General features: G+C 72.7%; 56 protein-coding genes (2 of these 56 running past the window's edge). 35 read left to right on the top strand and 21 right to left on the bottom strand.

From position 1 onward, the window contains the following. The 7 genes from P2424_RS16825 to P2424_RS16855 all read left to right on the top strand — a co-directional run. On the top strand, positions 1-1,193 hold the 3' portion of the coding sequence (locus tag P2424_RS16825) for a hypothetical protein (RefSeq protein ID WP_276476551.1). The gene continues 187 nt to the left of window position 1, outside the view; 1,193 of the gene's 1,380 nt are visible here — the last part of the coding sequence; its start codon lies off the left edge, out of view; its stop codon occupies positions 1,191-1,193. Positions 1,194-1,279: 86 nt separating this feature from the next. Then, positions 1,280-1,819 (top strand): hydrogenase maturation protease, encoded by a 540-nt coding sequence (locus tag P2424_RS16830; protein WP_276476552.1) that lies wholly within the window; start codon positions 1,280-1,282, stop codon positions 1,817-1,819. A gap of 172 nt (positions 1,820-1,991) precedes the next feature. Next, positions 1,992-3,170 (top strand): 4Fe-4S dicluster domain-containing protein, encoded by a 1,179-nt coding sequence (locus P2424_RS16835; protein WP_276476553.1) that lies wholly within the window; start codon positions 1,992-1,994, stop codon positions 3,168-3,170. Then, positions 3,167-3,622: a cyclic nucleotide-binding domain-containing protein gene (locus P2424_RS16840; RefSeq protein WP_276476554.1), complete on the top strand. Its 456-nt coding sequence runs from the start codon at positions 3,167-3,169 to the stop codon at positions 3,620-3,622. The genes P2424_RS16835 and P2424_RS16840 overlap by 4 nt, the downstream gene beginning before the upstream one ends. Next, on the top strand, positions 3,619-4,419 hold the full coding sequence (locus tag P2424_RS16845; RefSeq protein ID WP_276476555.1) for an FAD/NAD(P)-binding protein: 801 nt from the start codon (positions 3,619-3,621) through the stop codon (positions 4,417-4,419). Before P2424_RS16840 ends, P2424_RS16845 begins: the two co-directional genes overlap by 4 nt. 1 nt (position 4,420) lies before the next feature. Further along, entirely contained in the window at positions 4,421-5,206 is a 786-nt protein-coding gene (locus P2424_RS16850; protein WP_276476556.1) for an oxidoreductase, read from the top strand. Positions 5,207-5,280: 74 nt separating this feature from the next. Then, positions 5,281-6,723: a nickel-dependent hydrogenase large subunit gene (locus P2424_RS16855; protein ID WP_276476557.1), complete on the top strand. Its 1,443-nt coding sequence runs from the start codon at positions 5,281-5,283 to the stop codon at positions 6,721-6,723. Here P2424_RS16855 and P2424_RS16860 read toward each other — a convergent pair. After that, the gene (locus tag P2424_RS16860) at positions 6,643-7,062 is read right to left on the bottom strand and encodes a hypothetical protein (protein WP_276476558.1); all 420 of its coding nucleotides are present in this window, start codon (positions 7,060-7,062) and stop codon (positions 6,643-6,645) included. The two genes, P2424_RS16855 and P2424_RS16860, sit on opposite strands and share 81 nt — an antisense overlap. Positions 7,063-7,104: 42 nt before the next feature. After that, positions 7,105-7,737, bottom strand: a complete 633-nt coding sequence (locus P2424_RS16865) for a GAP family protein (protein ID WP_276476559.1) — start codon at positions 7,735-7,737, stop codon at positions 7,105-7,107. Between the two features lie 302 nt (positions 7,738-8,039). Here P2424_RS16865 and P2424_RS16870 point away from each other — a divergent pair, with 302 nt between their 5' ends. Both P2424_RS16870 and P2424_RS16875 read left to right on the top strand, forming a co-directional pair. Next, entirely contained in the window at positions 8,040-8,321 is a 282-nt protein-coding gene (locus P2424_RS16870) for a metal-sensitive transcriptional regulator (RefSeq protein WP_276476560.1), read from the top strand. Positions 8,322-8,446: 125 nt separating this feature from the next. Next, complete coding sequence (locus P2424_RS16875; protein ID WP_276476561.1) at positions 8,447-8,842, top strand: DUF302 domain-containing protein; 396 nt, start codon at positions 8,447-8,449, stop codon at positions 8,840-8,842. 133 nt (positions 8,843-8,975) lie between these two features. On the opposite strand, the gene P2424_RS16880 is transcribed toward P2424_RS16875, so the two are convergent. Both P2424_RS16880 and P2424_RS16885 read right to left on the bottom strand, forming a co-directional pair. After that, positions 8,976-9,638, bottom strand: a complete 663-nt coding sequence (locus P2424_RS16880) for a fasciclin domain-containing protein (protein WP_276476562.1) — start codon at positions 9,636-9,638, stop codon at positions 8,976-8,978. Positions 9,639-9,744: 106 nt separating this feature from the next. Beyond that, positions 9,745-11,328, bottom strand: a complete 1,584-nt coding sequence (locus tag P2424_RS16885) for a molybdopterin-dependent oxidoreductase (RefSeq protein ID WP_276479005.1) — start codon at positions 11,326-11,328, stop codon at positions 9,745-9,747. A 253-nt stretch (positions 11,329-11,581) separates the two neighbouring features. Here P2424_RS16885 and P2424_RS16890 point away from each other — a divergent pair, with 253 nt between their 5' ends. From P2424_RS16890 to P2424_RS16910, 5 genes are read left to right on the top strand one after another with little or no spacing between them, the layout of a single operon-like run. Further along, complete coding sequence (locus tag P2424_RS16890) at positions 11,582-12,880, top strand: FAD-dependent oxidoreductase (protein ID WP_276476563.1); 1,299 nt, start codon at positions 11,582-11,584, stop codon at positions 12,878-12,880. 20 nt (positions 12,881-12,900) lie between these two features. After that, on the top strand, positions 12,901-13,662 hold the full coding sequence (locus tag P2424_RS16895) for a DUF1365 domain-containing protein (RefSeq protein WP_276479006.1): 762 nt from the start codon (positions 12,901-12,903) through the stop codon (positions 13,660-13,662). Then, a complete protein-coding gene (locus tag P2424_RS16900) occupies positions 13,659-14,927 on the top strand; it encodes a cyclopropane-fatty-acyl-phospholipid synthase family protein (RefSeq protein ID WP_276476564.1) in 1,269 nt (422 codons plus the stop codon). The genes P2424_RS16895 and P2424_RS16900 overlap by 4 nt, the downstream gene beginning before the upstream one ends. After that, a complete protein-coding gene (locus P2424_RS16905; protein WP_276476565.1) occupies positions 14,924-16,234 on the top strand; it encodes a cyclopropane-fatty-acyl-phospholipid synthase family protein in 1,311 nt (436 codons plus the stop codon). Before P2424_RS16900 ends, P2424_RS16905 begins: the two co-directional genes overlap by 4 nt. Continuing rightward, positions 16,231-17,061 (top strand): DUF1295 domain-containing protein, encoded by an 831-nt coding sequence (locus tag P2424_RS16910; RefSeq protein ID WP_276476566.1) that lies wholly within the window; start codon positions 16,231-16,233, stop codon positions 17,059-17,061. The genes P2424_RS16905 and P2424_RS16910 overlap by 4 nt, the downstream gene beginning before the upstream one ends. Positions 17,062-17,176: 115 nt before the next feature. Here P2424_RS16910 and P2424_RS16915 read toward each other — a convergent pair whose 3' ends face one another. Next, positions 17,177-17,941 (bottom strand): anti-sigma factor, encoded by a 765-nt coding sequence (locus tag P2424_RS16915; protein ID WP_276476567.1) that lies wholly within the window; start codon positions 17,939-17,941, stop codon positions 17,177-17,179. After that, positions 17,938-18,522: a sigma-70 family RNA polymerase sigma factor gene (locus P2424_RS16920; protein WP_276476568.1), complete on the bottom strand. Its 585-nt coding sequence runs from the start codon at positions 18,520-18,522 to the stop codon at positions 17,938-17,940. Before P2424_RS16920 ends, P2424_RS16915 begins: the two co-directional genes overlap by 4 nt. Before the next feature lie 277 nt (positions 18,523-18,799). Here P2424_RS16920 and P2424_RS16925 point away from each other — a divergent pair, with 277 nt between their 5' ends. After that, positions 18,800-20,362, top strand: a complete 1,563-nt coding sequence (locus P2424_RS16925) for an SDR family oxidoreductase (RefSeq protein WP_276476569.1) — start codon at positions 18,800-18,802, stop codon at positions 20,360-20,362. Positions 20,363-20,546: 184 nt separating this feature from the next. Continuing rightward, on the top strand, positions 20,547-21,230 hold the full coding sequence (locus tag P2424_RS16930; protein WP_276476570.1) for a pyridoxamine 5'-phosphate oxidase family protein: 684 nt from the start codon (positions 20,547-20,549) through the stop codon (positions 21,228-21,230). Between the two features lie 72 nt (positions 21,231-21,302). Here P2424_RS16930 and P2424_RS16935 read toward each other — a convergent pair whose 3' ends face one another. Beyond that, positions 21,303-22,205, bottom strand: a complete 903-nt coding sequence (locus tag P2424_RS16935; RefSeq protein WP_276476571.1) for a universal stress protein — start codon at positions 22,203-22,205, stop codon at positions 21,303-21,305. 316 nt (positions 22,206-22,521) lie between these two features. Here P2424_RS16935 and P2424_RS16940 point away from each other — a divergent pair, with 316 nt between their 5' ends. Next, positions 22,522-23,409, top strand: coding sequence for a universal stress protein (locus P2424_RS16940; RefSeq protein WP_276476572.1), 888 nt, complete (start codon positions 22,522-22,524; stop codon positions 23,407-23,409). A gap of 133 nt (positions 23,410-23,542) precedes the next feature. Here P2424_RS16940 and P2424_RS16945 read toward each other — a convergent pair whose 3' ends face one another. Further along, a complete protein-coding gene (locus P2424_RS16945; RefSeq protein WP_276476573.1) occupies positions 23,543-24,748 on the bottom strand; it encodes a low temperature requirement protein A in 1,206 nt (401 codons plus the stop codon). Positions 24,749-25,431: 683 nt separating this feature from the next. Between P2424_RS16945 and P2424_RS16950 the strand changes: the two genes are divergently transcribed. From P2424_RS16950 to P2424_RS31020, 3 genes are all read left to right on the top strand, one after another. Continuing rightward, complete coding sequence (locus tag P2424_RS16950; protein WP_276476574.1) at positions 25,432-26,976, top strand: alanine/glycine:cation symporter family protein; 1,545 nt, start codon at positions 25,432-25,434, stop codon at positions 26,974-26,976. A gap of 340 nt (positions 26,977-27,316) precedes the next feature. Continuing rightward, on the top strand, positions 27,317-28,111 hold the full coding sequence (locus P2424_RS31015) for an MFS transporter (RefSeq protein WP_346660097.1): 795 nt from the start codon (positions 27,317-27,319) through the stop codon (positions 28,109-28,111). After that, complete coding sequence (locus P2424_RS31020) at positions 28,065-28,565, top strand: MFS transporter (protein ID WP_346660098.1); 501 nt, start codon at positions 28,065-28,067, stop codon at positions 28,563-28,565. The genes P2424_RS31015 and P2424_RS31020 overlap by 47 nt, the downstream gene beginning before the upstream one ends. A gap of 226 nt (positions 28,566-28,791) precedes the next feature. On the opposite strand, the gene P2424_RS16960 is transcribed toward P2424_RS31020, so the two are convergent. After that, positions 28,792-29,277 carry a hypothetical protein gene (locus tag P2424_RS16960; protein ID WP_276476575.1) on the bottom strand — a complete coding sequence of 162 codons (486 nt, stop codon included), beginning with the start codon at positions 29,275-29,277 and terminating at the stop codon, positions 28,792-28,794. A 322-nt stretch (positions 29,278-29,599) separates the two neighbouring features. Here P2424_RS16960 and P2424_RS16965 point away from each other — a divergent pair, with 322 nt between their 5' ends. After that, entirely contained in the window at positions 29,600-30,523 is a 924-nt protein-coding gene (locus tag P2424_RS16965) for a phosphatase PAP2 family protein (RefSeq protein WP_276479007.1), read from the top strand. A gap of 147 nt (positions 30,524-30,670) precedes the next feature. Here the strand turns inward: P2424_RS16965 and P2424_RS16970 are convergent, their stop codons facing one another. The 3 genes from P2424_RS16970 to P2424_RS16980 all read right to left on the bottom strand — a co-directional run bounded on the left by P2424_RS16970 (position 30,671) and on the right by P2424_RS16980 (position 34,663). Further along, the gene (locus P2424_RS16970) at positions 30,671-31,360 is read right to left on the bottom strand and encodes a TrkA family potassium uptake protein (RefSeq protein WP_276476576.1); all 690 of its coding nucleotides are present in this window, start codon (positions 31,358-31,360) and stop codon (positions 30,671-30,673) included. Next, a complete protein-coding gene (locus P2424_RS16975) occupies positions 31,353-32,696 on the bottom strand; it encodes a potassium transporter TrkG (RefSeq protein WP_276476577.1) in 1,344 nt (447 codons plus the stop codon). Before P2424_RS16975 ends, P2424_RS16970 begins: the two co-directional genes overlap by 8 nt. Before the next feature lie 236 nt (positions 32,697-32,932). Then, complete coding sequence (locus P2424_RS16980; RefSeq protein ID WP_276476578.1) at positions 32,933-34,663, bottom strand: BCCT family transporter; 1,731 nt, start codon at positions 34,661-34,663, stop codon at positions 32,933-32,935. A gap of 505 nt (positions 34,664-35,168) precedes the next feature. Here P2424_RS16980 and P2424_RS16985 point away from each other — a divergent pair. From P2424_RS16985 to P2424_RS16995, 3 genes are all read left to right on the top strand, one after another. Continuing rightward, complete coding sequence (locus tag P2424_RS16985) at positions 35,169-37,751, top strand: ATP-dependent Clp protease ATP-binding subunit (RefSeq protein WP_276476579.1); 2,583 nt, start codon at positions 35,169-35,171, stop codon at positions 37,749-37,751. 221 nt (positions 37,752-37,972) lie between these two features. Continuing rightward, on the top strand, positions 37,973-38,209 hold the full coding sequence (locus P2424_RS16990) for a hypothetical protein (protein WP_276476580.1): 237 nt from the start codon (positions 37,973-37,975) through the stop codon (positions 38,207-38,209). Further along, the gene (locus tag P2424_RS16995; RefSeq protein ID WP_276476581.1) at positions 38,206-38,538 is read left to right on the top strand and encodes a MazG-like family protein; all 333 of its coding nucleotides are present in this window, start codon (positions 38,206-38,208) and stop codon (positions 38,536-38,538) included. Before P2424_RS16990 ends, P2424_RS16995 begins: the two co-directional genes overlap by 4 nt. Before the next feature lie 68 nt (positions 38,539-38,606). On the opposite strand, the gene P2424_RS17000 is transcribed toward P2424_RS16995, so the two are convergent. After that, positions 38,607-39,092 (bottom strand): MarR family transcriptional regulator, encoded by a 486-nt coding sequence (locus P2424_RS17000; RefSeq protein WP_276476582.1) that lies wholly within the window; start codon positions 39,090-39,092, stop codon positions 38,607-38,609. 88 nt (positions 39,093-39,180) lie between these two features. Here P2424_RS17000 and P2424_RS17005 point away from each other — a divergent pair, with 88 nt between their 5' ends. After that, the gene (locus P2424_RS17005; protein ID WP_276476583.1) at positions 39,181-39,630 is read left to right on the top strand and encodes a MarR family transcriptional regulator; all 450 of its coding nucleotides are present in this window, start codon (positions 39,181-39,183) and stop codon (positions 39,628-39,630) included. A 30-nt stretch (positions 39,631-39,660) separates the two neighbouring features. On the opposite strand, the gene P2424_RS17010 is transcribed toward P2424_RS17005, so the two are convergent. From P2424_RS17010 to P2424_RS17020, 3 genes are all read right to left on the bottom strand, one after another. After that, positions 39,661-40,680: an alpha/beta hydrolase gene (locus P2424_RS17010; protein WP_276476584.1), complete on the bottom strand. Its 1,020-nt coding sequence runs from the start codon at positions 40,678-40,680 to the stop codon at positions 39,661-39,663. Positions 40,681-40,865: 185 nt separating this feature from the next. Beyond that, positions 40,866-41,708, bottom strand: a complete 843-nt coding sequence (locus tag P2424_RS17015; protein ID WP_276476585.1) for a helix-turn-helix transcriptional regulator — start codon at positions 41,706-41,708, stop codon at positions 40,866-40,868. Positions 41,709-41,769: 61 nt separating this feature from the next. Then, entirely contained in the window at positions 41,770-42,525 is a 756-nt protein-coding gene (locus P2424_RS17020; protein ID WP_276476586.1) for an SDR family oxidoreductase, read from the bottom strand. A 242-nt stretch (positions 42,526-42,767) separates the two neighbouring features. Here P2424_RS17020 and P2424_RS17025 point away from each other — a divergent pair, with 242 nt between their 5' ends. Continuing rightward, entirely contained in the window at positions 42,768-43,613 is an 846-nt protein-coding gene (locus tag P2424_RS17025) for a DUF4232 domain-containing protein (protein WP_276476587.1), read from the top strand. Between the two features lie 46 nt (positions 43,614-43,659). Beyond that, entirely contained in the window at positions 43,660-43,944 is a 285-nt protein-coding gene (locus tag P2424_RS17030) for a hypothetical protein (RefSeq protein ID WP_276476588.1), read from the top strand. Between the two features lie 24 nt (positions 43,945-43,968). Here the strand turns inward: P2424_RS17030 and P2424_RS17035 are convergent, their stop codons facing one another. The 3 genes from P2424_RS17035 to P2424_RS17045 form a co-directional block, all read right to left on the bottom strand. After that, a complete protein-coding gene (locus P2424_RS17035; protein ID WP_276476589.1) occupies positions 43,969-45,213 on the bottom strand; it encodes a cytochrome P450 in 1,245 nt (414 codons plus the stop codon). A 396-nt stretch (positions 45,214-45,609) separates the two neighbouring features. Beyond that, entirely contained in the window at positions 45,610-45,807 is a 198-nt protein-coding gene (locus P2424_RS17040) for a hypothetical protein (RefSeq protein ID WP_276476590.1), read from the bottom strand. Between the two features lie 134 nt (positions 45,808-45,941). Next, entirely contained in the window at positions 45,942-47,345 is a 1,404-nt protein-coding gene (locus P2424_RS17045) for a hypothetical protein (RefSeq protein WP_276476591.1), read from the bottom strand. Between the two features lie 713 nt (positions 47,346-48,058). Between P2424_RS17045 and P2424_RS17050 the strand changes: the two genes are divergently transcribed. The 4 genes from P2424_RS17050 to P2424_RS17065 all read left to right on the top strand — a co-directional run bounded on the left by P2424_RS17050 (position 48,059) and on the right by P2424_RS17065 (position 51,000). Then, positions 48,059-48,439 (top strand): hypothetical protein, encoded by a 381-nt coding sequence (locus P2424_RS17050; RefSeq protein ID WP_276476592.1) that lies wholly within the window; start codon positions 48,059-48,061, stop codon positions 48,437-48,439. 86 nt (positions 48,440-48,525) lie between these two features. Then, the gene (locus P2424_RS17055; RefSeq protein ID WP_276476593.1) at positions 48,526-49,128 is read left to right on the top strand and encodes a DUF5134 domain-containing protein; all 603 of its coding nucleotides are present in this window, start codon (positions 48,526-48,528) and stop codon (positions 49,126-49,128) included. A gap of 132 nt (positions 49,129-49,260) precedes the next feature. Continuing rightward, positions 49,261-50,202, top strand: coding sequence for a M56 family metallopeptidase (locus tag P2424_RS17060; protein WP_276476594.1), 942 nt, complete (start codon positions 49,261-49,263; stop codon positions 50,200-50,202). Positions 50,203-50,307: 105 nt separating this feature from the next. Then, the gene (locus P2424_RS17065) at positions 50,308-51,000 is read left to right on the top strand and encodes a phosphatase PAP2 family protein (RefSeq protein ID WP_276476595.1); all 693 of its coding nucleotides are present in this window, start codon (positions 50,308-50,310) and stop codon (positions 50,998-51,000) included. A gap of 49 nt (positions 51,001-51,049) precedes the next feature. Here P2424_RS17065 and P2424_RS17070 read toward each other — a convergent pair whose 3' ends face one another. Beyond that, positions 51,050-51,850, bottom strand: coding sequence for an SAM-dependent methyltransferase (locus P2424_RS17070; protein ID WP_276476596.1), 801 nt, complete (start codon positions 51,848-51,850; stop codon positions 51,050-51,052). A gap of 366 nt (positions 51,851-52,216) precedes the next feature. On the opposite strand from P2424_RS17070, the gene P2424_RS17075 reads away from it, so the two are divergent. Then, entirely contained in the window at positions 52,217-52,921 is a 705-nt protein-coding gene (locus tag P2424_RS17075; protein WP_276476597.1) for a TetR/AcrR family transcriptional regulator, read from the top strand. 160 nt (positions 52,922-53,081) lie between these two features. Here the strand turns inward: P2424_RS17075 and P2424_RS17080 are convergent, their stop codons facing one another. Further along, complete coding sequence (locus P2424_RS17080; RefSeq protein WP_346660099.1) at positions 53,082-54,191, bottom strand: DUF6214 family protein; 1,110 nt, start codon at positions 54,189-54,191, stop codon at positions 53,082-53,084. On the opposite strand from P2424_RS17080, the gene P2424_RS17085 reads away from it, so the two are divergent. The 3 genes in view from P2424_RS17085 to P2424_RS17095 are tightly spaced (at most 55 nt apart) and all read left to right on the top strand, a layout consistent with a single transcriptional unit that may run on beyond the window. Further along, positions 54,097-55,203 carry a sialidase family protein gene (locus tag P2424_RS17085; protein WP_276476600.1) on the top strand — a complete coding sequence of 369 codons (1,107 nt, stop codon included), beginning with the start codon at positions 54,097-54,099 and terminating at the stop codon, positions 55,201-55,203. The genes P2424_RS17080 and P2424_RS17085 overlap by 95 nt on opposite strands. A gap of 55 nt (positions 55,204-55,258) precedes the next feature. Then, complete coding sequence (locus P2424_RS17090) at positions 55,259-55,936, top strand: uracil-DNA glycosylase (RefSeq protein ID WP_276476602.1); 678 nt, start codon at positions 55,259-55,261, stop codon at positions 55,934-55,936. Beyond that, positions 55,933-55,988, top strand: partial view of a BadF/BadG/BcrA/BcrD ATPase family protein gene (locus P2424_RS17095; RefSeq protein ID WP_276476603.1) — the 5' portion only. 1,090 nt of this gene lie beyond the right edge of the window; 56 of the gene's 1,146 nt are visible here — the first part of the coding sequence; its start codon is at positions 55,933-55,935; its stop codon lies beyond the right edge, outside the window. Before P2424_RS17090 ends, P2424_RS17095 begins: the two co-directional genes overlap by 4 nt.

Here is a 55,988-nt window from a genome sequence, read left to right on the forward strand (position 1 = left end):
TGGCGCAGGTGTTCGGCAGCCGCCTCGGACGCGCCGTACACATCGGCGAGACGGGACTGGGCACGGCGGCAGCCGCGGTCGCGCCCGGCACGGGGCTGCAGGCGGACGACCCGGTGGAGCGTCTGCAGGCGCTGTGCGAGGCGGACGCGGATCCGGCCCGCAGGCTCGCGCTCGACCGGGAGCTGTTCACCGCCGCCGATGTGCGGCTGCCCGTCTGGCCACCGCCGCCGAGCGGCACCCGAACCGGGACGTCCGCCGCGCGGGACCGCGCACCGCGTCCCGACACGCGCCTGGCCGACCTGGTCGCCGTCTTCACCGAGCTGACGGAGAAGTACGGCGGCGCGCATGCGCGTTCCGCACTGGGCGCCTACATCGCCAAAGAGGTGGTCCCCCGTCTGGTGACCACACCCGGCGGCGGCGCGGCTGCTCCGGCGGTGCTGGCCGGCAGTGCGTGCCTGATGCATCTGCTGGGCACGATGGCCGCCGACGCGGGGCTGCCCAACCTCGGACACCACTGCCACCTCGCCGCACTCGGCCTCGCCCACCGGGCCGGCGACCGGAACGTCTACGCCATCACCCTGCGCACCATGGCGGTGCTGGCCCTGCGGCTGGACGACATGGCGCACGCACACCAGTGGTCGCGGATCGCCCTGGAGGTGGCGTCCTTCGCCGCGACCCCCCATGTACGGACCTATCTGTACGCCGGGCGGGCGCTGGTACGGGCCGCCCACGGTGAGCGGGAGGAGGCGCTGGCCGACCTGCTGGCCGCGGAGCGCTCCTACGCCGCCGAACCGGGCGGCGACGACGACGCGCCGGGCCCCTGGACGCGGTACGCGCCGGAAGCCTTCCACTACCAGCGGGGCGAGGTGCTGCTGTCGCTGGGCGACCGCGCGGCGGCCGTCCGGGCGTTCGAGGATTCCCTGGCCGCGCGCCCGCCGGACCACCACATCGCACGCGTCCTCACCCACGCCCAGTTGGCCGAGACCCTGCTGCCGCTGGGCGAGCTGGAGAGGGCGCTGAACCGGTGCCGGGAACTCTTCGCGCACTACCCGTACACCTCCTCACGGCGCGCCACCGCCTCGCTGACCTCGCTGCACCGGTCGCTGGCCCCCTACCGGCGACACCCGCAGGTCCGCGAGGTCCGCGACCGCATCTCACGCCTGACCCGGCCGACCGCGGAGGGCACCGGGTGAGGTCCGCGCCGTGCGGTGGCCGACAGCGATGTGGGGCCCGGCCCGGTCACGGGACTCCGCCGGCCGTCCGCGCGAGGATGGCGGCCATGGACAGCGGCGGCCCGGACAGCGGGCGGCAGGCGACGGCGGAGACGGTGCGCGTCATCGTCATCGGGGTCGGCAACACCTTCCGCGGGGACGACGGCGCCGGGCCGGCGGCCGTCGCCCGGCTGCGGGCCCGAATGCCCCCCGACGGGACGGCGGCAGGCGTGCGCACGGTGTGCTGCGACGGCGATCCGGTACGCCTGGTCGACCTGTGGACGGATGCCGCACTCGCGGTCGTGGTGGACGCGGCACGCGCCGAACCGGCGTGCCCGGGGCGCATCCACCGACTGGAGCCGGGCGCGACGTGGCCGGTGCGCACCACCAGCAGTCACGGACTCGGTCTGGGATACGCCGTGGCGCTGGCCCATGCGCTCGGAAGGCTGCCCGGGCGGCTGGTGGTCTACGCGGTCGAAGCAGCGGACGGCTCGCCGGGCGAGGGGCTGACCCCCGCGGTGGCCGCGGCCCTCGACCCGCTCGTGCGGCGGATCCGCGCGGAGATCTCCCACGCGGGCGCGGCGCTGCCGGTCGAGCAACGCCACTGATCCCGCGCACCTCGCGGGAGGTGATGGAGACCGCCGGGCACGGCAGGGGAGCCACCGGCGGTGGAAGCGGCACGCGGGCGCACCCTGCGCCGCGCCCGGCGCGTCCGCGTGCGGGAGGGGCGAGCCGTGGTCAGGCTGGGGGCAGCACATCCACCGAACGGCAGGAGCAGCGATGGCCGCCGCGCCGGCACCCACGGAGACCGAGGACACGCGCTGCGTGCTGGACCGAGAGGGCATCGACGCCCTGGTGCGGAAGCTGCGGGCCGACGGGCGCACCGTCGTCGGACCCACCGTGCGGGACAGCGCCATCGTGCTGGACGAACTCGCCGGTGCCCAGGAGTTGCCCTGGGGATGGGGAGTGGAGCTGGAGGCGGGCCACTACCGGATCGTGCGCCGGAGCGACGGTGCGGCGTTCGCCCACAGCGCGGGGCCGCAGTCCTGGAAGAACTTCCTCCACCCCGAGCGGGTGCGGCAGTGGACGGCCGACCGGGGAGAGGACGGCGCGATGACGGTCCGGGAGGAACCTCTCTCGCCCGTCTCCTACGCGTTCCTGGGGGTGCGACCCTGCGATCTGAGCGCCGTGCGGATCCAGGACCGGGTGATGACCGGCGGCCGGCACCGGGACGAGACCTACCGGGAACGCCGCACGGGCGCGTTCCTGATCGTCGTGGAGTGCACCGAACCGGGCGCCACCTGCTTCTGCGTCTCCATGGGCACCGGGCCCGCCGCCCACCCCGGCTACGATCTGGCGCTGACCGAGGTGGTGGACGCGGCGGGCCACCGCTTCCTGGCCCGCGCCGGGACGCCGGAGGGCGCGGAACTGCTGCGGCGGCTGCCGCACCGCCCGGCCGACGACGCGACGAGCAGTGCGGCGCGGCGCGGCGTCGAGGACGCCGCGGGGCGGATGGGCCGCACGATGCCCCCGGCGAGTCTGCGGGAGCTGATGGCGGGCAGTCTGGACGCCGCGCGCTGGGACGATGTCGCCGCGCGCTGCCTCACCTGCGGCAACTGCACGATGGCCTGCCCCACCTGCTTCTGCACCACCAGCGAGGACGTGACCGACCTGACGGGAGATCACGCCGAGCGCTGGCGGCGCTGGGAGTCCTGCTACGACCTGGACTTCTCCCATCTTCCGGGCGGCTCGGTCCGCGCCTCGTCGCGCAGCCGCTACCGGCAGTGGCTCACGCACAAGCTCGGGACGTGGTGGGACCAGTTCGGCAGCTCGGGGTGTGTGGGATGCGGCCGCTGCATCGTCTGGTGCCCGGTCGGCATCGACATCACCGAGGAGGCGCACGCTCTGCACCAGGAGCGGCTGCAGCGGCAGGACGGACGAGAGGAGGGTGCGCGGTGAGGCACGCCGGGGTACTGGCCGCGCTGCGCGAGGGCCCCCGCGCGCGCCTGCTGGCCCTGGGTCGCGAAGTGTCCTTCGGCGCCGGGACACGGATCTTCGAGGAGGGCGAGCGGGCCGACCGGTTCTGGATCATCCGCAACGGCACCGTGAGCCTCGACATCCACGTCCCCGGCGGCCCCGCGGCCGTGGTCGACACGCTGGGCCCGGAGCGGCTGCTGGGCTGGTCGTGGCTGTGCCCGCCGCACCAGTGGCACCTGGGCGCCGAGGCCGTCGGGCGGGTGCGTGCCTGGGAGTTCGACGCGGCGGAGGTGCTCTCGCTGTGCGAGGGCGACCACGAGCTCGACCACGAACTGCTCCGCTATGTGGTGGAGGTGATCGGCCGGCGGCTGCGCGCCGCGCGTACCCGGCTGCTCGACCTCTACGGCCCTTACGGAAGTGGACCGCAGCCGTGACCGCGGTCCCCCTCCCCTACCGCGTGGTGGACAACCGGGCCGAGAGCGCCGACACCCGGACCCTCGTGCTGGAACCGGTCGGGGAGACGCTGACGGGCTTCAGGCCGGGCCGGTTCGCGATGCTCTACGCCTTCGGGGTCGGCGAGATCCCGGTGTCGGTCGCGGGGCTGCGGGACGGTGTGCTCAGCCACACCGTCCGGGGCGTCGGTGCGGTCTCCCGGGCCCTGTGCGCGGTGCGGCCCGGCGAGCAGGTAGGGGTGCGCGGCCCGTTCGGTACGGAGTGGGACCTGCCGTCGGCGGGCGGGGACCTGCTGGTGGTGGCGGGCGGCATCGGTCTGGCACCGCTGCGGCCGTTGGTGCGGGCCGCGCTGGCCGCGCCTCAGGCGCACGGCAGGCTGAACGTCCTGATCGGCGCCCGCACTCCGCACGACCTGCTGTACCGGGACGAGCTGGCCGGCTGGGGGCAGCCGTACTGCGGCGTGACGGTGGACCGTCCGGCCCCGGGCTGGGAGGGCGAGGTGGGAGTGGTGACCGCACTGCTCGACCAGGCGTCCTTCACCCCGGGGGACACGACCGCCTTCCTCTGCGGCCCGGAGGTCATGATCCGGGCCACCGCCCGTGAACTGCGGCACCGCGGCGTGCCCGCGCACCGGATCCGGGTCTCCCTCGAACGGAACATGCACTGCGCCACAGGTCACTGCGGCCACTGCCAGCTCGGGCCGCTGCTGCTGTGCCGGGACGGCCCGGTGGTCGGGTACGACCGGGCGGAGCCCCTCCTCGCCGTACGGGAGCTGTGAGATGACCGGGTCCGACCGTCCACGCCTGGGTGTCTTCAAGTTCGCCTCCTGCGACGGCTGCCAACTGACTCTGCTGGACTGCGAGGAGGAATTGCTCCCCCTGGCGGCCGAGCTGGAGGTCGCGCACTTCGCCGAGGCGTCGAGCGACATCCGGCCGGGCCCCTATCAGCTCTCGCTGGTCGAGGGCTCGGTCTCCACTCCCGAGCATCTCGAGCGCGTCCGCCGCATCCGCGCCGAGTCCCGCCACCTGGTGACCATCGGCGCGTGCGCGACGGCGGGAGGCATCCAGGCCCTGCGCAACTCCGCGGACGGCGACGCCTTCCGTGCGACGGTCTACGCGGAGCCCGAATACATCGAGAGCCTCGCCACGTCCACGCCCATCTCGGCGCATGTGCCGGTCGACTTCGAACTGCGCGGGTGCCCGATCGACCGGGGGCAGCTCCTGGAGGTCATCACCTCCTTTCTGGCCGGCCGCCGACCGGACATCCCCGATCACAGCGTGTGCTTCGCCTGCAAGCGCCGCGGCACCACCTGCCTGCCCGTCGCGCGCGGCATCCCCTGCCTGGGGCCGGTGACCCACGCCGGGTGCGGTGCCCTGTGCCCGGCCTACGGACGCGGCTGCTACGGGTGCTTCGGGCCGTCCGCCTCCACGAACATGCCCGCCATGATCCCGTTGCTGCGCAGCGACGGGATGAGCGACGAGGACATCGTGCGCTTCCTGCACACCTACAACGTCGAGGACTTCGCCGCGCTCGAACCGCCCGGCGTGCTGGACGAGGACGACTGAGCGGTCGTCCCGCCACCTGACAGTCGGCCTTCCGGCCACGTGCCTGGGCGGCCGGGAAGAAGGACGGAGCAGCCATGGCAGACAGCGGCACACGGGTGCTGAGTGTGGGCGCGCTGGCCCGCGTCGAGGGCGAGGGCGCCCTCCGGGTACGCGTCAGCGGGGACAGGGTCACCGAGGCGCGGCTGAGCATCTACGAGCCGCCGCGGTTCTTCGAGGCCTTTCTGCGCGACCGCCGGCACACCGAGCCTCCGGACCTCACCTCGCGGGTGTGCGGTATCTGCCCGGTCGCCTACCAGACCAGTGCCTGCCACGCGATCGAGGACGCGTGCGGGGTCGCCGTGGGCGGACAGCTCGCCGCCCTGCGGCGCCTGCTCTACTGCGGCGAGTGGATCGAGAGCCACAGTCTGCACATCCATCTGCTGCACGCGCCCGACTTCCTCGGTGCCGACAGTGCTCTGGAGGTGTCCCACCGGCATCGGGCGGCCATCGAGCGCGGGCTGCGGCTCAAGCAGGCGGGGAACAGCATCCTGGAGGTCCTCGGCGGGCGGGCGGTCCATCCGATCAACGTCCGTGTCGGCGGCTTCCACCGGGTTCCCTCGCGGGCCGAACTCCGCCCGCTGGCGGAGCGGCTGATGCGGGCCCGGGAGGACGCGCTGGCCGCCGTGGACTGGGTGGCCGGTTTCGACTTCCCCGAAGCGGAGTGCCGTGCCGACCTGTTCGCCCTGGCGGAACCGGGCACCTACGCCATCGAGCGGGGCGTTCCCACCGTGCTGCCCTACGGGGGCGGGGAGGCGCGCAGGTCGTTTCCGCTCGCCGAGTTCGGCGCGCATGTCGTCGAGGAGCAGGTGCCGTACTCCACCGCGCTGCAGGCCCGGCTGGACGGCCGTCGGCATCTCACCGGGGCGCTGGCCCGGTACGCCGTCAGCGGGCATCTGCTGCCGTCCGCGGTGCGGGAGGCGGCCCGGGCGGCCGGCCTGCCGGACCCGGCGTCGGGTGAGGTCTGCCGCAATCCGTTCCGCAGCATCGTCATCCGGGCCGTCGAGGTCCTCTACGCCGTGGAGGAGGCGCTGCGCCTGATCGAGCGCTACGAGCCGCCCGCGCGCGCCTCCCAGGAGGTGGCGCCGCGTGCCGGAACCGGTCACGGGGCCACCGAGGCGCCGCGCGGCCTGCTGTACCACCGCTACAGCCTGGACCTGGACGGGCTGGTCACCGATGCGAGCCTCATCCCGCCCACCTCGCAGAACCAGGGTGCCGTCGAGGATGAGTTGCGTCTGCTCGTCCAGAGGCGGCTGGCACGCGGGGAGGCCACGGACGCCGAGCTGGCGGGGCTGTGCGAACGCGCCATCCGCAACCACGACCCCTGCATCTCCTGCTCCGCGCACTTCCTCGACCTCACGGTGGTGCGGGAGCGGGAAGCGGACCGGCCGACCGCCTCGTCAGGGCGCGTCGGCGGACTCGGGCCGGGCGACGCACAGCGCCCAGATGACGAATCCGTAGAGCGCGATCAGCACGACTGACCAGACCGGGTAGTAGGGAAGCGAGAGGAAGCTGCTCACCAGGAGCAGACCGGCGATGGTGACTCCGGCGACCCGGGCCCAGAGCGTGAGCTTGAAGAGGCTGAGCCCGGTCATCAGAGCCACGATGCCGAGAGCGAGATGGATCCAGCCCCAGCCCTCCACGTTGAACTCGAAGACGTAGTCGGGCGTGTTCACGAAGACGTTGTCGTTGGCGATGGCCATGATGCCGCGGAGGATGCCGAGCACTCCCCCGATGACGAGCATCACCGCGGCGAACGTCGCTATACCGGCCGCCATCGGCTCCCGGTGCGATGCGGGGTGTTTCACAGCCTGTGTCATGAGTACTCCTCGGTTGCTCGGCCTGTGCGGCCGACTCGGATGTCACGCCAGGATCAGTACGACGAAGATCAGGCACACGATGATGTTGACCAGCCAGCTGTTGTTGTTCATCCAGTCACGCAGGCCGGGCATCGCGGACGCGGCCCGATGGCCCAGGAGCACGCGCAGCAGCAGCGGTGTCGCGGCGACCAGGGTGGTGAGGGCGATGAACGGCAGCGCGTCGACGAACGAGCCGTGGCCCTGGTCCAGGTGGACGCCGACGGTGAGCATCACCATCAGGTCGGAGGGCATCAGCAGCACGACCAGCAGGCCCGTCTCGAACGCCTTCCGGGTGTCGGCCGACATCAGCGCGTGCAGCCACTTCGGCGGTTCGACGGTCTCCCGTTTCCGCCAGTTCCGCAGCGCGGCCAGGATCAGCAGGGCCACCAGCACGTACTGGATCACCCGGCCGACGGAGCTCTTGTCCTCCGAGCTTCCGAGGTCGACGGCACCGCCCAGCGCGGTGGCGATGCCGAGCATGACGGCCACGCCCAGCGACGTGCCGATCAGCACTCCGGTCACGAAGCCCAGGGAGACCCGCACAGCCCGTTGCGCCGTGGCCAGAATGACGGCCGACATGATCTGGGGTCCTGCCATCATGGTGATGGCGAGCGGCAGAATCTTCAGGCTGTCCATAGGAAACGCCATCCGTGCAGGTGCTGACGACAGCAGTCGCGTGCCTGCTGCGCAGGCCCTGACGCGGCTCCCCTCCGCTCTTGCGGTTACCTCAATTGGACCAGCGCCACCGTCAGCCGCATCCGAACGTAGTCCGAACGGGTGAACCAGACGGTCGACCGGACCGTGCCGGGCCCCCGGTGCGGGCCTCCGCGGGGGCAGCCGGGACGAGTGCGGCGACCTGGTCACTCTTCGTGCATGCCGCTCTCCCGGGTAAAATACCTAGAGGGGTATATCGAACGGAGTAGGCGAACGGAGTTGCCATGGAACTGTCGATGGCGGCCGAGGAACTCAGAACCGTGGTCAATCGGCTGCGCCGGGCGCAGGGGCAGATCGCCGGAGTGATCAAAATGATCGAGGAAGGGCGGGACTGCGAGGACGTGGTCACACAGCTCGCCGCCGCCTCCCGGGCGCTGGACCGGGCGGGTTTCGCCATCATCGCCACCGGACTGCAGCACTGCCTGACCGGTACGGACCTGGCCGAAGGTGAGGACCGCGAGCAGTTGCGGGCCCGCCTGGAGAAACTCTTCCTCTCCCTGGCCTGAAGCCCCCGCCACGCTCCCCCGGCCCGCCCGGCGCCCGCGGCCGGTTCCCGGCGTGTCCCCGCACTCCCCCAGGGCTGCGGTGGGATACAGGGAGACCACCGCCCCCACCCCGCCGAGGAGTTCCCGTGCCCTACGACCGCACCGTCACTCTCGACACCGACTTCGCCACCGCGGTGGCCGCCGTCCGCGCGGCACTCGCGGAGGAGGGATTCGGCATCCTCAGCGAGATCGACGTCCGCGCGACACTGAAGGCCAAACTCGACCACGACACGGGGGACTACCTGATCCTCGGCGCCTGCAACGCGCCCCTGGCCCGGCAGGCGCTGGAGGCGGACCGCAGCATCGGCCTGCTCCTGCCGTGCAACGTGGTCGTACGGCGCGACGGCGACCGTACGGTCGTGCAGGCCCTGGATCCGGACACCATGGTCACCCTCACCGGGCTGCCCGCTCTGCAGCCCGTGGCCTCGGAAGCCATCAGGCGCCTGGACGCCGCCCTCGCCGCGCTGCCCGGCATCGGCTGAGCACCGCCGGGGGGCGTACCTGCCCCGCACGCAGACGGGCCCGCACGGCACGGAATCGACGGGTTCCCCCACGGTGACGGCCGTGGGGGAAACCCGCCGCGCTGTCCGGAAAGCCCGCTCCGCGGGGTGACGCTTACTTGGGAGGCATCAGCACGGTGTCGATGATGTGGACGGTGGCGTTGGCGGTCTTCACGTTGCCGCAGCCGATCTTGGCGTCATCGTTGACCGTGTAGGAGTCCCCGGACCCCTTGGTGGTGAGCTTCTGCTTCTCCAGGGTCGCGTACTCCCCGTCCTTCAGCTCGGGCTTGCCCAGCGGCTTGCCGACCACGTGGTAGGTCAGCACCTTGGTGAGCATCTTCTTGTCGTTGAGCACCTTCTCCAGGTCGGCCTTCGGAATCTTGTCGAAGGCGTCGTTGGTCGGCGCGAACACGGTGATGTTCTCGCTGCTGTTGAGCGTGTCGACCAGTCCGGCCTTCTTGACGGCGGAGACCAGCGTGGAGAGCTCGGGGTTGTTGGAGGCGGCAGTCGCGACCGGGTCCTGGGCCATCCCCTTGAAGCTGCCCTTGCCCGTCTTGGGCACCGAGGCACAGGCCGGACCGAAGGTGTCCATGGCCATGTCGTCGCTGCTGTCCTGCTTGTCGCTCTTTTCGCTCTTGTCGCTCTGCTTCTGCTCGCTCTTGCTCCCCTCGGACTTGTCGCCACCGCTGTCGCCGCTGCCACAGGCGGCCAGCCCGAACGGCAGTACGAGGGCAGCGGTGGCGGCCAGCAGAGCGTGACGGGTGCGATTGCGGTTCATTCTTCACTCCTACGTGGATATCTGGTGCGGTTGCAGATGCGGATCACGGGTGTGATCCGCGGGATTCGCCCGGCGCCGGAGGGATCCGGCGGGCGCGACGAGCGGTTCAGGTCACGTTGACCACCACCGAGTGGCGCCCGGTGGCACCGTCGGGGACCGTGCCGACCCGGTCCGCGGTCTGGGTACGGCCCTTCTTGTCGGTGGCACGGACCTGGAGGGTGTGGGAGCCGGGTTCGGCGTCCCATTCCCACAGCCACTGGCGCCAGGTGTCCTGGCTGTCCTCCTCGGCCAACCGCGCGGTACGCCAGGGCGCGTCGTCCACCCGGACCTCCACGCGGGCTATGCCGCGGTGCTGCGCCCAGGCCACTCCGGCCACCGTGACCTTGCCGGAGCGGACGTCGGCGAGCGGCCGGGGGGTGTCGATACGGGACTGGATCTTGATGGGCGCCTCGCGGGCCCAGTCCCGCTTGACCCAGTAGACGTCCACGTCCTCGAAGCGGGTGAGCTCCAGCTCGCGCAGCCACTTGCAGGCCGACACATAGCCGTACAGGCCCGGCACCAGCATGCGGACCGGGAAGCCGTGCTCGAAGGGCAGCGGCTCGCCGTTCATGCCCACCGCGAGCATCGCGTCACGGCCGTCCATGACCGTCTCCACCGGGCTGCCGAGGGTAATGCCGTCCTCGGAACGCGCCACCAGCTGATCGGCCGGTCCGCCCTTGGACGGGGGACGGACCCCGGCCTCGCGCAGCAGCGGGGCCAGCGGGACACCCAGCCAGCGCGCGTTGCCGACGTAGGAGCCGCCCACCTGGTTGGAGACACAGGTCATGGTGATGTCCCGCTCGATCAGGCCGCGTTCGAGCAGCGCCGCGAAGTCGAGGGTCACCGGCCGGGACACCCCCTTACCGTGGATGCGCAGACTCCAGTCCTCGGTGGTCAGCCGCGGGACGCGCAGCAGGGTGTCCACCCGGTAGAAGCGGGAGTTGGGGGTGATGAAGTCGCCCAGCCCGTCCACCCGGAGTTCGGCACCCCGGGGTACGGGCGCCGCTCGCGAGGACGGCGCGGGCAGCGTCACTGCCTCGCGGGACGCCTCGGCCGCGGCGCCGCGTGCGGCCCCCAGGAACCGGCCCAGCCAGCCGGCACCGGTCGCGGTGACCGCCACCGCCCCCGCGGCGAGGACAAAGCCGCGGCGGCCGGTCGGAGCCACTCGTGCCACCGGACCCGGGAGCGCCGGTTCGGTGTCGTCCCGGTCCGCGCGCAGGAAGCCGACCAGGAGATGGAGCACGGCCGCTCCGGCCACCGCCCCCGCCAAGGAGGGCACCACGTCGGTGTACTGGCCCTCCGGGCGGCTGAGCGCGGTCGCCGCGCCGACGATGCCGAACAGCAGCACCCCGCCCGCACCGGCCCTCCGGTACCGCAGTGAGACGACACCCAGCGCCGCTGCGCACAGCGCCAGCACCACCGCCATGCCGAGCTGGAGGACGAACTTGTCGTCGCTGCCGAAGGTGCGGATCGCCCAGTCCTTGACCGGAGTCGGCGTCGCGTCGATCGCCGCGCCGCCCACGACCACCAGCGGACCGCTGCGTGGCCGCACGGCCGCGGCCACCAGCTCGGCGACCGCCAGCGCGGCGTAGCCGGCCAGCAGGCCGCACAGCCCCGCCAGCCCCGCACGGGCGGCCCGTGCGGCAGGCATACGCGGCGACTCGGGCTGCTGCCCGCCGGCCGAGGTCTCTTCCGTCTCACTCACGCCCCTGCTTCGGGTCCCGGAGCACGGCGGATTGGTCGACCCGCGAAAAGAATGAATCTTTCTCCGGGAGTTGACACCGGGGAGCGGACTTCCCCATCCGGCCCAATCCGTCATGCGTGCGGCTCCGAATCACCTTCGGCTACCCGTCCCGGGTGGTGTCCGGACGCGTGCTCACACGCGCGGCGAGAAGAGGAGCGGCATGGCGGCACAGCGGCGGAGGACGGCCGTGATCGGCAGTGGGATCGCGGGGCTGACGGCGGCCTGGCTGCTGCGCACCACCGACGAGGTGACCCTCTTCGAGGCCGACGACCGGCTCGGTGGGCACACCCACACTCATGAGGTCGTCACGGCGGACGGCCGCCCGCTGCCCGTGGACTCCGGGTTCATCGTCCACAACACGCGCACCTACCCCCTGCTGACCCGGCTGTTCGGCGAACTCGGCGTGGCCACACAGGAGTCGGAGATGAGCATGTCGGTGCAGTGCGGGGGCTGCGGACTGGAGTACGCGGGAGCCAAGGGGCCCAGCGGGTTGTTCCCCCGCCCCGGACACCTGCTGCGCGGCCGCTACCTGCGGATGCTCGCCGAGGTCCCCGTCTTCCACCGGCGGGCCCTGCGGACCCTGGCCGCGGAGGAGGACCTGCCGGCGGACGGCTCCGGCTCCCCGCAGACCCTGGGCGCCTTCGTGCGGGGCGGCGGCTTCTCCGGCTACTTCACCTCCCACTATCTGGCGCCGCTCGTCTCGGCCGTGTGGTCCTGCGCGCCGGACACCGCCCTGCAGTACCCGGCGCGCTATCTCTTCCGCTTCCTGTCCCAGCACGGAATGCTCGGCATCGGCGGCTCACCGGTGTGGCGCACCGTCACCGGCGGCTCGCACACCTATGTGCAGCGGATCGCCAAGGAACTGCCCGACGTCCGCACCTCGGCGCCGGTGCGCGCGGTCCGCCGGCACTCCACCGGGGGCGCCGGGGCCGAGATCGTCACCGCCGACGGCCACGAGCACCACTACGACAAGGTCGTCCTGGCCGTCCACGCGGACCAGGCGCTGCGGGTGCTGGAGCGGCCGACCGAGGACGAGAAGCGGGTGCTCGGCGCCTTCCGCTGGTCCCGCAACCCGGCGCTGCTGCACACCGACAGCACCGTGCTGCCGCGCTCACCGGGCGCCGGGGCGAGCTGGAACTACCGGATGCCGGACTGCACCGCTCCACCCGGCCGGGTCCGGGTCAGCTACGACATGACCCGGCTGCAGCACCTCGCGGCCCCGGGCCGCTACGTGGTCTCCCTCGGCGAGGGTGAGCACGTCGACCCGAGCCGGGTGCTGGCGCGGATGGTCTACGAGCACCCCGTCTACACACCGGAGTCGGTCGCCGCCCAGAGCAGGGTGCCACAGCTCGAGAGCGGACCCGTGGTGTACGCGGGCGCCTGGCACGGCTGGGGGTTCCACGAGGACGGCTGCCGCTCCGGCGTCGCCGCGGCGCGCGCCCTGGGGGTGCGCTGGTGACCGGGCGCACCTCGGCCCGCCTGCCCGACGAGCGCGCACCGGCGCGCCGGGAGGCACGCACACCGGCCCTCTACCGGTGCGTGATCTCCCACACCCGGCTCCGCCCGCTGCGCCACTCCTTCCGTCAGAGCACTTATCTCTGGTTCGTGGACCCGGAGCGATTGCCCCGGCTGCCGCGCCCGCTGCGGGGCCTGGCCCGGTTCGAGGCGCGGGACCACTTCGGCGGGACCGCGCCGAGCATCCGCGCCGGACTCGAGCGGTTCCTGACCGCGCACGGCATAGCGCTCGGCGGCGGCCGGGTGCGGATGCTGACCTCCGCCCGGGTGCTGGGCCATGTGTTCAACCCGCTCACCCTCTACTGGTGCCGGCCCGCGGACGGGTCGCCCGAGTGCGTCGTCGCCGAGGTGCACAACACCTACGGCGACCGGCACTGCTATCTGCTGCGCCCCGACCCGGAGGGCCGCGCCGAAGTCCCCAAGGACTTCTACGTCTCGCCGTTCTTCGGCGTCGACGGCGTCTACCGGATGCGGCTGCCCGAGCCGGGCGACCGGTTGCGGCTCGGGGTGCAGCTGCGGCACGGGGACGACACCTCCTTCGTGGCCACCGTCACCGGCCGGCACCGGCCCGCGACGGCCGGGCAGTTGCTGCGGACCGCTGTCCGCCACCCCTGGCCGACCGCGGCCACCACAGCCGGTATCCGGCTGCACGGCATCCGCCTGTGGCTGCGCGGACTGCCGGTGCGCCCCCATCCGCGGACCCCCCGACAGAAAGGACTGTCTTGACCCTGCACGCCTCACCCGCCGTCCCCTCCGCGCACAGCGTGGACCCCGCCCGCTGGCCCGACGTTGCCGCCGTACCGCGCTCCTCGTGGATGCGCACAGCAGTCACCGAGCGCCTGCTGCGCCGGGCCCTGGGCGAGCTGCCGCTACGCGTGCGACTGCCCAGCGGCGAGCAGTGGGGGCGGGGCGGACCGCTGATGGAACTGCACGACCCCAGCGCCTTCCACCGCCGCGTCGGCCGGTTCGGACTGATCGGGTTCGGTGAGTCGTACATGGCCGGCGAGTGGGACACGCCCGATCCGGTCGGTCTGCTGTCCGTCTTCGCCGAGCACGCGGACCGCCTGCTGCCCCGGTCCCTGCAGCGGCTGCGTCACCTGTGGGCGCCGCGCCGGCCCGCCGCCGAGCGCAACACCGTCGCCGGGTCACGTGCCCACATCAGCCACCACTACGACCTGTCCAACGAGCTGTTCGCCCTCTTCCTGGACGAGACCCTCAGCTACTCCGCCGGCCTCTTCCGCAGCCTGCCCGCCGACCAGGAGTCCCTGGCGCCCGCTCAGCGCCGCAAGGTCGACCACATGCTCGACCTGGCCGACGTGGGATCCGGCACCCGGCTGCTGGAGATCGGTACCGGGTGGGGCGAACTCGCGCTGCGGGCCGCCCGGAGAGGCGCCGAGGTGGTCAGCGTCACCCTCTCCCGGGAGCAGCTCGACGCGGCCCGGCGCCGGGTCGAGGAGGCCGGGCTGAGCGATCGCGTCTCCGTCCGGCTGTGCGACTACCGGCAGGTGCGGGGCTCCTTCGACGCCGTCGTCAGCGTCGAGATGATCGAGGCCGTCGGCGCGGAGCACTGGCCGGTCTACCTCGGTGCGCTCGACCGGCTGCTGGTGCCCGGCGGCCGGGCCGCGCTCCAGGCCATCACCATGCCGCACCAGCGGATGCTTGCCACCCGCAACACCTGGACGTGGATACACAAGTACATCTTCCCCGGCGGGCTGATTCCCTCCCGCGAGGCGCTCACCCGCATCGCCCACGAGGAGACCGCGCTGTGCCTGGCCCGGTACGACCGGCGCGGTCCGCACTACGCCGAGACCCTGCGCCTGTGGCGGGAGCGGTTCGCCGCGCACACGGCGGAGGTCTCCGCGCTCGGCTTCGACGCCGTCTTCCGCCGCATGTGGGATCTCTACCTCGCCTACTCGGAGGCCGGGTTCCGCACCGGGTACCTGGACGTCCAGCAACTGCTCTTCATCAAGGACGGAGCCACCGCACCGTGATCCAGCTCGTCTCCCGTACCGGCGCCGCACAGCGCCTCGCCGCCGTCGCCGCGGAGTTCCTCGGCGGCGCACTGCCGTTCCGGCTGCGTGCCTGGGACGGCAGCGAGGCCGGACCCCCCGGCGCGCCGCTGGTCGTCCTGCGCTCGCGGACGGCGCTGCGGCGGCTGCTGTGGCAGCCCGGCGAACTCGGTCTGGCCGACGCCTACATCAGCGGCGACCTGGAGGTCGAGGGCGACCCGGCGGAAGCGCTCGCCGCCCTCTGGCAGGCCGCGCGGGAGCGCGGCCTGAGCCGGCCGCGGCTGACGGCCCGGCAATGGGCGGAGGCGGCGGCGCTGCTGATCCGGCTCGGCGCGGTCGGTCCTCCCCCGCGCCCGCCGGGCCGGCGCGCCCGGCAGGGCGGCACACTGCACAGCGTGGCCCGGGACCGCAGCGCCATCAGCCACCACTACGACCTGTCCAACGACTTCTACGAGCTCCTGCTCGACGAGACGATGGCCTACTCCTGCGGCTACTGGAAGCAGCCGCCGGGCACCGAGGGCTACGGGGCCGCCCAGTCCCAGCGCGACAAACTCGACCTGATCTGCCGCAAGCTGGCCCTGCGCCCAGGAGCCCGGCTGCTCGACCTCGGATGCGGCTGGGGATCGCTCACGGTGCACGCGGCCGAGCACTTCCAGGCGCAGGTCACCGCCGTGACCCTCTCCGCCGAGCAGGCGCGCCACACCCGCGAGCGCGTCCGGGCCCGCGGCCTGGAAGACCGGGTGCGGGTGCGGCACTGCCACTACCGCGACCTGCCGGACACCGGATTCGACGCGGCCGCCACCGTCGAGATGGGCGAGCATGTGGGCGCCGACGCCTACCCGCACTTCGCCGCGCGGCTGCGGCACGCGCTCGCACCGCGTGGCAGGCTCCTGGTGCAGCAGATGTCCCGGGGCGCCGACGCACCGGGCGGCGGGCCGTTCATCGAGACCTACATCGCTCCCGACATGCACATGCGGCCCCTCGGCGAGACGGTCGCGCTGCTGGAGGACGCGGGCCTGGAGGTCCGTGCCGCCACCTCGCTGCGGGAGCACTACGTGCACACCATCGACGCCTGGCGCGACACCCTGGAAGCACACTGGGACGCTGCCACAGCGCTGGTCGGACGCCCCACGGCGCGGCTGTGGCGGCTGTATCTGGCCGGCGGACGGCTGGCCTTCGCCGAACGGCGGATGGGCGTCGACCAGATCCTCGCCGTACGACCGGACGAGGACGGCCGCAGTGGGCTGGGCGCGAATCCGCTGGGCGGGCACGAGGGGACGTGGTCATGACCGGCGGCACCGACTGGTCCGCGCTGGGCGGGGACGTGTGGGCGACGATCGCCGCCGTCGCCGCCGTCATGCTGCTCACCTTCGCCGTCGCCCTCCGGAAGGGCGTCCACCGCATCGTGGACATCGCCTGGGGGGTGGCGTTCGCTGCGGTGGCGCTCGCCACGTACGGGGCCTCCGCGGGCGAGGGCGATCCGGCGCGCCGGGCGCTGGTCACCGCGCTCACCGTGGTGTGGGGACTGCGGCTGGCGGGGCACATCGCCGGGCGGGGGCGGGGCAAGGGCGAGGACCCGCGCTACGCGCGCATGCTCGACAAGGCGCCGGGCAACCGGAACGTCTACGCGCTGCGCAAGGTCTACCTGCTGCAGGGCGCCCTCGTGCTGGTCGTCTCCCTCCCGGTGCAGGCGGGCCAGTACGCACAGGCCCCGCCCGGTCCCGCCGCCTGGGCGGGGTGTGCCGTGTGGCTGGTCGGGATGTTCTTCGAAACCGTCGGGGACGCCCAGCTGGCCCGCTTCACCGCACGGCCGGAGAACCGGGGCACCGTCATGGACCGGGGGCTGTGGTCGTGGACGCGGCACCCGAACTACTTCGGGGACTTCTGCGTGTGGTGGGGGCTGTATCTCGTGGCGGTGACCGCCGGGACGACGGCACTCGCGGTCCTCGTCTCCCCGCTCTTGATGAGTGCCCTGCTGACCGTGGGCAGCGGAAAGCGCCTGCTCGAACAGCACATGGCCGACCGGCCCGGCTACGCCGCCTACGCGGCGCGCACCGGCGGCTTCTTCCCACTGCCGCCACGGCGGGCGGCCGACAGGAGGAGCGGGCGGAGCTGAGCCGCCCACGCCGGCCCGCGGGGTGCACGGACGCCCTTCCGGCCACGGAGGACGAGGCGGCGTGGGCCGCCGTGCCGCGAGCAGAGTGCGCACGGCGGCCCGGGCCCGCGGCGGATCACGCCGGGAAGTCCACCAGCATCACCGGCTCGGAGGTGGGCTGCGGGGAGCCCCCGTCCGGCTCGACGGTGACCCCCATGCCCGAGGCGCCGTCGAGTCCCCCTTCGAGCAGGGCCGCTTCGGAGCCGGAGCCCGGATGCATCAGACCCGCCGGACGCATCCGGCCGTCGTCGCTCAGCCACAGCTGGTACACCTTGCCCTTCGGCGGCGGCGGCATCCCGGAGACCACCAGGGCCGCCCGGTTCTGCGACTGCGAGAGGACCACGGTGCTGGAGCCGCCGCCCGGCAGTTCGCCGCCGGAGACGGCTCTCGCGTCGGAGGCGGACAGCACCCGTGCGAGCGCTTCGGCCCGGTCCTGGGCCCGCTCGCTGCGCTGTCGCGCGTCCTGAGCCTCCTGGTGCTGCCACACCGCGACCCCGCCCAGCGCCCCCGCGGCCGCGACGCACGCCGCGAGCGCCCAGATGGGCCAGGACCGGCGCCGTCCGTGCGGCGCCCGCGCGGTGGCGGCCTCTTCCACGGCCCGGCCTCCCGGCGCCTCCTGACGCACCTCGCCGATCCGGCGCAGTACCCGGTCGCGCAGTTCCGCGGGGGGCTGCTCGGAGACGGCCTGGCCCAGCCGGGCGGCTGTGGCACGCAACTCGGCGACCTCCTGGGCGCAGAAGGAGCAGGCACGCAGATGCTTCTCGAACTCGTCCCGCTCCTCCGCGGAGACGGCGTCCAGAGCGTAGGCGCCGGTGAGGGTGTGCAGTTCCGCGGTCCTCATCCCTGCACCCCCAGGCAGTCCCGCAGCCGGATCAGGCCGTCCCGCAACCGTGTCTTGACCGTGCCGAGCGGCTGGGAGAGCAGTTCGGCGACCTCACGGTAGGTCAGGCCCTTGTAGTAGGCCAGTGTCACGGACTGGCGCTGGATCTGGGTGAGCGTGCGCAGGCAGCGGCGCACCTGCTCCCGCTCCAGCCGCGCCTCGACCTGTTCGACGACATGGTCGTAGTCGCGGGAGCCGGAGAGCTGCGCCGCCCGCAGCTCCCGGTCGCTCGCGGACTGCTCGGACCGCACCCGGTCCACGGCGCGGCGGTGGGCGAGCGTCATCACCCAGGTCATCGCCGTGCCCTTGGCCGGGTCGAACCGCGCGGCCACTCGCCACACCTCCACCAGCACCTCCTGGGTGACCTCCTCCGACTGCGAGGGATCGCGCAGGACGGACCGCACGAGCCCGAACACCGGACCGACCACTCTCTCGTACATGGCGGCGAAGGCGTCCTGATCGCCTCGCGCCACCCGGACCAAAAGGTCGCCCAGTTCGACGGGCCCCACCGCGGGGGGCCCGAGGGCAGCGGCTTCATCCATCCGCCCTCACCCCCGGCCCGGCCGGACGGTCACCGCGTACGCGGCCTCGTACAGGAGACACGTTCTTCCCTTCTCGACATGACAGCTCCACCGCTGCTTCGGAGCCGCACGCCCGGCGGATTGGCCCGCGTCCGCACCGGGCGGGAGACCGGCCCGCCGGTGCCCCGCAGACGTGTCGCGTGCTGGGGAGGGTATCCGTCACGGGGACGATGCGGGAAGCGGGCCGCAGCGGGTACCGCGAGCGGGGATCGTGGGAAGGCCGAGGTGGAGGCGGAGAATGGCGGAGCGGCGGGCGGACGGGCGGCGGTGCCTGGTGACGGGCGCGACGGGCTACATCGGGGGGCGGCTGGTGCCCGAGCTGCTGGAGGGCGGATACGCGGTGCGCTGCCTGGCGCGGTCGCCGGAGAAGCTGCGCGACCATCCCTGGGCCGACCGCGTCGAGGTGGTGGGCGGCGACCTCACCGACCGCGACTCGACCGCTGCCGCGCTGCGCGGCGTCGACATCGCGTACTACCTGGTGCACTCGCTCGGCGCCGGAAGCGGCTTCGAGGAGACCGACCGGAAGGCCGCCCGCCTCTTCTCCGAGGAGGCCCGGAGGGCCGGGGTGCGGCGGATCGTCTACCTCGGCGGACTGACACCCGCCGGGGTGGACGAGCGGGAGCTCTCGCCCCATCTGCGCTCCCGCACCGAGGTCGGCCGCATCCTGCTGGAGTCGGGTGTGCCGACCGCGGTCCTGCGCGCCGCGGTCATCATCGGCTCCGGTTCGGCCTCCTTCGAGATGCTGCGGTATCTCACCGAACGGCTGCCGCTGATGGTCACCCCGAGCTGGGTGCGCACCCGGATCCAGCCCGTCGCCGTACGGGACGTGCTGCGGTATCTGGTCGCGGCCGCGGCACTGCCGGCCGGCCTCAACCGCACCTTCGACATCGGCGGCCCGGACGTGCTGACCTACCGGGACATGATGCTGCGCTACGCGTCCGTGGCGCAGCTCCCCAGGAGGCTGATCCTTCCCGTCCCGGTCCTGACCCCGGGCCTGTCCAGCCACTGGATCGGCCTGGTCACTCCCGTTCCGCCCGCCGTGGCACGGCCGCTGGCCGAGTCGCTGCGCCACGAGGTCGTCTGCCGCGAGAACGACATCGTGCGGTACCTCCCCGGAACGCCGCAGCAGCCGCTGCCGTTCACCCGTGCGGTGGAGCTGTCGCTGCGGCGGGTCCGCGACCAGGAGGTGGCGACCCGCTGGTCCTCGGCGTCCGTACCGGGCGCCCCCAGCGATCCGCTGCCCACGGACCCCGACTGGGCGGGCGGCACCCTGTACACCGACCGGCGGGCGCGCCGGGTACCGGCTTCTCCGGAGGCGCTGTGGCGGGTCGTCGAGGGCATCGGCGGGGAGAACGGCTGGTACTCCTTCGGCCCGCTCTGGGCCGCGCGCGGCTGGCTGGACCGGCTGCAGGGCGGGGTGGGGCTGCGCCGCGGCCGGCGCGACCCGGGACGGCTGCGGGTCGGGGACTCGCTGGATTTCTGGCGGGTGGAGGAGGTCCGGCCGGGGGAACTGCTGCGGCTGCGCGCCGAGATGCGGCTGCCCGGACGGGCCTGGCTGGAGATGTACGTCGACCGGACCACGGACGGCCGTACGCGCTACCGGCAGCGCGCGCTCTTCCGCCCGCACGGCCTGGCGGGCCACCTGTACTGGTGGAGTGTCGCCCCGTTCCACACCGTGCTCTTGGCGGGCATGGCCCGCAACATCGCCCGGGCCGCCGAGCACGGCGCCGCGGACCCGACCCCGCCCGCCGGCCGGAGGACCGGACGCCGCCGCCGCAAGCGTTCCCGGCGTCGCCCGTAGAGCCGTGCGGTCTGATCGGACCGGGCCGGGAGAGTGCCGGGCCGGACGCGGTGGCGAGGACCCCGATCGGCCGCGCCCCGCTGGCGCGACTCGCGCTGCCCTGCTGACCTGGAGCAGACGGCTCGCGGGCCGTGCGGACGCAGACGGCACGCCGCGCCGGGCGGCGGGGTGGAGGTCGGGGACGATGCACAGCGAGGAGCCGGACGGCAGCGGCACGGACGCCGCGGGCCCGCACCAGGACTCGTTCACGAACCGCTGTGCCGTGCGGCGCGAGCAACTGGGCCTGTCCCGGGACGAGGTGGCCCGCCGGGCCGGCATGTCCGTCGCCTATCTCGACCGGCTGGAGTCCTTGAGCGACGACTTCGATCCGGCCGCTCTGATGCGCCTGGCCGCAGTCCTCGACCTCCCCTACGACGAGCTGAAGGAGGGCCCGCGGGAACCCGGACCGGGCCGGCGGCCGGCCGCCGCCCACCCGCAGCTGAGCCGGATGTCGGAGGACGAGTGCTGGCGGCGGCTGGGCACACACGGAGTCGGCCGGATCGGTCTGACCGACGGGGCGGCGCCGGTGATCCTGCCGGTCAACTTCCTGGCGGACGGCCGCACCGTGGTCTACCGGACCGAGGCGGACGGGCCGGCGGCCGCGGCGGACGGGGAGACGGTGGCCTTCGAGGTCGACCGGACGGACGAGCGCCTCAGCAGCGGCTGGAGCGTCCTCCTCACCGGGACCGCCCGGCACGTCACCGATCCCGGCACGGTCGAGGACCTTGCCTCTCGGCCGGGCGCGGACCCGTGGGCGGGTGGGCGGCGGCAGCTGTGGATCCGGGTGCTGCCCGGCGAGGTGACCGGGCGCCGGATCCGCACCCGGTGATCCGGACACGGCCCCGGACGAAATGGGCCCCGAACGCCGCCGGGCGACCCGGACGGCGGGCGGCGCGGCGGATCACATGTGCGGGACGACGGCGACGGGGGTGCGGGAGTGGTGCATCACCGCGTGCACCACGGATCCGACATGGGGGCCGAAGCGGGAGGTGCGCTGCCGTCGTCCGACCACGAGCAGCGCCCCGTTCTCGGCGGCCTTCACCAGCAGCGCCGCCGGCTGTTCGAGAAACGCCCGGACATCGACCTCCACGTCGGGGTGCTTCTCGCACCAGGGCCGCACCTTGGCGGTGACGGCGGCGGCGCGTTCCGCCAGCAGTTCGTCCAGGGCCATGGTCGCCCGGGGCAGGGTGCGCGCACCGTAGTAGGCGGGGGGCTCCCAGCCGTGCCGGATCTCCAGCCGCGCCGCGCGGCGTCCGGCGGTCTCGAAGGCGAAGTCCAGCAGTTCGTCGCAGGGGTGGCTCAGGTCCACGCCGGCCACCACAGGGCGCGGCGCCCCGTGCGCCGCACCCCCCGCGGGCGCCTCGTCCGCCTGCGGGCTTCCCGCACGGGCCCGGACGAGGACGACGGGGCACTGCGCGTGGGCGACGGCGGGCAGAGCGACGGAGCCGACCAGGTAGCCGCCCAGAGTGCTGAGTCCGCGCGATCCGATGACCAGCAGATCCGAGGTCTCGGACAGTTCGGTGAGCAGCCGGGCCGGTTCCCCGGTCGCCGACTTCGTACTGACGGCCAGGTCGGGGAAGTCGTCCGACAGTCCGGCGGTGGCCTCGTGGAGGACCTCCTCGGTGTGGCGGCGGGGCTCGTCGCTCTCGTCCGGGGCGACGAGCTGGTCCAGGGCGCTGTCGGCGACCTGCACGTGCACGAGCTGGAGCGGTGCGCCGCGGGCGGTCGCCTCGCGGGCTGCCCAGCGGACCGCCGCGGTGCTCTCCGGGGTTCCGTCGGTACCCGCCGTGACGAGATGCGCCATGTTCCGCTCCCTGGCCGGAGAACTCCATACCTCGCATACCGGACTTCTCCAGGTTCCCGCGGTCCCGCTGGGCTGTCCACCGGCGCCGCGGCGGGCGGTCCCCGACGCAGGCCGTGGCCTCGGGCTCGGACGCGACGGGCGTTGGCTCGGGACGGAATCGGAGAACGGCCCCGGCACCCCGGCCCCCGGCCGGAGACACGCTGCGCCACCGGCATGCCACCCGGCGGGCACACCGTGCGGGCGGCGGCGGCAGCGGGTTCACTCCTTATGGGGGGAGGACAATCGCCGATCCGGCAGGGCGGAGGCTGAGTCATCCATGACGGACACCATCGCAGTGGGCTTCGACGGGTCCGCGGAGAGCCAGGCAGCGATCGACTGGGCCGCACTGGAGGCCGAGCGGCAGGGCGTGGGGCTCCGCCTGGTCCACGTGTGGCGCTGGCAGCCGCACGCGTCGGCCGCCGACCCGGACAAGGAGCACGAGTGGATCGCGCGGGTGCCGCGGGAGGCGGCGCAGCGGCTCGCCGAGCACCACCCCGGGCTGCGGGTGGAGCAGTTGAGCGTGCCGGGGGTGGCAGCTGACGTGCTGGTCGAGCTGACGGAGGACTCGCGGCTGCTCGTGCTCGGCTCCCGGGCCCTGGGCAGGGCGAGCGGCTTCCTGCTGGGCTCGGTCGGGCAGGAGGTCACCGCCCGGGCCGAGTGTCCAGTCGTGATGGTGCGCGCGTCCTTCCAGGACGAGGAGGTACGGGAGAGCCGGACACCGCGGGAGGGCCCGCCCGGGGGGCCGGTCGTGGTCGGGCTGGATCTGGTCAAGCCCAGCCGGGCGATCCTGCAGTTCGCCTTCGAGGCCGCGGCCCTGCGGGGTACGGGCTTGCGCGCGGTCCACGTGTGGAAGCTGCCCGCGGTCTTCACCTACGGTCCCCGGATGATCGACCAGCATCAGCGCTCGGAGCTGGGCCGGCGGGAGCATCAGCTGCTCTCGACCGCGATGCTCCCGTGGCGGGAGGAGTATCCGCAGGTCACGGTGGACGAGCAGGCGGCGCCGGGGAACGCGTCGCGGCATCTGATCGAGCGGGCCGACGACGCGTCGCTGCTGGTGGTCGGGCGACGTGTGCAGCGGCCCGCGCTCGGCACCCGGCTGGGCCCGGTCACCCAGGCCGCCCTGCACCATGCCACTCCGCCGGTGGCGGTGGTCCCGCACATCTGAGGGGGCGTACGCGGAGTACCCGGTGCGGCGCCGTCGGCCCCGGCCGGAGCCACGGAGCCTGATGGCCGGGGGCCGCCCCGCGGGACGGCCCCCGGCGGTCCGGGGCGGTACCGCTCGCCGGCCCGGGCCGCGCTCAGCCCCGCTCGCCCGCCCGGCGGCGCAGGACCACCAGGTTGGCGGTGAGCGTCGCGGCGACGGCCAGCCCCATGCCGAACACGGCGCCGCCCATCCCGAACACCGGCGGACTGAGACCCAGCCCCAGCACCACCAGCGCACCTGCCACCACCAAGAGGGGGTGCCCGACCGCTCCGGTCCCGGTCATCCGGTGCAGCACCCCCAGCACGAGCAGCACGATCACCACCGGTACGGCGACCGCGAGCCCCGCGGCCTGCTCGGCCAGGTGCGCGTGGTGCTCGGTCGTGTCCAAGGCGGCCTCCAGGCCGCCGCCCACCGCTGCCAGCGCCGCGAAGACCACATAGTGGCCGTATCCCCACACCAGCGCGGTGCGCAGCGTGGCCAGTTCGGCGTCGCTGCCGGCGAAGTAGATCCACCACAGGGTGAAGACCAGCAGCAGCCCGCCGAGGGCGATGAGCAGCACGGTGGCGGACAGACCCTGGTCGGTGACGGCCGACTGTACGGCGGTGAGACTGGCGAGGATGACCTCGCCGAGCACGATGATGGTGAACAGTCCGTACCGTTCGGCGATGTGCCCGGGGTGCCAGGTGGTTGCCCCGCCCCGGGACTCGGCCCAGGCAGGTACGGCCAGCTCGGCCACCACCAGCAGGACGAAAGTGGTCGGTGCCCATACGCCCGTGGCCCACAGCCGGGCGATCCAGCCGCACTGCACCACGGCGACACCCGCCGCGTACCGCAGCGCGCTCCGGCGCCCGTCGGGGTGCTCGGCGGCGGCCCGGAGCCACTGGGCGATCATCGCGAGGCGCATCAGCACGTAGCCGACCACCACGATCGCGAAATCGCCGTCCCGGAACGCCTCGGGCACCCCGGCGGCCAGCACCAGGGCGCCCGCCATCTGCAGCAGTGTCAGCAGCCGGTAGGGCACGTCGTCGGTGTCGAAGGCGGAGGCGAACCAGGTGAAATTCATCCACGCCCACCAGATCGCGAAGAACACGGCGGCGTATCCGGCGAGCCCGGACCCCAGATGCCCCTCGGCCCAGGCGTGGTGGAGCTGGGCGGCGGCCTGGGCGACCGCCACCACGAAGGTCAGGTCGAACAAGAGCTCCAGAGGTGTGGCGGCACGGTGCTCCTCACCGGGGTCCCGTCCGCGCATCACCCGCCGCCGGGTCCCGGTCCGCTCCTCGAGGTTCCCCTCTGCGCTCATTCCCGCTTCACCGCCCGGTGCTCGTCCGCCGCCCGCGGCCGGCCGCCGCGGGGGACCACGGCAGATCCAACCGGAGGAGTCCGGGCCGGGGCTCCGCGACGCACCGGTTGGCCGGAACCCGCACGGTCGGCCGCCTGGTTTCCCCGAACCCGCCGAGCCCGCGGGAACCGAGCGCCAGTGGTACGGCGTCCTCGGCAGCGACCGTCGGCGGCCCGGCGTCGGGCGCTCCCTCGTGCAGCTCGGCGGCCGCCGACAGCGGGAGGGGCCCATGGGCCGAGGCCCTGCGACCCGGGCGGTGGGAAACGAAGGCGCGGGTCACGAGCATCCCCGCGGGAGAACACTGCGGCACCCGAATCGATGTTCCCCCGATAACAGGATGAACCTGTCCGGATAACGGTCACATCACGCGCCCAGGCACTTTGGTTAGTTACTCGCCGTTATGTGATTTACATCACGTGTGAATCCGCAATGAACATGCTAGAACAACGCAATCCCGTATCCGGCTCCACCCCATGCCGGCTCTGCGGACTACCGGTATCAACTGCAACAACCTGGGCGATCGCGGTTCGTGTCCGCGGACCGATTCCCTCCCCTCGCCGATCGGACGACGGCGTTCTGCTCCATGTCCGCTCACCGCGGCGCAGTCTCCCATGCGTCGGCCCGCCCTACAGGTGGTAACCACTGTGTCACTCGATTCCATAACTGACTCCATTGACAAGGCTGTAAGCGACTTCGTCGAACCCATCGCCACCAAACTGGGTGAGATCGTCTTCTACTCCGTCCCCGTCGGCGGAACGGAACTCCCCCTCATCGTCACCTGGCTCGTCGTGGCCGGCCTCGTCTTCTCCGCCTGGTTCGGGCTCGTCCAGATCCGCAAGTTCCGGCTCGCGGTGGACGTGGTGAGAGGCAAGTACGACGAGAAGGGGTCGGACGGCGAGGTCAACCACTTCCAGGCGCTGACAGCAGCAGTGTCCGGCACCGTCGGCCTCGGCAACATCGCCGGTGTCGCCGTCGCCGTCTCCATCGGCGGTCCCGGCGCCACCTTCTGGATGGTCCTCTGCGGCCTGCTGGGCATGGCCACGAAGTTCGTCGAGGTCACCCTCGGCGTGAAGTACCGCGAGGTGCACGCGGACGGCACCGTCTCCGGCGGTCCGATGCACTACCTGCCCAAGGGGCTCACCGAGCGCTTCGGACGCAACGGCAAGATCCTCGGCCGGGTGCTGGCGGTCCTGGCCTCGGCCATGATCCTCTTCTTCGGCCTCTTCGGCGGCAACCTCTTCCAGGTCAACCAGAGCTACGCACAGCTCGTCTCCGTCGCGGGCGGCGAGGACGGCGCGCTGGGCTCCTCCGCCGGTGCCCTGTTCTTCGGTCTCCTGATCGCCGCGGTCGTCGGCATCGTGCTGCTCGGCGGCATCCGCTCCATCGCCACCGTCACCAGCCGGCTGGTTCCGTCCATGGCGGCGATGTACATCGTCGCGTGCCTGATCGTCATCCTGGCCAACATCACCGCTGTCCCGGACGCGATCGGCTCGATCTTCGAGGGCGCCTTCAACCCGGAGGGTGTCGCCGGCGGTATCCTCGGCGCACTGATCATCGGCTTCAAGCGGGCCGCCTTCTCCAACGAGGCCGGCCTGGGCTCCGCGCCGATCGCGCACTCCGCGGTGAAGACCAAGCACCCCGCCAGCGAGGGCCTGGTCGCCCTGCTGGAGCCCTTCATCGACACCGTGGTCGTGTGCACCATGACGGCCCTCACCATCGTCATCGCCAGCCCCGACAGCTGGGCCAAGGCCCGCACGGACGAGTCCATCGGCGGCGTCACCATCACCTCCGACGCCTTCGAGACCGTGCTGCCCTGGTTCCCGTACATCCTGACCATCGCGGTCATGCTGTTCGCCGTCTCGACCGTGCTGACGTGGGGCTACTACTGCCTCAAGGCGTGGACCTACCTCTTCGGCCGCAGCAAGGTCAGTGAGCTGACCTTCAAGGTCGTCTACACGCTGTTCGCCGTCGCGGGCGCCCTGCTCACCCTGCAGACGCTGATCGACCTGGCGGACGCCGTTCTCTTCTCGCTGGCCGTCATCAACATCATCGGCCTGTACCTGCTCGCCCCGATGGTCAAGCGCGAGCTGAACTCCTTCCTGGAGTACATCCGCAACCGCAAGGCCGGCGCACCGGACAGCTCCGGCGGCGCCGACGAGGACAAGAACCCGGCCACCACGACCGTCTGACGGTCGCACCGGCCCGGTACGGAAGGGGTCCGGGTACGCCGCGGCGCGGCGTACCCGGACCCCTTCCGCATGTCTGCTCGCGGCGTTGCCCGGCCCGGTGTCCGACGGAGTGCCCCACCGGACTGCCAAGGCCCGGGGCAGCCATGCCGACGACCGGCGCATCATGCTCCACGCCCTCTCGGGCCCCGCGGGGCTGCTGCTGACTTCTCCCCTGCGCCCACTGCTACGATGATCCTCATGTTCCTCCTCTTGGCATAGGCACGCCCAGGTCCGCGACCCGCACACCGTGCTCGCGGCACTTCGGCGTCCCTCCCCCCCCGCCTCGACCGAGGAACATTCCATGTCTGCGCCTGCTCAAGGGCGGCCTTCGTACGCTGCCGTGCTGCGCCTTCCGTACGCCCGACGCACCTTCGGCGCCGCCCTGCTGGCCCGGCTCTCCTACGGAATGCTCGCTCTCTCCGTGCTGCTGGCGGTGACCCGGGCCACCAACTCGTATGCCGTCGCGGGCACGATCACGGCGCTGTTCGGCGCCACCGGTGTCTTCCTGTCCCCGGTTCGGGCAGCCCTGGTCGACCGGCACGGCCCACGCCGCGCGCTGCTGCCGATGGCCCTGCTCCACGCGGGTCTCCTGGGCGCCTTCGCGGCGGCCTCCTGGCGGCCTGGCGCCCCCGCCGTTCTGCTGGGCGCCATCGCCGCAGCCGCGGGCGCCGCGACGCCTCCGCTCGGCCCCTCGATGCGGGCCGTCTGGCGTGAACTCACCGACGAACCGGCGCTGTTGCAGCGCGCGTTCAGCCTGGACGGCGTCGCGGAGGAGGTGCTGCTCGTGTCCGGACCGCTGCTGGTCGGCGCGACCGCTGCTGGTCGGCGCGCTGGTGCAGATCGCTCCCCCGGCGGCCGGAATCGTGGGGAGCGCGCTGCTCGTAGGGGGGGCGGGACCTTCGCATTCGTCATGTCGCCGGCCGTGCGGGACGTACGGCCGACTGCCGTTACTGAAGGAGCGGCACGCTCCGGGACACGGCTGCAGGGGGCGCGGGCGCTGCTGACGCCGGTCGTGGTGGCGGCCGGGGCCGGGGCTGTCCCTCGGCGCCGTGGATCTGCTGGTCCTCGCGTTCGTGACGGAGCGGCAGCACGGTGACGACATGGTCGCCTGGGTACTCGCGGCCCTCTCGGCGGGCAGCACGGTCGGCGGGCTCCTGAACGGTGCCGTCAACTGGCAGGCCGGGGCCCGGGTACGACTGCCGCGGCTGGCAGTCGTACCCGGTCTCGCCCTGGCCGCCGCGGGGCTCGCACCGGGCGTGGGGACTTTGACCGTCGCGGTGGCGTGTGCGGGAATCTTCGTGGCTCCGGCGCTCACCACGGCGTATCTGCTGGCCGACGAGGTGGCACCGCGGGAGCGCCGAACGCGGGCAGGCGCCTGGGTCAACACGGCGGTGAACGCGGGCATTTCCGGCGGCACGGCGACGGCCGGTCTGCTGGCAGCACGGCTGCCCCTCGGCACGTGCTTCGCGCTCTCGGGCGGCGTAACGGTGTTCGCGGCCATGGCCTGCGCCGTGCGGAAGCCGAAGACGGCAGGGCCGCCCCTCGGTTGAGCACGTCCCATCAGCCAAGAACGTGCCTTCAGCGATGCATCTCCTGCGCCCTGAGCAGTGTTTCCCCCACCCCCGAGCCGTGCCGGTGGCCGAGCCGCACGCTCGGCGACCTCTCGGCGACCGGGCAGCCGTCCTGCCCGGCGGTGACCGCGCCCCGCCCCCCCCGGGTGGAGCACCACCGGAGGCGGTGGCTTCGGCGGCAGTCGGACCCGTGCAGTCCCGGGACTCAGGTACGCCCTTCGCGCTCCTGCGCCGCCTCCAGTGCCGCCGGCGCAGGCATCCAATCGGCGAGGCGTACCTGGAAGCCCGCCCTCCGGTAGGCGGCGACCACCTGCTCGTCGTCGTCGACCACCAGGGCCACCGTGCGCTCCCGGGCCAGCCGGCACAGCAGTTCGGGCTTGACGACCCGGCCCGGGCGGCGGTCGTCCCGCGCGCGCATCAGGAGCCGCCCGGCCGGGAGCCCGTGCTGCCGCAGCCACCGCACGGAGTCCGTCCGGCAGCGTTCCGGGCGCCCGGTGAGGTAGACCAGTTCGCACCGCCCGGCCGTCTCCAGGGCCAGGGCCACCCCCTTCTCCAGCGGCGGATCGTCCGCGGCGGCGCGGAAGAACGCGTCCCAGTCCCGCGGCCGCCGCTGCAGGAAGGGCAACCGGTGCCGGACATCGGCCAGCGTCCCGTCCAGATCGAACACCGCCAACGGCGCACGCACAACCATCGCCACCTCACTCCCGTCACGCACATTCTGGCGTATCCGGCCGTGGCAGCCGAGCCGCGCCGGTCCGGCCGGCGACCGGCACGGAGGCGGACGCTCCGACCCTCATCCGGATGCCGCCGCGGCTCCCCCACAGGAGCGAGCGGCCGCATCTGATGTGCGCTTTTCGGGTGCCCTGGTCGGCGGATGCGGCAGCAGTGGGGTACCGACCAAGGGGCCGAGAGGTCTCTGTAGCGCGCGGCCGGACACCGGTGCGGCAACCGCAGGGGGCCCGTGCCGGGTCGCCTGAGCGCCGCGGGATGGAAAGGAGTGGAAGCCGTTGACGGTGGGAGGAGCCTCGGCCTGGCTGCTGTCGGCAGGCCTGCCCTTGATCCTCCTGGCGCTGAGCCTGCCGGTGTGGCACTGGCGCTGGCCGCGGGCGCCGGTGCTGCTGCGCGAGGCGGCGCTCGTCTCCACGGTCTTCCTGATCTGGCAGATCCCGGCCCGCATGTCGGCGGGGAACCTGGAGCCGGCTCTCGACCGGGCACGGTGGATCTACCGCTGGGAGCAGCGCCTGCGCCTGCCGGACGAGGTGGACTGGCAGCAGGCCGTGCTGCCCCACCCGTGGCTGGTACAGGCGGCCAACTTCTACTACGCGGTGATGCACTTCGGGGCGATGGCGGCGCTGCTGGTCTGGCTGTTCTGGCGGCACCGGGACTCCTACGGCCGGGTGCGCACCTACGTCGTCCTGGTCACGGTGGTCTCCCTGCTGATCCAGCTCGTCGCGGTGGCGCCGCCACGGCTGCTGACGCGGCTCGGTTTCGCGGACACGGCCGAGCGCTACGGGCAGTCGGTCTACGGCAGCGGGCCGGGAAGTGTGGTGGCCGACGAGCTGTCGGCCGTCCCGTCCGTGCACGTGGCCTGGGCGGTCCTCGTCGCCGCTGTCGTCATCCGGTTGGGCCACCGGCGATGGCGGTGGCTGGTGGTCGCCCACCCGCTGCTGACCCTTGCCGTGATCGTGGTGACCGCCAACCACTTCTGGCTCGACGCCGCGGCCGCCGTCGCCGTACTGGCGGTGTGCGCGCTGCTGCAGTGGTCCGTGCGGGCCTGCGCGCACCGGATCGGCAGGGCAGTCCGGCGCACTCCCGTCTCGGCGGACAGCCCGGCGTGCGGAAACGGGGACCCGTCCGGACCGCCGGAGGGATCGGACGGGTCGAGAAACACCGAGGGAGGGAACCGCGCGTCCCGGGGCCCGCACCCGCGGGGGTGACGGCGGCCCCGCGTGCGGGCGACGATCCGGGCGCCGCCGGTGCGTCCTCTTCGTCCTGGACCGAGGCGGCCCTAGGCTGCGCGGGCCGACAGTTCCGGCGCTGCCCAGCCTGCCGGGACTGTCGGTCTCCGACCGCGGTGGCGGCTCTCAGCGCAGTTCGCTGAAGCGTTCGGTCGCCCGGGTGCGTCCGGCCACGATGAGGGTGTCGTCCGCCTGTACCACCGTGTCGGGAGTGGCGTAGCTGAAGCCTTCGCCGGGCCGCTTGATGGCCACGACGGTGATCCCGTAGCGGGTGCGGACGGCGCTGCTGGACAGCGGGATGTCGAGGACGTCGGGCGGCGGGGTGGTCTTGACCATGGCGAAGTCGTCCTCGAATTCGATGTAGTCGAGCATGCCGCCGCGGACGAGGTGCGCGACACGCTGCCCCATGTCGTGCTCGGGGAAGACGACGTGCTGGACACCGAGCTGGGTGAGGATGCGGCCGTGGGCTTCGCTGGTGGCCTTCGCCCACACGTTCTCGATCCCGAAGGAGATCAGCAGCGAGGCGGTGAGGATGCTGGCCTCCAGGTCGGTGCCGATGGCGACGACGGCGCGGTCGAACTCGTGGACCGCGAGCTGCCGCAGGGCGTCCTCCTTCGTGGAGTCGGCGCGCACGGTGTGGGTGAGCGAGCCGGAGAGGGACTGGACGACCTCGGGGTTCTCGTCGATACCCAGGACCTCGGTGTCCTCGTCCACGAGTTCGAGTGCCAGGGACCGGCCGAACCTGCCGAGCCCGATGACCACCACGGAGTCGCGGTGGGAGCCGCGGCGGTTCCGGTTGCTGCGCTTCCTAGCCAATGACAGGTCGCTCCTCGGGAAGGTCGTACATACGGACGCGCAGCCGCAGGGCCAGCGCGGAGGCGACGGTGATGGGACCGAGCCGCCCGATGAACATCAGTACCGTCAGCAGGACCTGTTCACCCCCGGGCAGTCCGGAGGTGATGCCGGTCGAGAGTCCGACGGTGGCGAAGGCCGAGGTCACCTCGAACAGCGACTGGTCCAGGCTGAAGTCGGTGAAGACCATGAAGACCAGCGTCGAGGTCGCGACGGCGGCCACCGAGAGCAGCACCACCGTCAGGGCCTGCCGCTGGAGGTCGCCGGGCAGCCGGCGGCGGAAGATGTCGACCGCGCCCTCGCCGCGGATCTCCGCGTAGAGCACGAAGAACAGTACGGCGAAGGTGGTGACCTTGATGCCTCCGGCGGTACCGGCGCTGGCGCCGCCGATGAACATCAGGACATCGGTGCCCAGCCAGGTGGCCGGGCTCAGCGCACCGGTGTCGACGCTGTTGAAGCCCGCGGTGCGCGGCATGACGCCCTGGACGAATCCGGCCAGCAGCTTCCCCCGCACGTCCAGCGGGCCCAGCGTCGCCGGGTTGTCCCATTCCAGAGCGGTGACGAAGGCGCTGCCGCCGACCAGGAAGACCGCCGAGGCCCCGAGCACGATCTTGGTGTGCAGGGACCAGGTGCGCGGTCTGCGGAATCTGCGGCGCAACTCGAACAGCACCGGGAAGCCGAGGCCCCCGGCGATCACCGCGGCCGACAGCGGCAGGCAGATCCACGGGTCGGTGACGAAACCCATCAGGCTGTCGGAGTAGAGCGCGAAGCCCGCGTTGTTGAACGCCGAGACGGCGTGGAATACGCCCAGCCACACCGCGCGCGGCAGGGACTCGTCGTAGGCGGTGGCGAACCGCCCGGCCAGGATCGCCGCGGTGACCGCCTCCAGCAGCAGGCTGACCTTCACCACGCGGACGACGACCGTGCGCACGTCGCTCAGGCCCAGGGTCTTGGTCTCGGTCGCGGCGGTGAGCCGGGCCCGCAGCCCCATCCGGTGGGAGACCAGCAGCACCAGCCAGGAGGCGAACGTCATGATCCCGAAGCCGCCGACCTGGATCAGCGCGAGGATCACCGCCTGCCCGAACCCGCTCCAGTAGCCGGGGGTGTCGACCACGACCAGCCCCGTCACACACACCGCCGAGGTGGAGGTGAACAGCGCCTCCAGCCCGGTGGCCGAGCCTGTCCCGGCCTTGGCCACCGGAAGCATCAGCAAACCGGTCCCGATGCCGATCGCCATGGCGAAGCCGACCACGACCATCTGGGCGGGGTGCCGCACGCGGGGCCGCCACCGGGTCACCACAGCACGCCCTCCGCCCCGCACACACATCCGACGTTTGTTCGCACCGGGAGACGATAAGCAATCGCGCCGCGGTCCTGGGAACCGGTACCCCCGATGGCCGCGCGGACCTGCCCCGCGGGCCGGGAACCACCCGGACGTCGCCACCGCACCGGCCGCAGCACGGCCGAGGCCGCAGCCTCGTCGGCTGCGGCCTCGGCTTCCGGTACCCGGCACCTGCGGCGCCGGTCACCGGGGTGCTACTTCTTGGCGCCTTCGGACGTGCTCTTGGCGGAGGACTCGACCGCGTCGGAGAGCGTGCCGTGCTCCAGGCTGTCCTCGATCGCGGCCACGGTCTGGTCGATCAGCTCCTCCTGCTGCTTCTGCTCCTTGGCCCGCAGGTACGCCTGGCGCTCCTGGTGGAAGGACTTCAGCGTGGCGATGCACATGCCGATCATCACGATGCTGAACGGCAGCGCGATGACGATCGCCGCTGTCTTCAAGGTGTTCAGCGACGCGGCTCCGGCACCGAGATCGGAGGCCAGCAGCAGCGCGATGGCGACGGCACCCTCGGCGAGCGCCCAGAACACCCGGCTCCAGACCGGCGGGTTGGGGTCGCCGCCGGAGGCCAGCATGTCGACCACGTACGAGCCGGAGTCCGAGGAGGTGACGAAGAACAGCACGATCAGCAGGATCGACACACCGGCGACGAACTTGCCACCGGGCAGCGTGTCGAGCATCTCGAACAGCGCGTTGTTGGTGCTGATCGCGCCGTCGTGGACGTAGTCGTGCTTGTCGTTCATCTGCTGGAAGAGGCCGGTGCCGCCGAAGATGGCGAACCAGACGAAGGTCAGCAGAGTGGGGACGAGCAGCACGCCGCAGACGAACTGGCGCACCGTGCGGCCGCGGGAGATGCGGGCGATGAAGATGCCGACGAACGGCGCCCAGGAGATCCACCAGCCCCAGTAGAAGACGGTCCAGCCGTTGACCCAGCTGGTGCCCTCCTTGCCGTGGGCGGCGCCGGTGTCGAAGCTGAGCTGCAGCACGTTCTGCAGGTACCCGCCGACGTCCTGCGCCAGCCCGTTGAGCAGGAACACCGTCGGCCCGGCGATCAGCACGAAGAGCATGATGATGGCTGCCACGCCCATGTTGATGTTGGACAGCCACTTGATGCCCTTGCCGATGCCGGTGACCACCGACACGGTGGCGATGCCGGTGATGCAGGAGATCAGGACGACCAGCAGCAGCTTGCTGTTCGGATCGTCCACCCAGCCGAGGAAGTTCATTCCGCTGGCGACCTGCATGACGCCGAAGCCGAGCGAGGTCGCCACACCGAAGAGGGTGCCCACGACCGCGACCGTGTCGATGACGTTGCCCAGGAAGCCGTTCACCCTGTTGCCGAGGATCGGCTCCAGCGCCCAGCGGATGGAGACCGGACGCCCCTTGCGGTGCACGGAGTAGGCGACGGCCAGCCCGACGACCACGTAGATCGCCCAGGGGTGGATGCCCCAGTGCAGGAACGTCTGCACCATGGCGAACTGCTCGCGGGCGGCCGCTCCCTCGCCGATGCCCGGCCGGGGCGCGTGGAAGAAGTTCAGCGGCTCGGCGACGCCCCAGAAGACCAGACCGATGCCCATGCCTGCGGCGAACAGCATGGCGAACCAGGAGAGCGTACTGAACTCCGGCTTCTCATGGTCCTTACCGAGCTTGATGTCCCCGTAGCGCCCGATCCCGATCCAGATGACGAAGATCACGAAGAGCGAGACCAGAGCCATGTAGAACCAGCTCAGGTTGCCGACGATCCCGTCCTGAATATTCTGCACCTGCTCAGCGGCCGTGTCCTGGCCGATGACGGCATAGAGCACGAAGAGCAGGATGACGGCGGCCGAGGGGTAGAAGACCCACGGCGCGATCGAGCCATCTCTCGGTGGCGCCGGAGGCTTCGCCTCCGGCTCTTGGTCAGATGTTCTGGCCGTTGTCTGCGCAGCCACGCGTTCATCCTTTGCGGTCAGGTTCATAGGCCACCAGGTCGAAGGGAGTCTCCGGCCTGTCGCGGCAGCTGCCCCAAAACCTTCATGTCATTCATTACGAAAGGATTACTGTCAACAGCCAAAACGGAACGAGAGGTTCATCACAGCGCTTACGAGTCGAACCATGCCGTCTGACCAGCACTTCTTTCTGCAGGACGGCGAGCAGGGGGCAAACCGGCTGACCCACTCGCGCCCGAAATCCCGAACCGGCACACACGGCGGCGAGTAACGGATCAGCCACACACGGCCCTGTGCAGATGGCGCGGACGGCTCGGTGCACGGCGGACGGTTGCGGCCCCGCCCCCGCGGAAGCGCGGCGCGCTCCGGCGCAGCACCGTGCACAGCCGCTCCCCCGAGACCCGGGCTCACGTGTCATCCCCGCACATCTGGGAACTCCCGCACCAGTAGCCACCCGTACTCAGCACAGCGTGGCCCGGCCGGGCCGGGTCAGCGGGACGGATCCACCATGACCAGCGGATACACGGGTCCCGGGGATTTCGGCCGGGACCCGTTCGAGGAGTTCATCGCGCACTTCCTGCGCGGAGCCCGGCCCGGGAACGGCGGACAGTTCAGCGATCCCCGCTACTACGACTTCCTCCGGTTGATGAGCGAGCCCGCACGGCAGCTCGTCTCCGACGCGGCCTCCTACGCCGCCGAGCACGGCAGCGAGGATCTGGACACCGAGCATCTGCTGCGGGCGGCCCTCGCCGCCGAACCCACCCGCAGCATGGTCTCCCGGGCCGGAGCCGACCCCGACGCGCTCGTCGCCGAGATCGACCGCGAGGTCGGGACCGGGCAGCCCCGCAACTCGCTGTCCGTCAGCCCCGCGGTCAAGCGGGCGCTGATGGACGCGCACGAGATCGCACGCGCCCGCGGCGCCTCCTACATCGGCGCCGAGCACGTACTGGTCGCGCTCGCCGCAAACCGCGACTCCACCGCCGGCCAGATCCTCAACTCGGCCCACTTCGACCCACGTTCGGCCGCCTCGGGCAGCGGCTCCGGAGCCGGGCAGGGCGGCGGAGCGGAGGCACCGGCGCGCGGCGGTACGGAGACGCGCCCCAGCAACACCCCCAAGCTGGACAAGTTCAGCCGCGACCTGACCGACCTGGCCCGCGAGGGCCGGATCGACCCGGTCATCGGCCGGGACGAGCAGATCGAGCAGACCGTGGAGGTCCTCGCCCGGCGGGGCAAGAACAATCCGGTGCTGATCGGAGAGGCAGGTGTCGGGAAGACGGCCATCGTGGAGGGCCTGGCCCAGCGCATCGCCGACGGCGACGTACCCGACAACCTGCTGGGCCGACGGGTCGTCCAGCTCGACTTCGGCAGCGTCGTCGCGGGCACCCGCTACCGGGGCGACTTCGAGGAGCGGCTCACCGGCATCATCGACGAGATCCGCGCCCACACCGAGGAACTCATCGTCTTCATCGACGAGCTGCACACCGTGGTCGGGGCCGGAGGCGGCGGGGAGAGCGGGTCGATGGACGCGAGCAACATGCTCAAACCGCCGCTCTCCCGCGGCGAACTCCACGTCATCGGCGCCACGACCCTGGAGGAGCACCGGCGGTACATCGAGAAGGACGCGGCGCTGGCCCGGCGCTTCCAGCCGGTCCTGGTCCCCGAGCCCACCGCGGCGGACGCCGTCGAGATCCTGCGCGGCCTTCGGGACCGCTACGAGGCCCACCATCAGGTGCGCTACACCGACGAGGCACTCGTGGCCGCGGTGGAGCTGTCCGACCGCTATCTGACCGGGCGCTTCCTGCCCGACAAAGCCATCGACCTGCTGGACCAGGCGGGCGCCCGGGTGCGGCTGCGTACCGCGACCCGCGGCACGGACGTGCGGGCGCTGGAGCGCGAGGCGGAACAGGTGCGCCGCGACAAGGACCAGGCGGTGGCCGCGGAGGACTACGAGCGGGCCACGCAGCTGCGGGACCGGCTCGCGGAACTGGAGGAGGCGATCGGCCGCGACGGGCACAAGCAGGAGACCCGCTCCGGCCACCGGATCGTGGAGGTCACGGTCGAGGACATCGCCGACATCGTCTCGCAGCAGACCGGCATCCCCGTCAGCAACCTCACGCAGGAGGAGAAGGAGCGGCTGCTCGGGCTGGAGGAACGGCTGCAGCAGCGGGTCGTCGGGCAGGACGAGGCGGTCACGGTCGTCGCCGACGCCGTGCTGCGCTCGCGCTCCGGTCTCTCCAGCCCGGAACGGCCCATCGGCAGCTTCCTCTTCCTGGGACCCACCGGCGTCGGCAAGACGGAGCTGGCCCGGGCACTGGCGGAGGCGCTGTTCGGCTCGGACGAGAAGATGGTGCGGCTCGACATGAGCGAGTACCAGGAGCGGCACACCGTCAGCCGGCTCGTGGGCGCACCGCCCGGATACGTGGGACATGAGGAGGCCGGACAGCTCACCGAGACCGTGCGGCGCAATCCCTACTCGCTCCTGCTGCTGGACGAGGTGGAGAAGGCGCATCCGGACGTGTTCAACATGCTGCTGCAGGTCCTGGACGACGGGCGGCTCACCGACTCCCAGGGCCGCACGGTCGACTTCACCAACACCGTCATCGTGATGACCAGCAACCTCGGTTCGGAGGCCATCACGGGGCGCGGCGCGGTGCTGGGATTCGGTGGCGGCGAGGAGGCCGACGAAGGCGCCCGGCGGGAGCGGGTGCTGCGACCGCTGCGCGAGCACTTCCGCCCCGAGTTCCTCAACCGCATCGACGAGATCGTGGTCTTCCGGCAGCTCGACGACGCGCAGCTGCGGCAGATCACCGATCTGCTGCTGGAGGAGACCCGGCGCCGGGTGCACGCCCAGGACCTGGAGATCGAGTTCTCCCCCGCAGCCGTCGGGTGGCTGGCGCACCGGGGCTACCAGCCCGAGTACGGCGCCCGTCCGCTGCGTCGCACGATCCAGCGCGAGGTCGACAACCGGCTGTCCCGGATGCTGCTGGGCGGCGATCTGGCACCGCATTCCAGGCTGCTGGTCGATGTGGCGGACGGGCAGCTGGAGTTCCGCACCGAGGGTCGTGCGGACCTGGCCGGGGCACGCCCCTGAGGCGCGGCCCCCGCCCACCGCCGCGATAGGGGGCCGGGCACGGCGTCCGCCGTACTGACGGGGCGTCAGAGGCAGCGGGCCGCACCGGCTCCGTCTCGCCCGCCTGGAGCATGCCCGCCCGCAGGCGGGGCCGCTACGGGTTCGGCCGCGAGACGCGCGGGCATGTTCTCCCCGCCGGGCGCGGCAGCGCCGGTCACCGCAGCACGGTCGAGGAGCCACCGTTGGGAGACGTGACGTCGCAGAAGCGGAACCACGACCGCGTCCCGGAATCCGGATCGCACCCGCCCGGAGACGCCGAGTCGGCGCCGTGGGATGCGCCGGGCCACGGCGCCGAGGGCGGGAGCGGCCGCCCCGGGCCGGACGACGGGTACCGGCAGCGAGGGGAGCCGCGGGACGTCTGGTCGGTCGCCGCCGAGCTCGCCGCACCTTCGACGCGCACGGGGACGCGCAGGGCATGACGCGTGAGCAGCAGTGGACGCTGCAGGTGCTGAAGCTCGCGGAGGAGACGGGCGAGGCCGCCCAGGCGGTCATCGGCGTCCAGGGCACGAACCCGCGCAAGGGTCACAGCCATGCCTGGGAGGACGTCCAAGCGGAAGTGGCGGACGTGGTCATCACGGGTCTGGTCGCCCTGGCCCGGATGCGGCCGGAGGACGCGGCGGAATACCTCCAGCGGCAGCTCGCGCAGAAGGCGGCCCGGTTCCCGGACACCGGCCGGGCCGGCCGGGAGCCCTCTGCTGTGGAGAGCGGACGGGCGCAGCCCTCCGGCACCCGGCGGTCGACGGCGTAGCGGAAGGCGCCGGTGTCCGCGCTGACGAGGCAGTGACGGGCAGCCCCTTGTCGGGCACACCGGCGGTCTCAGGGCGCGGTCAGCGCGGTGAAGTCCTGTACGAAGCGGGTGAGGAGGCGGGCCAGGGCCGCGCGGTCCGGCTCCGGCCAGTCGCGCAGGGCCTCGGCCACGATGCTGCCGCGGAACTGTCTGACGCGGGCGAGCAGCGCCCACCCCTCGTCGGTGAGCACCAGGAGGGAGCGCCGCCCGTCCCGCTGGTCGGCCTCCCTGCGCAGCAGCCCGGCGTCCCGCGCCTGGGCGGCCAGCCGACTGGCACGCGGCTGGTCGACCCCGAGCACCGTGGCCGCCTCGGTGACGGTGAGCGAGCTGCCCGCCTCGCCCTCGGCCGCGACCGCGTCCACCAGTTCGACGACCGCGTCCGGCGGCCCGGCGTGCGGTCCCGTGCGTTCACCGCGCCGCTCCGCGAGCCGGGCCAGCGCACGCCGCTTCTGCACCCGGCGCAGCGCGGCCAGCGCGGACTCCAGGGCCGCGACCTCGGGTTCCGGGTTGTTCACGGCACGCTCCCGCCCAGCTCGTCACATGTCAAAATACATTCACATGTTATTTTACATGTATTACTCTCCTCAGGGGACGGAGACCGGCATGGACGCGACCAAGCCCATCGGATACTGGCTCAAGCACCTGCACGACCTGCTGGAGCGGCACTTCGACGCCACCCTCGCCGATCTGGACGTCGGCCGGCGGCACTGGCAGGTGCTGAACACGCTCAGTCGCGGCCCGGCCTCGCGCGAGGAAGTGATAAGCGCGCTCGCCCCGTTCCGGGAGGCGGGAGCGGTGGAACCGGCGGAGATTCTCGACGGCCCCGGGAACAGTCTCGCCGCCCGCGGATGGACAACCGCCGCGGGACGACACATCGGCCTCACCCCGGAGGGCCGCGCCGCGCATGCCCGGATCGCCGACCGGGTCGCCCGCAGCCGCCGCACCGTCCTGGGCGAACTCACCCCCGAGCAGTACACCGCGACAGTGCACACCCTCTCGGTCATGGCGGCGAACGTGGAGGCCGACCTCGCCTCCGGAGGGCGCCCGGCCTGAACGCCGAGCCTCCGGGCGGCCGGGGCCGGCTCAGGCAGGCGGGGCCGGCAGCGCGGCGAGCCACTCGGTCAGCATCCGGTTGATCTCCTCCGGACGCTCCTGCTGGATCCAGTGGCCGCAGTTCTCGAGGATGTGCGAGGCGTACAGACCGGGAAGCGTCACGGGGTAGGCGTCGACGGCCTCGGCCATCGAGGTGGTGGAGGCGTCCCGGCCGCCGCCGACGAACAGCGAGGGCTGGGTGAGCGGCGCACCGTCGAAGTCCGCGAGCTCCTCCCAGTCCCGGTCCATGTTGCGGTAGCGGTTCAGCGCCCCGGTGAACCCGGTGCGCTCGAACTCCCCCGCGTAGAGATCGAGTTCCTCCTCGGTCAGCCAGGAGGGCAGCCGCTCGGCGGGGAACCGGTCGCGCATCCGGCCGCCGGGGGCGACGAAGTGCGGGGCGGGTGCGCCGTCCGCGGGCATGGTCTCCGCGGACAGCGCGGCGTAGACACCCGCGAGCCAGCCGCGCACGTCCGGCTCGATCTCACCCTCCGCCCGGCCGGGCTGCTGGAAGTAGGAGATGTAGAACTCCTCGCCCCTGCCGATCCGGGAGAAGACCTCGGAGGGCCGGGGGCCGCCCCGCGGGCTGTAGGGGACGCTCAGCATCCCCACGGCCCGGAAGACGTCCGGTCGCAGCAGACCGGAGTTCGCGGCGATCGGCGAGCCCCAGTCGTGCCCGACGACGACCGCGGTCCGCTCCCCCAGGGCGTGCACGACCGCGACGTTGTCCTCCACCAGGTCGAGCATCCGGTAAGCGGCCGTCTCGGCGGGCTTCGAGGAGCGGCCGTAGCCGCGTACGTCGATCGCGACAGCGCGGTATCCGGCCGCTGCCAGCACGGGCAGTTGGCGGCGCCAGGAAAACCAGGACTCGGGGAAGCCGTGCACGAGCAGCACCAGCGGACCGGCACCCTGTTCGACCAGATGGATCCGGCCCGCCGGGGAGGGCACCAGCCGGTGGGTCAGGGGCGGAATCCGGTCGATCCGGTCGGTCTGGTCGGTGGCCTGCCGGGACATCTACCCCTCCGGAGCTGCGGAACTGGCGAACGCCGCGCCCGGCCGGCCGGCGACCGGGCACCCTGGCAATGATCATGGGGCCTGCCCCCGCCCGAACGCCACCCCCCGTATCCCCTCGGGCGTTGACGGTCGGGCGTTGACGGCGCCGGACGCGCCCCGTCGCGTCCCGCGCCGCGCCCCCGGCGTCAGCCGTCCGCCCCCGCGGAGTGCGAGCCCACGGCGGGCAGCAGCCGGAGCTTCTCGTCGCTCTCCGAGCCGGGGACGGCCGTATACACCAGCAATGTCTGCCCCTGATCGGGATCGAGGAGCACCTGGCAGTGCACCTCGATCTCCCCCAGCTCGGAGTGCAGGAACCGTTTCGGCTCCACCCGCGGCGCCCCGACCTCATGGGCGCTCCAGTACCGGGCGAACTCCTCGCTGACCGCCAGCAGTTGTTCGACCAACTCCTCGGCCCGGCTGCCCCGGCCCTGCCGGGAGTAGGCGGCCCGCAGCCCCGAGGCGAAGAACCGGCTGTGCCGCGGATGGTCCTCCTCCGGGTACAGCAGCCGGGTGGCCGGGTCGGTGAACCAGCGGTGGTACAGGCTGCGGGCCATTCCGGTGAACCGGGACTCGTCACCGAGGAGCCCGGTCGCCAGAGGGGTCTGCCAGAGCGTCTCGGCGAGGTCGTTGACGACCTGTGCCGGGGTGTCGTCCAACCGGCCGAGGATCCGCATCAGTCCAGGAGTGATGTGGTCCGAACCGGCCCGTGGGGGTGCGTTGTGTCCCGCGACCTGGAAGAGATGGTCCCGCTCGGGGAGCGAGAGATGCAGCCCCTGGGCGATCGCGGCCAGCATCGGCGCCGACGGCTGCGGCCCCCGCTGCTGCTCCAGGCGGCTGTAGTAGTCCGTGGACATACCGCTCAGCGCCGCCGCCTCCTCGCGGCGCAGCCCGCTGGTCCTGCGCCGCGGGCCACGGGGCAGCCCCACGTCCTCCGGTTGCAGAGCCTCCCTGCGGGTGCGCAGGAAGTCCGCGAGCTGTGCTCGGTCCACGGTCTGCACTCCCTGTCCGTCGCTCCCCGGTACGGTGCCATTCTCCCTCTCCCGCGGTCGCCTACAGGAGCATGCCCCCCGATGCCTCGATGCGCTGACCGGTGATCCAGGACGTACCCTCGGCGAGCAGCGCCGCGGCGGCGGCTCCGATGTCGTCCGCCTCGCCGACCCTGCCCCGCGCGGTGACCGCACCGAGAGCGGACCGGGTCTCCTGCCGGTCGCGGACGGCGCCACCGCCGAAGTCGGTCGCGGTGGCGCCGGGAGCCAGGACGTTGACGGCGATACCGCGCGGTCCCAGTTCCTTGGCGAGGTAGCGGGTGAGGACCTCGACCGCGCCCTTCGCCGCGGCGTACGCGGAGGTCTCGGCGGCGACGAAGCGGGTCAGTCCGGTGGAGATGTTGAGGATCGTGCCGCCGTCCCCGAGCAGTGGGAGCAGCGTCCGGGTGAGGAAGAAGACGCCCTTGACGTGGACGTTCATCAGCCCGTCGAACTCCTCCTCGGTGGTCTCCACGAACGGCTTGTGCACACCGTGTCCGGCGTTGTTGAGCAGGATGTCGAACTCCTCGCGGTCCCAGTGCTCCTCGAGGGCGCCGCGCACGGCGTCGGCGAAGGCCGGGAAGGCGGCCGTGTCCGAGGTGTCGAGCGGCAGCGCGACCGCTGTCCGGCCCATCGCGCGAAGCTGTGCGACGACGGCCTCGGCCTCGTCGGCGTGCGAGCGGTAGGTGAGCAGCACATCGGTGCCGGCCTCGGCGAGGTGCAGCGCGGTGCTGCGGCCCAGCCCGCGGTTGGCACCGGTGATCAGAGCGATGCGGGTCATGCCGTGTTCTCCGTTCACGAAGCGGGGTTCCTGCAGCTCAACGGTGCCGCGGGTGGGGAACGGGAGGAAGGCAGCAGCTGTCCGGGGAGCGGCGGTCCCCCCTTAGGGTGCGAGGGGGCGGCGGAGAACGGGGCTTCGGCCACCGTGAACTTTTCCGTCCACCCCGCCGTCGAAGACTGTGCACGGTGCGACGGCGGGGGGCCGGCACGAGCAGGGACACGAGCAGGGAGTCGACGTAAGCGATGGCACCGGACGCGGACATGATCTATGCCACCCCGAGGGCGAACCGGCGCGTACGGACGACCCCTGCCGCGAACGGCAGCCTCCTCGCGCGGCGCCACCGGCTCCGGCATCCGGCGAGAGCCGCCACGTCGGCTGCCACAGCGCTGGTGGCAGCGGGACTGCTGGCCGGGTGCGGCAGCCAGGACGGCGGCACTCCGGAACTCCGGCGGGTCTCCGGTGAGGCGACGCCCGCGGGCATCGCCCCGTCCGGCAAGGAGAAGGGCGACAGCGGGAAGGAGAGCGGCGGCAAGGACAAGAAGGGCGACGGTGGGAGCACCGAGCCTTCCACGTCGTCCTCGAAAGGCTCCGGCAGCACCGGGGACGGTGGTTCCGGTGGCGGCGGCGCGGAAGCCGGTGGCGATGGCGCCGAGCCCGGCTCGGGCTCGGGAGGCGCGTGCGCGGCATCCGATCTCAAGGCGTCCATAGGCCCCAACCATCCGGGGGCCGGCCAGCACCACCACGCGCTGGTCTTCACGAACAACTCCGGCAGCACCTGCACGATGAGCGGCTTCCCGGGGTTCGCCTTCGTCGACGCCTCGGGGAACCGGGTCTCCGTCCCCCCGCAGCGCGAGGGCAGCGGCTCGCAGCAGGTCGAGCTGGCGCCCGGCTCGAGTGCCTGGGCGCCGCTGTCGTTCGCCGACCCACGAATGACGGGTACCGCGACCGTCACCCCGGACGGCGCGCTGCTCACCCCGCCCGACCAGCAGTCCTCGCTGCGGGTGGGGTGGTCCGGCGGTCCGGTGACCGCCTCGGGGGACGCCTCGGTACCGAAGATCGGCCCGGTCTCCCCCGGCACCGGCGGCTGAACGCCGCGCGCCACGTACGCAGTCCGCAGGCCCCGAAAGGATCCAGATGAGCGAGCAGCACACCGACCGGCCCAGCAGCCCGGCGGCGGACTCCGCGCCGTGGTGGGCCGGCACCGGGCCGGTGGGCGGAATCGTGCTGATCCTGCTGGGCGTGGGGGTGGCCGCTGTCCTCTTCCGCACCGGCCACGCGGCCCCGGACGCCTACCTGAACCTGTACGGAGCCGCCAAGGTCGTGGCCGTCGGTCTGGTGGTCGCGGGCACCGGCCTGCTCGCCGAGCGGCGCCGCAGGCGTGAGACGTGCGACGCCGCTCGGCCGGACGAGAAGCAGTAGCCGGGCCGGGGCCCGCCGGGCCGCTCAGTCCGCGGCGGACCGCGGGCGCAGCACCACCGGGAGGGTCTGGTGGCCGTTGCTGATGAGCGAGGGCACGGGGCGCAGCTCCTCTTCCGGGACGCCCAGCCGGGCCTCGGGGAAGCGGGCGAAGAACTTCTCCAGCGCCGTGATGCCTTCCAGGCGGGCGAGCGGGGCGCCGAGGCAGAAGTGCACACCGTGGCCGAAGGCGAGGTGCTCGGGGCCGGGGGCGGTGCGGGTGAGGTCGAAGGTGTCCGCGCTCTCGCCGTGCCAGTCGGGGTGCCGGTTGGCGGCGGCGTACGAGGCGAGGACGGGCTCGCCCTTGGCGATGACCTGCCCGTCGGGCAGCGGGATGTCGCGGACGGCGAAGCGCAGCGGCAGATGCTTGACGGCCGGCTCGAAGCGCAGCGTCTCCTCGACCACGTCGGCCCAGCCGGCGCGGCCCTCCCGGACGAGCGCCAGCTGCTCGGGGTGGGTGAGCAGCACGGTGATGGCCTGGTCGAGGAGGTTGACCGTGGTCTCGTAACCGGCGCTGATCATCAGCAGCAGGGTGTCGCGCAGTTCGGCCTCCGAGAGCGCCGACCCGTCTCCCTCCTCGTCCCGCGCGTCGATGAGCAGGGAGGTCATGTCCTCGCCGGGCTGCTCGCGCTTCTCGGCTATCAGCTCGTCGAGCACTCCGTAGAGGCTCGCGGTGTTGGCGGCGGCCTCCTCGGGGGTCAGCGTGGTGGCGAAGACGTTGTCGACCAGTTGGCGGAAGCCCGCCCGGCGCTCCTCCGGCACCCCCATCAGGTGGCAGATCACCTGGATGGGCAGCGGGTAGGCGAACAGCTCCCGCACATCCGCCGCTTCACCCTCCGGGGTGCGCGCCAGCACGTCCAGCAGGTCGTCGACGATGCTCTCGACGCGCTCGCCGAGCGCCGCCACGCGGCGTGCGCTGAAGGACGGGGCCACCATCCGGCGCAGCCTGCGGTGGTCGCTGCCGAACGAGGTGAACATGTTCTCCACCGCGACCCACAGCGCCAACGGCCAGGTGGGGACGGTCTCGGCGAACTGCGGCCAGTGCTGCCGCGCGTCCTTGGAGACGTCCGGCCCGGTCAGCAGCTTCTTGAGGAGGGCCGGGTCGCTGACCGACCAGGCGGTGACACCCAACAGGTCGACCCGGGTCGCCGGGCCCCGCGCATGGAGGGCCTTGTGTTCACCGTGCGGGTCGCTGCCGGTGGGGTCGAGAGTCAAAAGCTCGGGAACAGACACGGTGAGTCGCAATCTCCGTTCGGGGGGCGGGGAATTGACGCGGTGACGCCTGCCCACAGTACGAGCCGATCACGCGTCCGTGTAGGGGTCAGACGGTGCAAGATCATCTCACGTTGCGCGGCACGCGTCAGGGCCCGGTGGGTGCGGATGTCCCCCGGCCCCCGTCGCGGCCAGGCGTGCGAAGTCGGCACCTGCGGCGGAAAGTCGGCGGTGCGTCGCGTCCGCCCCCACGGCCGGGACGGGGCGCCGCGGTGGCCGGCGGTCGCGCTCCGGGCGGCTCCCGGCTGTCTGCGGAACGCCCGCGAACGGGTCCTGCCGCCCCCGGGCTCCGACGGGCCCGGCCGCCGCCCCGACGGGGCCGGGGCGGCGGCAGCGGGCGCGGGGCGCCGGATTCCCTCAGCTCCCGCCCAGGGACACCGCGCCACCCAGCAGCGTGCCCAAGGCCTTCTCCGCGACCCCGAGGGCGGCCTGTTGACGGGAGGTCAACTCGTCGGTCTGCGGAACGGGGGCTTCGGCGGCCGCGGCGGCCGGTGCCACCGCTAGGACGGTCGTGGCCAGCAGCGTGGCCAGAGCCAGTACGGATCGACGGAACATACGCGCTCCTCGGGAGATGTCAGGGGCAGTACCCGACCCAGCGTCCGGGAGCGGCCGGTGGCAGGGCGGACGGCCGGTCCGGCGCTGCTGCGAACGGACCAGCCACTGCCACTCGTGCGGCCGTTACCGCGGGTTCACTGTTCGACGCCGCCGAGCAGCCGCTCCGCGCGTTCCTCCACCAGTCGTACCGCACCGGGCTGGCGGCCGGGGACCCGGCGGCGCAGCAGGACCAGTTCCGGGGCCAACTCGCGGGCGGTCTCCCCCTCGTCCAGGCACTGCCACTGGTGGTGGGCGCGGTCGACGGCTCCCTCCACTTCCAAGGCCCGCTCGGATTCGCCACGTTCGAGGCGCCTCCGGGCGACCCGCAGCCACAGTTCACAACTGCGGGCCGGGGCACCGGCCAGCCGGGCGAGGTCGGCGCGGACCTCCACCCAGTGCAGCGCTCCTTCCGAACCGGGCCCCTCCGTACGCTCGGCGGCCTCCTCCCAGGCCACCGCGAGCGCCTCGGCCTCCTCATGGCGGCCGGCGCGTGCCGCAGCCATGATCGTTTCATGCGGGTCCTCGGCCGGCTCGGCACCCGCGCCTCGGGCCCCCGGGGGCGGGGGCGCGGAGTGGTGCCGGGATTCCGCCCCGTTCCCGGGCACCTGCTCGGCACCGGGCGGCCCGTGCGGAGCCGGGACCGCCGAGGGGTGCGGGTCGGCGGGCTGCCACTGCGCGGGGAGGTCCGGGGGGGCCTGGTGCCCCCATCCGTTCGGATGCACGGGGGCGGCTGCGGGCCGGTAGCCGTTCAGCGGTTCGGCCGTCGCTTCCGGGGCCGGAGGTGCCGCGGCCGCGGACGCGGTGACGAACAGCGCCTGCTCGTGCTCCGTCGTACCGGAGACGGCCGCCGCCCGCTGATGCAGTTCGGCGAACGGCATCCGGCCGCCGGCCCGCCACAGCCGAATGCACTCCATCAGATAGGCGGGTTCCACGGGGGTGTTGCCGCCGCGCAGTCGGCGCCACGCCGACTCGCGGCCGTGCCGCACCACGCGACCCAGCACGGCCACCCCGTGGGCCTCCGGCAGTCCGCCCGCCCGGACCGCCTCCCACGCGCCGGGCTCGGTGGCCACGTCCAGCAGTACGGTGGTCGACCCGGGGGGCCGCACGGCCAACTCCGCTGTCAGCCACTCCCAGGGCAACCCGCTGTAGCGCACCGCGGCCGAGTGCTGGCCGGGCGCTCCCAGCCCGATGTGCAGTCCGCCCTTACGCGGGTCCTTGCGCAGTTCTCCCACGACGACCACCAGGAGCCGGCCGGGGGCGCCGGCCGCCAGGCGCACCCGGGCCAGCACCATCTGCGGGTCGACGGGACCGGCCAGTTCGACGACGTTCACCGCGCCGGGACCGGCGATGTGCACGTCCGCGCCGGCGAGTATGCCGCTCCAGGACACTCCGCCCAGGCCCGCCATCACGACGCCGACGTCCATCAGGCCCCCGCCGACACCCGCCATCACCAGCACCCCGTCGCTCGCGCCTTCGGAGCCCGCACCCGGAACCGACACCAGAACCCCCCACACACCAAACCGATCAGAACACGGACAGTTGTCAGCCCAAGGCCCCGGTGGGCCGTTGCCGCCACGCGGTTCGGCGGCGGCTCCTCCCCGGCTGTGTCGGGCCGGTGGCGCGCTGCCGGGCCCGCAGCCGAGCCCCTTGCTACGGCGACCTCCAGCCCTTCGACGGCGGACTCCAATTCAACACGACGGCGTCGGCGTCGGCGATCCGGCCGCCGCCGCCGCCTCGACCTCGAGGGACATTGCGGCTGATTCGGACGTCCTGCCGGTTCGCCACCTTCAAGAGTGAATTCCGCGTGGCTCACTCCGATGGTTGGCAGGTGGCTTCGGCGCGGAGTACAGAGCGACAGCCTGACGAGAAACACGTCAAGAACACTGTCGAATTTGCCGAAAATGATCCGCGTCGATCACAGAAGAACAATGGCGCGCCATTTCGTCGCTTGGAAGTTCGACACCCCGCCACCTTTCGCGCAGGGTGGCTGCTCGTGCAATTGCTGATGAATTTGCACGGTGCAGAAGCTCGTGGCGTCCGACGCATCTGGAGCTGTAGCTTCCGCAGGAGGGGACCACGACGGAGGGAATGGGAGGGGAGAGGAACGTTGAACGTTCGTATGCCCTTGCCGTGCGAACAGAGCGCCGCGCCCACGGCGCCTCCACAGACCGTCCGGGAGCCGCAGCGCCCGGAATCCGCACCGGAACCCCCGGTGGCCTTCACCGCTTTTTGCGTTCTCTACCGGCAACGGTATCTGGAGTACGCGCACAACCGCCTGGCCGATGCGCGGCAGGCCGACGCCGTTGTCCACCTGGCCTTCGCCGAGTTGGCCGCCCAGTGGGACCAGGCGCTGCGCAGCCCGCACACCAACGCCTACGCCTGGCGGCTGCTCAGCCGCCGCATCCGCGACCACGCGCCCAGGACCGCGGACGAGCGGGAAGAGCACCGGGGCGACGAAAGCCCCGCCGACCACGGGGACCACGCCTTCCTCCCGGACCACACCGACGACACCCGCGTGCTCCTCCAGGACCTGGGCATGCCGCTGCTGGAGGCCACCGAGATGATGGGGCACACCGCTCCCCGACCCCGCTGAATCCTCCGAACGGACGCGCCCTCATGCGCCCGTGCGCTCCCGTGTGCCGCCCGCGAGCGGGCAGCCTTCCCCGGGGAGGTGGGCGGATGCACAACCCTGCCGTGGTCGGATGGCTGCTGACGGCGCTCTGCGCGGTGACAGGCGTCTCATGCCTGCTGCGGGCGCGTGGCGCCGGGCCGGACCGGCGGGCGGAGGCGGGGAGTGAGGCCGCGATGGGGCTCGGGATGGCGGCGATGGCCGCACCTGCCCCTTGGAGCGGAACGCCCGCGGCGCACACGGTCTCGGGGTGGGTCTTCGGTGCGCTGTTCGGCGCGCTGCTGGCGCGGGAGCTGCGGCTGACGGCCACCGAACGGCACACCGCCGCCTCGCCGGGACGGCATCTGCACCATCTCCTGGGGAGCGCGGCGATGGTGTACATGTCGCTGGCGATGGCCCTGGGCCCGTCCGGCGGAGCGGCCGCGCACCACTCCGAAGCGGGCGGCCTGCCGCTCGTGACGGGGACGCTGCTGGTCTACTTCGCCGGATACGTGCTCTGGACGGGGACGCGTCTGATGCCGGCGGGAGCCGCGCCGGGCGGCCCGGTCGGACGCAGGACCGCGGTGCCGCCCGTGGCGCGGCAGGCCGGGGTCGCGGCCGGCTGCAGAGTCGCCATGGGAGCGGCGATGTTCGCGATGCTGCTCGCGCTCTGAGGAGTGCACGCGCGGGGCCGGAAGCCCTCCCGCCCGGGGCGCCGACCGGAAACCCGGCAGAGCTGTGAACCGCGTCACTTCTGCGCTGCCAGGCGTATCACTGTCTCGTAACGGCCTTCTAGGCTGGGCGGTATGACCGTCCCGCTCGCGCTGATGGTGCTCGCCCTGTTCGCCGCGGGTCTCGCGCCGCGCGTACTGACCCGCTCCACCTGGCCCGACCGGGAACCGGTGCTCGCCCTGTGGGTGTGGCAGTGCGTGGTGGGAGCGGTGCTGCTGTGCTGTTTGCTGGCGATGGCCCTCTCGGGTGCGGCGGCCTTCACCGCGGTACGCACCCACGTCTTCGCCGGGGCGCCGCATGGTGTTGCCGAGGCCTACTCCTCCAGCACCTCCGCACCCTGGGCCGGCGCCCTGAGCGTGCTGCTGGCCTGCGGAGGCGCCTGGACCGGCGCAATGCTGCTGCGGGAGATCAGGGACGCGCGGGCCAGGCGCCGCAGGCGGCGGGCGGAGCTGCGCGAGCGGGCACCCCGCCTGCCGGGCGAGAGCGCCTCCTCGAGCGAGCGGCTGGTGGTCCTGGAGGAGGAGAAGCCGGACGCCTGGTGGCTGCCGGGCGCCAACCCGCAGTTGGCCATCACCACCGGCGCGCTGCGCCGGCTCAAGGGCCGGCAGTTGGATGCGGTACTGGAGCACGAGCACGGACACGCGCGGGCGCGCCACGACTGGCTGCTGCACTGCTCCTCGGCGCTGGCCACGGGATTTTCGCGAGTGCCGGTCTTCGCGGGCTTCCGCGACCAGGTGCACCGGCTGGTGGAGCTGGCCGCCGACGACGCCGCCTCCCGTCGCTACGGCAGGCTCACCATCGCCCTGGCCCTGGTGGAACTGAACGAAGGGCGCGGAGTCTTCGGCCCGTGCCCGGCACCGGTGGCGATGGTGCCGCAGCGGGTGCACCGGCTGCTCGCGCCCGGACCGCGACTGTCCGTCAGCCGCCGGCTGCGGATGACCGCGGTGGCCTCCCTGGTGCCGGTGATCCCGGTACTGGTGGCGTTCGCTCCCGGACTGTCCGCCCTGCACCACTGACCTTCGGCTCCCGGGCCTCCCGCGGTCGGCCGGGCCGTGCCGCCGGGCGGGGAACACCCGGCCGGGAGTTGCACCGCGGCCGGTGTCAGGGGTGATGATCGGGGCATGCGAGGTGCGATTCGTGCCGGTCCGGCAGGCACGTGGCAGGCCGCTGCGGCCGCCGCGCTGGGCGCCGCGGCCGTTCTGCTGACCAGTCTGGCTCTGCTGCCCTGGGAACCGCTGGCCGCGCTCGACCGGAGCACCGCCTCCGGGCTGCACACGTCGGCGCTGGAGCACCCGGCGCTGACACGGGCCCTGCGGATCCTCACCGACTGGGTGTGGGATCCGTGGACCTTCCGGCTGCTGCTGGCGGCGGTGTGCGTCCGGCTGCTGTGGCGCGGGGAGCGTACGGCGGCGTACTGGGTGGCGGGCACGGCACTGGTCGGCGCCGGAGTGCAGCAGGGGATGAAGGCGGCGCTCGGCAGGGAGCGCCCGCACTGGCGGGAGCCGGTGGCCTCGGCGGAGTACGCCGCGATGCCGTCGGGGCACGTGCTGACGGCAGCGCTGGTGTGCACGGTGCTGCTGTGGCTGTGGCGGGAGCGGGGAACGCCGGTGACCACCGCGAGGTGGCGGACGGCGCTCGGCGCCGCCGCGGTGAGCGTGCTCGGCGTCGCGTTCACCCGGCTGTGGCTGGGCGTGCACTGGCTGACGGACACTGTGGTGGGCACGCTGCTCGGGACGGCGGTGGCGCTGGCGTCCGCCGCCGCGTGGGCCATGCTGCGGCCCGGGGAGCGGCTGCCCGGCCCCGTACCCGAATAGGCCGGCGGGGCTCCGGGCAGCCGCCCGGAGGCGGCTGCCCGGAGGCCGCTCAGAGCTTGCGGGCCACCGCACCCACGTTGTCGACCTCTTCGGGCTCGCCGAAGGGGAGCGCCTCGGGGCGCCACCGCGTGACCGAGACCAGCCCCGGTTCCAGGACCTCCAGTCCGTCGAAGAACCGGAGGATCTGCTCGCGGGAGCGGTTGACGCGCGGGTTGTCGCTGGTGCGGTTCCACTGGCGCACCATGGCGCGGACCGCCTCCGGGTTGACCACCTCGGCCGAGTCGCTGAAGACCAGATGACTGCCGGCGGGGAGGGCCGCCGTCAACCGCGCCACCACGTCGTAGGCGCTGTCGTCGGTGAGATGGGCGACGACACCGAGCAGCATCAGCGCCACGGGCCTGTCGAAGTCGAGGATCTGGGCCGCGCCCTCGATGATGGCGTCCGGATCACGCAGATCGGCGTCGAGATAGTGGGTGACACCCTCCGGGGTGCTGGTCAGCAGGGCTCGGGCGTGCGTGAGGACGAGCGGGTCGTGGTCCACGTAGACGATCCGCGCGTCAGGGGCGATGCGCTGGGCGACCTCGTGGGTGTTGTCGACGGTGGGCAGACCGGTGCCGACATCCAGGAACTGCCGGATGCCGAGGTCCCCTGCGAGGTGGTGGACGGCCCGGCACAGGAAGGCCCGCTGGGCGCGGGCCGTGGTCACGATGCCGGGGTTGGTACGCGCGATCTCGTCACCGACCTGCCGGTCGACGTCGTAGAAGTCCTTGCCGCCGAGCCAGTAGTTCCAGATCCGCGCCGAATGCGGCAGCGTGTTGTCGATCTCTCTGGGTTCCGGTCCCGGCACCATGGCTCTCCCCTGCCCCTCGGCGGTGTGCGTCGTGCGCTGTGTGCGCGACCAACGTACCGAAGGCGGGCTGTGACCGTACCCGGGCGGCGGCCGGAAGCCCGCCGGGAAAAGTCGCTGCGGCAGCAGGGGTGCTGAGCGGACGGTCGACCTCTTGGAGTCGGACCCGGAACCGCCGCTGCCGGTACGCTCGGCCGGGCCTCGCCGGCCCGCCTCACCGAGGCGCCTGGTCGACACCGATACCGGGGCGATCCCCCGCGTCGCCCCGATATCGGCTGCTGTAGCGGGCGTTCCCACTCCCCTGGAGGCGAACGCCCGAAGTCGTGCTGAGTATATTGGCTGCCGGCCAGTCAACGCAGGAGTTACAGCATGTCCCCCCGAAGCGCATCGGTCAATGAAGAGTTGCGCAGACGCTCGCGTGAACGCCTGCTGCAGGCGACAGTCGAACTGGTCGCCGAGCACGGGTACGAGTCGACGACCCTCGGCGCGATCGCCGATCGGGCCGGCTCTGCACGCGGGCTCATCTCGTACTACTTCCCCGGCAAGCGGCAGCTCTTCCAGTCGGCGGTGCACCGGCTGATGCATCTGACGCTGACCGAGGCCCTGGAACGCGGACCGACCCCCGAGGGCCCGGACAGCGGGCGGGAAGTGCTGGCGCGCGCCATCGACGCCGTACTCGGACTGGCCTGCAGCCAGCCGGTGCTGATGCGTGCCCACATGGCGGGGATCCTGCAGCAGGAGGGGTTCGTCCGATGCGACGAACAGCAGCGCCTGGCCGCTGTGCTGCGCGGTGCCGTGGTCCGCTACGGCTCTCCCGACCCGGACACCGACTATCCGCTGCTGCGCGCCAATCTGATGGGTGCCGTCGTCGCGTTGCTGCTGCCCGGTGCACCGATGCCGCTCGGGCGGCTGCGGGGAGAGCTGTTCGCCCGGTACGGCCTCGCCTGGCAGCAGGGGACACCGCCGGAGGCGGAGGAAGGCACCGAGGTTTCGCATACGGCACGGACACGGCAGTTGGCCCGGCTGCGTCCGCGCGGTCGGGACACCGGCGCCGGACCGCACTGCGGACCGTGAGCCGCTCGGGACGCGGTACCGGCACACCCCGGTGGCGACGATGCGGGACCCGCGGCGAGGCACAGGGCACGGCGGCGGGCACGGAGCCACCGCAGCCGGCGCGTGTGAACCGCCGCGGGCCCGGCACGGACGTCGGCCCGGCCTGCCCGTGCACCGCCGTTCAGCGTCGCCGACGGGCGTGCCGCGGGCTCAAGAGCCCCGCGTCGCGGGCGCTCGCGATGACGCGCAGCGACTTGCGGCGGCTGTGCCCGGTGACCCGCATGACGGCCAGCACCGGGTCCTGCCCCTGCGCCCGGGCCGCGGAGTAGGCGCCGGCCGCCGCGTGCAGGGCCTCCGTGCCGCGGGGACCGGGCGGCCGCCTGCGCCCTCCCGCTGCCACGGGCACGGGCGGTCTCCGCTGCACAGCCGCCGCGGGGACCGGCTCCGGGGGCTGCGGGGGCGCGGAGGCAGGCGCAGCCGTGGACACCGGCGCTACGGGGCGCGGCGCTGCGGGCAGCACGCAGGGCCCGGTGGTCCGGACGGTGGGGGCGGGCGCCGCCGGCCGGAGCGCGGAGGGGCAGGCCAGCGTCAGCGGCTCGCCGAGGCGCGGCGCGAGCTCAGCGAACTCCCGCAGGCTGAGCGGCGGATCGGCCCGCACCTCCTCCAGCCGGATCCCGCCGTCCACCACAGCGGCCACCATTTCCACCTGGGTACCGTCCGGACGGCTGACACCGACGGCGAACCAGGGCGCCCCGGCGGAGTGCGGGACAGTGCCCGCGCCGCTGCCGTAGCCGCGAAGTTTCCACGCGGGGCTCGGCGGCGGGGGCCGGCCCGCGGACGGGCAGCCGTCCTGCCGGCAGGACTGGTCCGACGCACAGCACGGACATGAGGATCTCTCCGACACGGCGGCACCGTAGCCCCGGCGTCGGCGACCGGGCCCGCGCGGCGCGCTCGGCCTGGCCCGGGGCAACCCTGACGACGGAGGCGGCCGCAGCCCGTTCGGCGCACCGGCATGCCGCCGTTCGGGGGGCTCGGCACTCGCCTCCCGCGGCCGAACGGGCGCCGCGGACACCGCCCCGGGACGCCGTTCGCGCAGTCCGGGCGGAAGTGTCGGTGGGCGGGTGCAGACTGTTCCGTGTTCCGGACGACTCGGAGAACGACACCTCGGACAACGACGTCTCGAAGGCGGTGCCGCAATGGCGGACGTACTGCTCGCGGTAGGTACGAGAAAGGGCCTGTTCCTCGCCCGACGGCCGGCGGCCGGGCGAGGCGGGGCGGACTGGGATTTCACCGGCCCGTACTTCGACGCACAGGCCGTCTATTCCTTCAGCATCGACCGGCGCGGCTCCACGCCCCGGCTGCTGGCCGGAGGGGACAGCGCACACTGGGGCCCGTCGGTCTTCCACTCCGACGATCTGGGCAGGACCTGGCAGGAGCCCCCGCGGCCTCCGGTGGCCTACCCGCGGGACACCGGGGCCTCGCTGGAGCGTGTCTGGCAGCTCCAGCCCGGCGGGGAGGACGAACCGGGTGTGGTCTACGCCGGGACGGAGCCCGGCGGGCTGTTCCGCTCCACGGACGGCGGCGTGTCCTTCTCCCTCGTCCGCGCGCTGTGGGAGCACCCCACCCGAGAGGAGTGGGCGCCCGGCGGTGGCGGACTGGGGCTGCACACCGTCCTGGTGGACCCGCGGGACGCGCGGCATGTGACCGTCGCCGTCTCGACGGGCGGCGTCTACCGCACCCGGGACGGCGGAGAGAGCTGGGAGCCGTGCAACCGCGGGGTCTCGGCGGTGTTCCTGCCGGAGGGCCGCCGCTACCCCGAGTACGGGCAGTGCGTGCACAAGATCGCGCGGGACGCGGAGCACCCCGACCGGTTGTATCTGCAGAACCACTGGGGCATCTTCCGCAGCGACGACAGCGCCTCCAGCTGGCATTCGATCGGCGACTCCCTCCCCTCGGACTTCGGTTTCCCCGTCGCGGCCCACCCGCGGCGCGGCGGCGTGGCCTACCTCTTCCCGCTCAACGCGGACGCGGACCGGGTGCCCTCCGGCCACCGTTGCCGCGTCTACCGCACGCAGGACGCGGGCGGCAGCTGGGAGGCGCTGGGTGCGGGCCTTCCCGAGGCCGCGCACTACGGACCGGTGCTGCGGGACGCGCTGTGCACGGACGATGCGGACCCGGCCGGGATCTACTTCGGGAACCGGAACGGCGAGGTCTTCGCCAGCGCGGACGAGGGCGAGAGCTGGCAGCAGCTGGCCTCGCACCTGCCGGACGTGCTGTGCGTGCGGGCGGCGGTGGTCGACTGAGGAGATCCCCGAGTGGTGACCGGAGCGCCCGGCTGAGCCAGTAGAGTGACCGCTCGTGGCTGCACGACCGTTGAACGAGATTGTCGAGCCGGGCTGGGCGAAGGCGCTGGAGCCGGTGTCCGAACGGATCGCCGCGATGGGTGACTTCCTCCGTGCGGAGGTCGCCGCGGGGAGAACCTACCTGCCCTCGGGGCCGAACGTGCTCCGCGCTTTCCAGCAGCCCTTCGACGAGGTGCGCGTCCTCATCGTGGGGCAGGATCCGTATCCCACCCCCGGGCACGCCGTCGGATTGTCCTTCTCGGTGGCTCCGGAGGTCCACCGGCTGCCGGGCAGCCTGGAGAACATCTTCCGGGAGATGCACAGCGACCTCGGACTCCCCCGCCCCTCCAACGGTGATCTGACGCCCTGGACGAGGCAGGGGGTGCTGCTGCTCAACAGGGCGCTGACGACGGCCCCGCGCCGGCCCGCGGCACACCGTGGCAAGGGCTGGGAAGAGGTCACCGAGCAGGCGATCCGTGCCCTGGTCGCCCGCGGACGCCCGATGGTGTCGGTGCTGTGGGGCCGCGATGCGCGGAATCTGCGTCCGCTGCTGGGCGAACTGCCCGCGGTCGAGTCCGCGCATCCCTCACCCATGTCGGCCGATCGCGGGTTCTTCGGCTCGCGGCCCTTCAGCCGGGTCAACGAACTGCTCGCCGCCCAGGGGGCCGATCCCGTGGACTGGCACCTGCCATGACCGCGGCCGCGGAGGGCACCGGAGCGACCCCGCGGAGCGCGGACGGCTGGCT

It is taken from the genome of Streptomyces sp. WMMB303 (assembly GCF_029351045.1).
Lineage (GTDB): Bacteria > Actinomycetota > Actinomycetes > Streptomycetales > Streptomycetaceae > Streptomyces.

What these genes read in the sequence shown, in the direction of transcription:
- P2424_RS16860 (WP_276476558.1), bottom strand. Translation starts at nt 7,062, where the DNA reads ATGACACAGGCTGTGAAACACCCCGCATCGCACCGGGAGCCGATGGCG.
- P2424_RS17005 (WP_276476583.1), top strand. Translation starts at nt 39,181, where the DNA reads ATGGACGCGACCAAGCCCATCGGATACTGGCTCAAGCACCTGCACGAC.
- P2424_RS17030 (WP_276476588.1), top strand. Translation starts at nt 43,660, where the DNA reads ATGAGCGAGCAGCACACCGACCGGCCCAGCAGCCCGGCGGCGGACTCC.
- P2424_RS17020 (WP_276476586.1), bottom strand. Translation starts at nt 42,525, where the DNA reads ATGACCCGCATCGCTCTGATCACCGGTGCCAACCGCGGGCTGGGCCGC.
- P2424_RS16835 (WP_276476553.1), top strand. Translation starts at nt 1,992, where the DNA reads ATGGCCGCCGCGCCGGCACCCACGGAGACCGAGGACACGCGCTGCGTG.
- P2424_RS17070 (WP_276476596.1), bottom strand. Translation starts at nt 51,850, where the DNA reads ATGGTGCCGGGACCGGAACCCAGAGAGATCGACAACACGCTGCCGCAT.
- P2424_RS16830 (WP_276476552.1), top strand. Translation starts at nt 1,280, where the DNA reads ATGGACAGCGGCGGCCCGGACAGCGGGCGGCAGGCGACGGCGGAGACG.
- P2424_RS16940 (WP_276476572.1), top strand. Translation starts at nt 22,522, where the DNA reads ATGACGGACACCATCGCAGTGGGCTTCGACGGGTCCGCGGAGAGCCAG.
- P2424_RS16915 (WP_276476567.1), bottom strand. Translation starts at nt 17,941, where the DNA reads ATGAGGACCGCGGAACTGCACACCCTCACCGGCGCCTACGCTCTGGAC.
- P2424_RS16910 (WP_276476566.1), top strand. Translation starts at nt 16,231, where the DNA reads ATGACCGGCGGCACCGACTGGTCCGCGCTGGGCGGGGACGTGTGGGCG.
- P2424_RS17010 (WP_276476584.1), bottom strand. Translation starts at nt 40,680, where the DNA reads ATGTCCCGGCAGGCCACCGACCAGACCGACCGGATCGACCGGATTCCG.
- P2424_RS16920 (WP_276476568.1), bottom strand. Translation starts at nt 18,522, where the DNA reads ATGGATGAAGCCGCTGCCCTCGGGCCCCCCGCGGTGGGGCCCGTCGAA.
- P2424_RS17075 (WP_276476597.1), top strand. Translation starts at nt 52,217, where the DNA reads ATGTCCCCCCGAAGCGCATCGGTCAATGAAGAGTTGCGCAGACGCTCG.
- P2424_RS16925 (WP_276476569.1), top strand. Translation starts at nt 18,800, where the DNA reads ATGGCGGAGCGGCGGGCGGACGGGCGGCGGTGCCTGGTGACGGGCGCG.
- P2424_RS16985 (WP_276476579.1), top strand. Translation starts at nt 35,169, where the DNA reads ATGACCAGCGGATACACGGGTCCCGGGGATTTCGGCCGGGACCCGTTC.
- P2424_RS16930 (WP_276476570.1), top strand. Translation starts at nt 20,547, where the DNA reads ATGCACAGCGAGGAGCCGGACGGCAGCGGCACGGACGCCGCGGGCCCG.
- P2424_RS16960 (WP_276476575.1), bottom strand. Translation starts at nt 29,277, where the DNA reads ATGGTTGTGCGTGCGCCGTTGGCGGTGTTCGATCTGGACGGGACGCTG.
- P2424_RS17025 (WP_276476587.1), top strand. Translation starts at nt 42,768, where the DNA reads ATGGCACCGGACGCGGACATGATCTATGCCACCCCGAGGGCGAACCGG.
- P2424_RS17055 (WP_276476593.1), top strand. Translation starts at nt 48,526, where the DNA reads ATGCACAACCCTGCCGTGGTCGGATGGCTGCTGACGGCGCTCTGCGCG.
- P2424_RS16995 (WP_276476581.1), top strand. Translation starts at nt 38,206, where the DNA reads ATGACGCGTGAGCAGCAGTGGACGCTGCAGGTGCTGAAGCTCGCGGAG.
- P2424_RS16885 (WP_276479005.1), bottom strand. Translation starts at nt 11,328, where the DNA reads ATGCCTGCCGCACGGGCCGCCCGTGCGGGGCTGGCGGGGCTGTGCGGC.
- P2424_RS16890 (WP_276476563.1), top strand. Translation starts at nt 11,582, where the DNA reads ATGGCGGCACAGCGGCGGAGGACGGCCGTGATCGGCAGTGGGATCGCG.
- P2424_RS17040 (WP_276476590.1), bottom strand. Translation starts at nt 45,807, where the DNA reads ATGTTCCGTCGATCCGTACTGGCTCTGGCCACGCTGCTGGCCACGACC.
- P2424_RS17085 (WP_276476600.1), top strand. Translation starts at nt 54,097, where the DNA reads ATGGCGGACGTACTGCTCGCGGTAGGTACGAGAAAGGGCCTGTTCCTC.
- P2424_RS16870 (WP_276476560.1), top strand. Translation starts at nt 8,040, where the DNA reads ATGGAACTGTCGATGGCGGCCGAGGAACTCAGAACCGTGGTCAATCGG.
- P2424_RS16935 (WP_276476571.1), bottom strand. Translation starts at nt 22,205, where the DNA reads ATGGCGCATCTCGTCACGGCGGGTACCGACGGAACCCCGGAGAGCACC.
- P2424_RS16865 (WP_276476559.1), bottom strand. Translation starts at nt 7,737, where the DNA reads ATGGACAGCCTGAAGATTCTGCCGCTCGCCATCACCATGATGGCAGGA.
- P2424_RS31015 (WP_346660097.1), top strand. Translation starts at nt 27,317, where the DNA reads ATGTCTGCGCCTGCTCAAGGGCGGCCTTCGTACGCTGCCGTGCTGCGC.
- P2424_RS17060 (WP_276476594.1), top strand. Translation starts at nt 49,261, where the DNA reads ATGACCGTCCCGCTCGCGCTGATGGTGCTCGCCCTGTTCGCCGCGGGT.
- P2424_RS16850 (WP_276476556.1), top strand. Translation starts at nt 4,421, where the DNA reads ATGACCGGGTCCGACCGTCCACGCCTGGGTGTCTTCAAGTTCGCCTCC.
- P2424_RS17065 (WP_276476595.1), top strand. Translation starts at nt 50,308, where the DNA reads ATGCGAGGTGCGATTCGTGCCGGTCCGGCAGGCACGTGGCAGGCCGCT.
- P2424_RS16880 (WP_276476562.1), bottom strand. Translation starts at nt 9,638, where the DNA reads ATGAACCGCAATCGCACCCGTCACGCTCTGCTGGCCGCCACCGCTGCC.
- P2424_RS16945 (WP_276476573.1), bottom strand. Translation starts at nt 24,748, where the DNA reads ATGAGCGCAGAGGGGAACCTCGAGGAGCGGACCGGGACCCGGCGGCGG.
- P2424_RS16855 (WP_276476557.1), top strand. Translation starts at nt 5,281, where the DNA reads ATGGCAGACAGCGGCACACGGGTGCTGAGTGTGGGCGCGCTGGCCCGC.